This is a genomic window from Rhodococcus sp. NPDC004095 (assembly GCF_053604015.1).
Genome location: NZ_JBSGGS010000023.1, coordinates 1 through 56,623, shown reverse-complemented (window position 1 = coordinate 56,623; position 56,623 = coordinate 1). Strand labels below are relative to the sequence as shown.

At 69.0% G+C, this 56,623-nt stretch carries 57 protein-coding genes (1 of these 57 cut by a window edge); 17 read left to right on the top strand and 40 right to left on the bottom strand.

Annotation, left to right across the window (positions count from 1 at the left end; genetic code table 11):
- On the bottom strand, nt 1-465 hold the 5' portion of the coding sequence (locus ACWEPG_RS27480; RefSeq protein ID WP_452595799.1) for a CoA transferase. Its footprint begins 729 nt before the window's first position; only the first 465 of its 1,194 coding nucleotides appear in the window; it begins with the start codon at nt 463-465; its stop codon lies off the left edge, out of view.
- 118 nt (nt 466-583) lie between these two features.
- Between ACWEPG_RS27480 and ACWEPG_RS27475 the strand changes: the two genes are divergently transcribed.
- The gene (locus tag ACWEPG_RS27475; RefSeq protein WP_452595796.1) at nt 584-1,645 is read left to right on the top strand and encodes an enoyl-CoA hydratase/isomerase family protein; all 1,062 of its coding nucleotides are present in this window, start codon (nt 584-586) and stop codon (nt 1,643-1,645) included.
- A gap of 70 nt (nt 1,646-1,715) precedes the next feature.
- Here the strand turns inward: ACWEPG_RS27475 and ACWEPG_RS27470 are convergent, their stop codons facing one another.
- From ACWEPG_RS27470 to ACWEPG_RS27415, 12 genes are all read right to left on the bottom strand, one after another.
- Nucleotides 1,716-2,618 (bottom strand): TIGR03619 family F420-dependent LLM class oxidoreductase, encoded by a 903-nt coding sequence (locus ACWEPG_RS27470; RefSeq protein ID WP_452595795.1) that lies wholly within the window; start codon nt 2,616-2,618, stop codon nt 1,716-1,718.
- A gap of 55 nt (nt 2,619-2,673) precedes the next feature.
- The gene (locus tag ACWEPG_RS27465) at nt 2,674-4,416 is read right to left on the bottom strand and encodes an ABC transporter permease (protein WP_452595794.1); all 1,743 of its coding nucleotides are present in this window, start codon (nt 4,414-4,416) and stop codon (nt 2,674-2,676) included.
- Between the two features lie 5 nt (nt 4,417-4,421).
- Nucleotides 4,422-5,588, bottom strand: a complete 1,167-nt coding sequence (locus ACWEPG_RS27460; protein WP_450136511.1) for an ABC transporter ATP-binding protein — start codon at nt 5,586-5,588, stop codon at nt 4,422-4,424.
- A gap of 34 nt (nt 5,589-5,622) precedes the next feature.
- Nucleotides 5,623-6,630, bottom strand: a complete 1,008-nt coding sequence (locus ACWEPG_RS27455) for an acyl-CoA dehydrogenase family protein (RefSeq protein ID WP_452595793.1) — start codon at nt 6,628-6,630, stop codon at nt 5,623-5,625.
- Nucleotides 6,631-6,815: 185 nt separating this feature from the next.
- Nucleotides 6,816-7,112, bottom strand: coding sequence for a hypothetical protein (locus ACWEPG_RS27450; protein ID WP_452595792.1), 297 nt, complete (start codon nt 7,110-7,112; stop codon nt 6,816-6,818).
- Nucleotides 7,113-7,165: 53 nt separating this feature from the next.
- Nucleotides 7,166-8,227, bottom strand: a complete 1,062-nt coding sequence (locus ACWEPG_RS27445) for an ABC transporter substrate-binding protein (RefSeq protein ID WP_450116058.1) — start codon at nt 8,225-8,227, stop codon at nt 7,166-7,168.
- A gap of 36 nt (nt 8,228-8,263) precedes the next feature.
- Complete coding sequence (locus ACWEPG_RS27440) at nt 8,264-9,508, bottom strand: acyl-CoA dehydrogenase family protein (RefSeq protein WP_450116057.1); 1,245 nt, start codon at nt 9,506-9,508, stop codon at nt 8,264-8,266.
- Nucleotides 9,509-9,556: 48 nt separating this feature from the next.
- Entirely contained in the window at nt 9,557-10,732 is a 1,176-nt protein-coding gene (locus ACWEPG_RS27435; RefSeq protein ID WP_452595791.1) for an amidohydrolase family protein, read from the bottom strand.
- 199 nt (nt 10,733-10,931) lie between these two features.
- Entirely contained in the window at nt 10,932-12,149 is a 1,218-nt protein-coding gene (locus tag ACWEPG_RS27430) for a CaiB/BaiF CoA transferase family protein (protein WP_450116055.1), read from the bottom strand.
- A gap of 50 nt (nt 12,150-12,199) precedes the next feature.
- Nucleotides 12,200-12,976 (bottom strand): SDR family NAD(P)-dependent oxidoreductase, encoded by a 777-nt coding sequence (locus ACWEPG_RS27425; RefSeq protein WP_450136505.1) that lies wholly within the window; start codon nt 12,974-12,976, stop codon nt 12,200-12,202.
- 118 nt (nt 12,977-13,094) lie between these two features.
- Complete coding sequence (locus ACWEPG_RS27420) at nt 13,095-13,886, bottom strand: FadR/GntR family transcriptional regulator (protein ID WP_450116053.1); 792 nt, start codon at nt 13,884-13,886, stop codon at nt 13,095-13,097.
- 135 nt (nt 13,887-14,021) lie between these two features.
- A complete protein-coding gene (locus tag ACWEPG_RS27415; protein ID WP_450116052.1) occupies nt 14,022-14,798 on the bottom strand; it encodes an SDR family NAD(P)-dependent oxidoreductase in 777 nt (258 codons plus the stop codon).
- Between the two features lie 212 nt (nt 14,799-15,010).
- On the opposite strand from ACWEPG_RS27415, the gene ACWEPG_RS27410 reads away from it, so the two are divergent.
- On the top strand, nt 15,011-15,724 hold the full coding sequence (locus ACWEPG_RS27410) for an SDR family oxidoreductase (RefSeq protein ID WP_450116051.1): 714 nt from the start codon (nt 15,011-15,013) through the stop codon (nt 15,722-15,724).
- Between the two features lie 89 nt (nt 15,725-15,813).
- On the opposite strand, the gene ACWEPG_RS27405 is transcribed toward ACWEPG_RS27410, so the two are convergent.
- From ACWEPG_RS27405 to fabG, 20 genes are all read right to left on the bottom strand, one after another.
- Nucleotides 15,814-16,917 carry a phosphotransferase family protein gene (locus tag ACWEPG_RS27405; RefSeq protein WP_452595789.1) on the bottom strand — a complete coding sequence of 368 codons (1,104 nt, stop codon included), beginning with the start codon at nt 16,915-16,917 and terminating at the stop codon, nt 15,814-15,816.
- The gene (locus ACWEPG_RS27400) at nt 16,917-18,206 is read right to left on the bottom strand and encodes an acyl-CoA dehydrogenase family protein (RefSeq protein WP_452595788.1); all 1,290 of its coding nucleotides are present in this window, start codon (nt 18,204-18,206) and stop codon (nt 16,917-16,919) included. Before ACWEPG_RS27400 ends, ACWEPG_RS27405 begins: the two co-directional genes overlap by 1 nt.
- 43 nt (nt 18,207-18,249) lie before the next feature.
- Nucleotides 18,250-19,392 carry a thiolase family protein gene (locus ACWEPG_RS27395; RefSeq protein WP_452595787.1) on the bottom strand — a complete coding sequence of 381 codons (1,143 nt, stop codon included), beginning with the start codon at nt 19,390-19,392 and terminating at the stop codon, nt 18,250-18,252.
- Complete coding sequence (locus tag ACWEPG_RS27390) at nt 19,389-19,823, bottom strand: Zn-ribbon domain-containing OB-fold protein (protein WP_452595786.1); 435 nt, start codon at nt 19,821-19,823, stop codon at nt 19,389-19,391. Before ACWEPG_RS27390 ends, ACWEPG_RS27395 begins: the two co-directional genes overlap by 4 nt.
- A complete protein-coding gene (locus ACWEPG_RS27385) occupies nt 19,820-20,296 on the bottom strand; it encodes a Zn-ribbon domain-containing OB-fold protein (RefSeq protein WP_452595785.1) in 477 nt (158 codons plus the stop codon). The genes ACWEPG_RS27390 and ACWEPG_RS27385 overlap by 4 nt, the downstream gene beginning before the upstream one ends.
- Nucleotides 20,293-21,483 (bottom strand): thiolase C-terminal domain-containing protein, encoded by a 1,191-nt coding sequence (locus ACWEPG_RS27380; RefSeq protein WP_378483546.1) that lies wholly within the window; start codon nt 21,481-21,483, stop codon nt 20,293-20,295. The genes ACWEPG_RS27385 and ACWEPG_RS27380 overlap by 4 nt, the downstream gene beginning before the upstream one ends.
- A 30-nt stretch (nt 21,484-21,513) precedes the next feature.
- Nucleotides 21,514-22,287, bottom strand: coding sequence for an SDR family NAD(P)-dependent oxidoreductase (locus tag ACWEPG_RS27375; RefSeq protein ID WP_378483547.1), 774 nt, complete (start codon nt 22,285-22,287; stop codon nt 21,514-21,516).
- A gap of 14 nt (nt 22,288-22,301) precedes the next feature.
- Nucleotides 22,302-23,132 (bottom strand): mycofactocin-coupled SDR family oxidoreductase, encoded by an 831-nt coding sequence (locus ACWEPG_RS27370; protein WP_378483548.1) that lies wholly within the window; start codon nt 23,130-23,132, stop codon nt 22,302-22,304.
- 36 nt (nt 23,133-23,168) lie between these two features.
- Entirely contained in the window at nt 23,169-24,236 is a 1,068-nt protein-coding gene (locus tag ACWEPG_RS27365) for an ABC transporter substrate-binding protein (protein WP_452595784.1), read from the bottom strand.
- 69 nt (nt 24,237-24,305) lie between these two features.
- On the bottom strand, nt 24,306-25,325 hold the full coding sequence (locus ACWEPG_RS27360; protein WP_450116041.1) for an NADP-dependent oxidoreductase: 1,020 nt from the start codon (nt 25,323-25,325) through the stop codon (nt 24,306-24,308).
- Nucleotides 25,326-25,365: 40 nt separating this feature from the next.
- A complete protein-coding gene (locus ACWEPG_RS27355; protein ID WP_450116040.1) occupies nt 25,366-26,859 on the bottom strand; it encodes a class I adenylate-forming enzyme family protein in 1,494 nt (497 codons plus the stop codon).
- A gap of 276 nt (nt 26,860-27,135) precedes the next feature.
- Nucleotides 27,136-28,161 carry an acyl-CoA dehydrogenase family protein gene (locus ACWEPG_RS27350; RefSeq protein WP_452595783.1) on the bottom strand — a complete coding sequence of 342 codons (1,026 nt, stop codon included), beginning with the start codon at nt 28,159-28,161 and terminating at the stop codon, nt 27,136-27,138.
- Nucleotides 28,158-29,300 (bottom strand): acyl-CoA dehydrogenase family protein, encoded by a 1,143-nt coding sequence (locus ACWEPG_RS27345; RefSeq protein WP_450116038.1) that lies wholly within the window; start codon nt 29,298-29,300, stop codon nt 28,158-28,160. The genes ACWEPG_RS27350 and ACWEPG_RS27345 overlap by 4 nt, the downstream gene beginning before the upstream one ends.
- A 23-nt stretch (nt 29,301-29,323) precedes the next feature.
- Nucleotides 29,324-30,514: an acyl-CoA dehydrogenase family protein gene (locus tag ACWEPG_RS27340; RefSeq protein ID WP_450116037.1), complete on the bottom strand. Its 1,191-nt coding sequence runs from the start codon at nt 30,512-30,514 to the stop codon at nt 29,324-29,326.
- Between the two features lie 314 nt (nt 30,515-30,828).
- A complete protein-coding gene (locus ACWEPG_RS27335) occupies nt 30,829-31,479 on the bottom strand; it encodes a ScbR family autoregulator-binding transcription factor (protein WP_450116036.1) in 651 nt (216 codons plus the stop codon).
- 142 nt (nt 31,480-31,621) lie between these two features.
- Complete coding sequence (locus tag ACWEPG_RS27330) at nt 31,622-32,506, bottom strand: LysR family transcriptional regulator (RefSeq protein ID WP_450116035.1); 885 nt, start codon at nt 32,504-32,506, stop codon at nt 31,622-31,624.
- A complete protein-coding gene (locus ACWEPG_RS27325; protein ID WP_450116034.1) occupies nt 32,506-33,378 on the bottom strand; it encodes a LysR family transcriptional regulator in 873 nt (290 codons plus the stop codon). Before ACWEPG_RS27325 ends, ACWEPG_RS27330 begins: the two co-directional genes overlap by 1 nt.
- A 72-nt stretch (nt 33,379-33,450) precedes the next feature.
- A complete protein-coding gene (locus tag ACWEPG_RS27320) occupies nt 33,451-33,903 on the bottom strand; it encodes a MaoC family dehydratase (protein ID WP_450116071.1) in 453 nt (150 codons plus the stop codon).
- A 5-nt stretch (nt 33,904-33,908) separates the two neighbouring features.
- Complete coding sequence (locus tag ACWEPG_RS27315; RefSeq protein WP_450116033.1) at nt 33,909-35,120, bottom strand: acetyl-CoA C-acetyltransferase; 1,212 nt, start codon at nt 35,118-35,120, stop codon at nt 33,909-33,911.
- Nucleotides 35,120-35,860 (bottom strand): 3-oxoacyl-ACP reductase FabG, encoded by a 741-nt coding sequence (fabG, locus tag ACWEPG_RS27310; protein ID WP_450116032.1) that lies wholly within the window; start codon nt 35,858-35,860, stop codon nt 35,120-35,122. Before fabG ends, ACWEPG_RS27315 begins: the two co-directional genes overlap by 1 nt.
- 155 nt (nt 35,861-36,015) lie before the next feature.
- Between fabG and ACWEPG_RS27305 the strand changes: the two genes are divergently transcribed.
- Nucleotides 36,016-37,194, top strand: a complete 1,179-nt coding sequence (locus ACWEPG_RS27305; RefSeq protein ID WP_450116031.1) for an acyl-CoA dehydrogenase family protein — start codon at nt 36,016-36,018, stop codon at nt 37,192-37,194.
- Nucleotides 37,195-37,218: 24 nt separating this feature from the next.
- Here the strand turns inward: ACWEPG_RS27305 and ACWEPG_RS27300 are convergent, their stop codons facing one another.
- The 5 genes from ACWEPG_RS27300 to ACWEPG_RS27280 form a co-directional block, all read right to left on the bottom strand.
- A complete protein-coding gene (locus ACWEPG_RS27300; RefSeq protein ID WP_450116030.1) occupies nt 37,219-37,962 on the bottom strand; it encodes a GTP pyrophosphokinase in 744 nt (247 codons plus the stop codon).
- Between the two features lie 79 nt (nt 37,963-38,041).
- Nucleotides 38,042-38,569 carry a DUF1990 family protein gene (locus ACWEPG_RS27295; protein WP_450116029.1) on the bottom strand — a complete coding sequence of 176 codons (528 nt, stop codon included), beginning with the start codon at nt 38,567-38,569 and terminating at the stop codon, nt 38,042-38,044.
- Between the two features lie 140 nt (nt 38,570-38,709).
- On the bottom strand, nt 38,710-40,182 hold the full coding sequence (locus ACWEPG_RS27290; RefSeq protein ID WP_450116028.1) for a hypothetical protein: 1,473 nt from the start codon (nt 40,180-40,182) through the stop codon (nt 38,710-38,712).
- Between the two features lie 90 nt (nt 40,183-40,272).
- Nucleotides 40,273-41,427: an NADH:flavin oxidoreductase gene (locus ACWEPG_RS27285; protein ID WP_450116027.1), complete on the bottom strand. Its 1,155-nt coding sequence runs from the start codon at nt 41,425-41,427 to the stop codon at nt 40,273-40,275.
- 67 nt (nt 41,428-41,494) lie between these two features.
- Nucleotides 41,495-41,821, bottom strand: coding sequence for an ArsR/SmtB family transcription factor (locus ACWEPG_RS27280; protein WP_450116026.1), 327 nt, complete (start codon nt 41,819-41,821; stop codon nt 41,495-41,497).
- Nucleotides 41,822-41,869: 48 nt separating this feature from the next.
- On the opposite strand from ACWEPG_RS27280, the gene ACWEPG_RS27275 reads away from it, so the two are divergent.
- The 14 genes from ACWEPG_RS27275 to ACWEPG_RS27210 all read left to right on the top strand — a co-directional run bounded on the left by ACWEPG_RS27275 (nt 41,870) and on the right by ACWEPG_RS27210 (nt 55,087).
- A complete protein-coding gene (locus ACWEPG_RS27275) occupies nt 41,870-43,117 on the top strand; it encodes an MFS transporter (protein ID WP_450116025.1) in 1,248 nt (415 codons plus the stop codon).
- A gap of 405 nt (nt 43,118-43,522) precedes the next feature.
- Complete coding sequence (locus tag ACWEPG_RS27270; protein WP_450116070.1) at nt 43,523-44,320, top strand: MlaE family ABC transporter permease; 798 nt, start codon at nt 43,523-43,525, stop codon at nt 44,318-44,320.
- Nucleotides 44,321-45,178 (top strand): ABC transporter permease, encoded by an 858-nt coding sequence (locus ACWEPG_RS27265; RefSeq protein ID WP_450116024.1) that lies wholly within the window; start codon nt 44,321-44,323, stop codon nt 45,176-45,178.
- 3 nt (nt 45,179-45,181) lie between these two features.
- Nucleotides 45,182-46,492 (top strand): MlaD family protein, encoded by a 1,311-nt coding sequence (locus ACWEPG_RS27260; RefSeq protein WP_450116023.1) that lies wholly within the window; start codon nt 45,182-45,184, stop codon nt 46,490-46,492.
- Entirely contained in the window at nt 46,489-47,526 is a 1,038-nt protein-coding gene (locus ACWEPG_RS27255; protein WP_452595781.1) for an MlaD family protein, read from the top strand. Before ACWEPG_RS27260 ends, ACWEPG_RS27255 begins: the two co-directional genes overlap by 4 nt.
- 4 nt (nt 47,527-47,530) lie before the next feature.
- Entirely contained in the window at nt 47,531-48,583 is a 1,053-nt protein-coding gene (locus tag ACWEPG_RS27250; protein ID WP_450116021.1) for an MCE family protein, read from the top strand.
- Nucleotides 48,580-49,686 (top strand): MCE family protein, encoded by a 1,107-nt coding sequence (locus ACWEPG_RS27245; protein WP_450116020.1) that lies wholly within the window; start codon nt 48,580-48,582, stop codon nt 49,684-49,686. The genes ACWEPG_RS27250 and ACWEPG_RS27245 overlap by 4 nt, the downstream gene beginning before the upstream one ends.
- Nucleotides 49,683-50,786, top strand: a complete 1,104-nt coding sequence (locus tag ACWEPG_RS27240; RefSeq protein ID WP_450116019.1) for an MlaD family protein — start codon at nt 49,683-49,685, stop codon at nt 50,784-50,786. Before ACWEPG_RS27245 ends, ACWEPG_RS27240 begins: the two co-directional genes overlap by 4 nt.
- Entirely contained in the window at nt 50,783-52,042 is a 1,260-nt protein-coding gene (locus tag ACWEPG_RS27235; protein ID WP_452595780.1) for an MlaD family protein, read from the top strand. Before ACWEPG_RS27240 ends, ACWEPG_RS27235 begins: the two co-directional genes overlap by 4 nt.
- Before the next feature lie 27 nt (nt 52,043-52,069).
- Nucleotides 52,070-52,693: a hypothetical protein gene (locus tag ACWEPG_RS27230; RefSeq protein WP_450116017.1), complete on the top strand. Its 624-nt coding sequence runs from the start codon at nt 52,070-52,072 to the stop codon at nt 52,691-52,693.
- Between the two features lie 105 nt (nt 52,694-52,798).
- Entirely contained in the window at nt 52,799-53,395 is a 597-nt protein-coding gene (locus ACWEPG_RS27225) for a TetR/AcrR family transcriptional regulator (protein ID WP_450116016.1), read from the top strand.
- Nucleotides 53,396-53,549: 154 nt separating this feature from the next.
- Nucleotides 53,550-54,143 (top strand): LppU family putative lipoprotein, encoded by a 594-nt coding sequence (lppU, locus tag ACWEPG_RS27220; RefSeq protein WP_450116015.1) that lies wholly within the window; start codon nt 53,550-53,552, stop codon nt 54,141-54,143.
- A gap of 63 nt (nt 54,144-54,206) precedes the next feature.
- Nucleotides 54,207-54,656 carry an FAS1-like dehydratase domain-containing protein gene (locus ACWEPG_RS27215; protein ID WP_450116014.1) on the top strand — a complete coding sequence of 150 codons (450 nt, stop codon included), beginning with the start codon at nt 54,207-54,209 and terminating at the stop codon, nt 54,654-54,656.
- A complete protein-coding gene (locus ACWEPG_RS27210; protein WP_450116013.1) occupies nt 54,653-55,087 on the top strand; it encodes a MaoC/PaaZ C-terminal domain-containing protein in 435 nt (144 codons plus the stop codon). Before ACWEPG_RS27215 ends, ACWEPG_RS27210 begins: the two co-directional genes overlap by 4 nt.
- Before the next feature lie 54 nt (nt 55,088-55,141).
- Here ACWEPG_RS27210 and ACWEPG_RS27205 read toward each other — a convergent pair whose 3' ends face one another.
- Together ACWEPG_RS27205 and ACWEPG_RS27200 are read right to left on the bottom strand one after the other, a co-directional pair.
- Entirely contained in the window at nt 55,142-55,528 is a 387-nt protein-coding gene (locus ACWEPG_RS27205) for a DUF1304 domain-containing protein (protein WP_450116012.1), read from the bottom strand.
- 46 nt (nt 55,529-55,574) lie between these two features.
- Entirely contained in the window at nt 55,575-56,348 is a 774-nt protein-coding gene (locus tag ACWEPG_RS27200; RefSeq protein WP_450116011.1) for a DeoR/GlpR family DNA-binding transcription regulator, read from the bottom strand.
- Nucleotides 56,349-56,623 lie beyond the last annotated feature (275 nt).

Genomic DNA, 56,623 nt, shown 5'->3' with positions numbered 1-56,623 from the left:
CAGCCCCTCGACCGACCGCGGCGCACCCGGCGCCGGCACTGGGACCGGGACGGAGGGTGGGCGGATCGGCGCGGCGGCGACCCCGAGCAGTTCGGCCCGCTCGGCGAGCTCGTCTCCGGTGTGCCCGGCAACCCACGCGGTCACCGCCGGCCACGGGTCGTCGACGTCGATGTCGGCGCTGATCAGCGCACCGAGCAGGATCGGGTCGTCCGGACGGGCACAGGAGACCGCCGCCCAGCCGTCGGCGGTGCGCAGCAACCGGCCGCTGCCGCCGAGGGTGACGTCGCCACGGCGGGTGAAGCCGGTGAACGCGGCCCGCTCCGACAGCAGTCGCGCTCCGTCCAGGTCCACCGTCCGTCCGGCCAGCGCAGCGGCGGACGTGATGTGCCCGGCCAGCGCGCGGGCGTTGCTCACGGCCGCTCCGGGCGGCACGACCGGCGGTCCGTCGGGGCGCCCGGTGAGCATCGGGATGCCGCTCTCCGCCCAGTCGCGTACCCGATCCGGGGTCGAGGTGGAGAAGTCGGACACCTCGCGATGGTACCCGCACGCCTATTCGAAACTCGTTAGCTGGCAAGCTGGAACGATGGGAACACCGCAGCATGCCATCACTGTGACCGACCTCGCTGACGGAGTTGCGGACCAGCCGCTGCTCGCCGAGGGAGCGGCCGTCGACCGGCCGCTGCTGGTGGTCGATCTCGACGCCGACCTCGACGCCGACCTGGCCGCGCGAGCGGCGGCGCGGGCCCGCGCCGGCACCCGGGTTCTCGTAGGGCTGCGCACCCGGGCGCAGCCACTGACGGCCGCGCACCTCGAGCTGGCCTCCGCCCTCGACACCTCCCTGGTCCCGGAGTCCGTCGCCACCGACCGGACCCTCGTCGGCGTCCCGGACCCGGCCTCCGCCCTCGAGACCGTGCTCGCCGCCGTCGCCGAGCAGGTGCACGCGGCGGTCGTGCTCGGGCAGGTGCTGCGGGTGTCCGAGTCGTTGCCGGTACCCGAGGCCATCGACGTCGAATCCCTGGCCTACTCCACGCTGCTCGGCACCCCCGGGTTCCGGCGGTGGCTGGCGGTGCGCGGGCCGCGGCCGTTGCCGCCGCCGGCGCCGCAGGAGCCGGTGCTGCTGGATCGGGACGGCGACCGCCTGCACATCACCCTGAACCGGCCGGAGCGGCGCAACGCCTACGGGGCGCAGGTGCGCGACGGCCTGGTGGAAGGGTTGCGGCTCGCCCTCGCCGACGACAGCATCACCTCGGTGCTGCTCGACGGCGCCGGGCCGGTGTTCTCCGCGGGCGGCGACCTCGACGAGTTCGGCACCACCCCCGACCTCGCGACCGCGCACCTGATCCGCACCCGGGCCGGGGCGGGACGTCTGGTGGCGGCGTTGGCGGACCGGACGGAGGTCCGGGTGCACGGCAGCTGCGTCGGCGCCGGCATCGAGGTGCCCGCGTTCGCGTCTCGGATCGTCGCGGCGCCGGGGACCGTCTTCCGGCTGCCGGAGGTGTCGATGGGCCTGGTTCCCGGCGCCGGTGGCTGCGTCAGCGTGCCCCGCCGGATCGGCCGCTGGCGCGCCTACTGGATGTGCGTGACGAACGTCCCGCTCGACACCGACACCGCCCTCGCGTGGGGCCTGGTCGACGAGATCGCCTGACGAGGTCGTCGACGCGACAGACGAACGCCCCGGATCCGCAAACGGTCGGATCCGGGGCGGTGCTGGATTGTCAGTTTCGTTCTGCCGTTGCCGACGACGACCGGTGTTGGGCGCACAGCCCCAGACGCTCCGCCGCCGCGGTGAGGTTGCGTCGGCGCTCGTCCGGGGTGTCACCGGTCCAGAGCGCGTCGGCCCACAACACCAGATCCTCGACACCGTTGTTCCGGTAGTCGGCGAGGACGTCGGGGTCGGTGGTCGACACTCGGACGTAGCAGGGAAACCGGTCGGAGGCGCCCGACTCGTGGCGAAGCCGCCGCAGCTCCGTGACCAGTGCCACCGCTTCGTCCGGGGTTGGGGTGCCCGACGCGAACCACGCGTCACCCAGTCGTGCGGCGCGGGCCAACGCGGGTGCGGTGTTGCCGCCGAGCACCACCGGGACCGGCGTGGGCCGTGGATGCACCTGGATCCGGTCGAATGTGAAGTGCTTCCCGCTGTGGTCGAACTCGGTGCCGGACCACGACTTCCGGAGGATGTCGAGGCATTCCTCCGTGCGGGAGAACCGGGTACGGAACGGCACCCCCAGGGCAGCGAACTCCTCCTCGAGCCAACCGGATCCGACGCCGAACAGCACTCGGCCACCGCTGAGCTCCTGCACCGAGATGGTGGTCCGCGCCGTGTGCAGCGGGTGCCGCAGCGCGGTCACGTACACCGCGGTCCCCAGTTTGATGCGGGAGGTGACCGCGGCGATCGCCGCGTGGGCGACCCACGGATCGATCAGTTCGGTGTCGGTGTCGACGATGGTCGTGTGGTGTTGCACGGTTCCCGTCGTGGGATGTTCGCTGCCGTAGCCGGCAGGTCGGATCACGTGCTCACCCAGCCACAGCGCGTCGAAGCCCAGTTCGTCGGCGCACACGGCGAGTTCGACGAGTTCGGCGACGGTCATGCCGTACGCACTCAGTCCGATTGACCCCACGGGCCACTTCCTTTCCGTTCGGCACATTGTCGGATGGTCGGGCGTCGTGTCCCGATCACATCTTGCTCAGCGAATCCGCGCCGCCCACGAGCATCGCGGCGGCGACGCCGACCGCGGTGACGCCCGTCATGATGAGCGCGACGGCGGCAACGAGGGGATAGCTGCCGTTCGACCAGGCGTCGAACAGGACGGTGCCCATGACCTGTGTTTTGGACGCCCGGACGAGGAGCGATGCGGTGAACTCGTGCGTCAGGAGCACGAAGATCAGGGCCGCGGTGCCGCCGAGGCTTCCTCGCATCAGCGGTAGCAGGATGCGGATGTTGGTGCGCAGGAAGCCTGCCCCGCTGACCCGGGACGCCTCGATGTAGCTGTCGCCGAGTGCGAGCATCGTCGAGAGCTGCATGCGGGTGGCGAACGGCAGCATCAGCGTCACGTACACGAGGATGACGACCCACGGCGTGCCATACAGCACGATCGGTCCCTCGGTGTAGGTGAGCAGGAACGCGGCGCCGAAGATGACCGCAGGAACGCCGAGCGGCATCGAGACCAGCACGTCGACGAGGACGCGCAGGGCAGGGTAGCGGACGCCTCGGACGATGAGGCTGGCGGCGATGAAGCCGAGCGGCAACGCGATCGCCATCGAGCCGAGTGAGAAGACCAGGCTGTTGGTGATCGCGGACGGCACCGCGGTCGTGCTGAACACGGTGCGGAAATTGTCGACCGTCAGGGTGGAGAGGTCGATGCTGCCACGCCAGTACCGGGAGAGCGAGACGAAGGCCAGCGCCAGGATCGGCAGGACCGTCGACAGCAGCGAAAAGAGCACGATGAGGCCGACGCCGATACGGGACGGGCGCCCCTGGGAGCGGAATGCCTTGCCGCCGTGGGTGACGAAGCGCTTCTGGTTGCCGAGCATCGCCTTCTGCGCGAACACGACTGCGATGCCCGCGAGCAACAGTGGCGAACCGAGAGCTGCCGCGGTGGCGAACTGGGCAGGGCTGTCGCTGATCTGGAAGTACATCTCCGTCGTCAGAACGCTGACACCGCTGTTGGTGCCGAGAAGCAGGGGCCCGGTGAACTGGCCGAGGCCGAGAAGCAGCGCGACGCCACCGCCGTAGATGAGGGTCGGGCGCAGCAGCGGAAGGGTGACCTTGAAGAACACCTTCCACTCCGGCATTCCGGAAACCTGTGCGGCCTCGAGCATCTCGGAGTTGATGTTGGAGAACCCGGAGCTGACGAACATGTACACGAACGAGCTCAGCGAGAAGCCGGTGATTATGACGATCCACTCGATCGAGTAGACGTCGACCGGGCCCTCCTCCAGGTGTGACCACCAGGGCAGGTTCCGGAGGGCGGCGTTGAGATACCCGGGCCGCGGGGAGAGCAGGAACGCCCAGCCTGCGATCGCGGCGACGGAGGGGATGACGATCGGGAGGATCGGCAGGATGCGCAGGAATTCGAGGCGCCGCGGGAGCCGACTCGCGGCCCACGCCAGCGCCGTGCCGAGCACCATCGCGATGACGACCGATCCGATCGCGAGTCCGACCGTGTACTTCAGGATCTCGCCGATGCGATCGAGTCCGAACGCACGGCTGAAGCCGGCGCTGCCGTCTTCGAACGCGGTCGCCTGCAGGCGCACGATCGGCAGGATGACGAGGTAGGCGAGTAACGCCGCGAAGGCGATGACGCCGAGCCGTCGGGCTCCGGAGCGCACCTTCTCGTTCTCCATCAGCGACGGCGTCCCGGTGGTCGGAGCCGACGGGGTGGGAGTCGACGGGGTGGGGAGGGTCAGGGTAGCCATTCTCGTCACCCCACCAGCGCCGTGAGGACCGCGGACTGCTCGGTGGAGAGCATGCGTCCGTCGCTGCCGAACATCCGTCCGTCGGTGGCGTCGAACGCGAGGATCATCCGGTCGCCGCGTTCGACGGTCCGCGGCGCGCGGGACCGGTCGTACGTCGAGATCCGGGCGTGCAGTTCGCGCCGTCGCGAGTCCCGTGCCGTGGAGGAGAGCATCACATCCAGGTGCAGACCGCCGAATTCCACGTCGTCGACGTTCACGGCGATGCCGGCCTCGCCGGCGCGCAGGTCGCTCGCGTCGCCGATCAGCCGCACCTTCTCGGGACGCAGTCGCAGGACGAAGTCTCGGGTGCCCGCGGCCGCCCGCGGCTCGGCGCCGATGAGCTCGGTGCCGAGGGCGTACCAGTGCCCATCGACGTACTCGCACGACAGCCGGTTCGACATGCCGGTGAACCCGGCGACGTACTCGTCGACCGGCTCCTCGAACACCTCACGGGGAGTTCCGATCTGGACGATCTGGCCGGCGTTCATGATGGCCATGCGGGTGCCGAGCGCGAGCGCTTCGCTCTGGTCGTGCGTAACGAAGACCGCGGTGAACGGATTGCGCTGGTGCAGGTCGTGCAGCTCGGCGCGCACCTGGTCGCGCAGTCGCGCGTCGAGGTTGCTCAGCGGTTCGTCGAACAGCACCAGATCGGGGCGTGCGACGAGGCCGCGGGCGAGGGCCACGCGTTGCTGCTGTCCTCCCGACAGTTCGGCGGGCAGTCGGTCGAGGAGGCGCTCGCAGTCGACGAGGGCTGCGGTCTCCTCGACGCGTCCACCACGCAGTTCGTCGGTCATCTTGCGGGACTTGAGGGGGTAGGCGATGTTCTTGCGGACGCTCATGTGCGGCCACAGCGCGTACGACTGGAACACCATGCCGATGAACCGCTTGTCCGGAGTCAGGTTCAGACCTCGGTCGGCGTCGAACACCACCTGGTCGCCCAGGGAGATGGTGCCGCCGACGGGCTGTTCCAGACCGGCGAGGCACCGGAGGGTCGTCGTCTTGCCACAGCCGCTGGGGCCGAGCAGGACGAGGAACTCTCCGTCCTCGATCTCGAGGTCGAGGTGGTCCACGGCGACGGTGGGCGGTTTGCCGTCGAAGTTCTTGAGGAGCTGACGAACGGATACGTGGGACACGGGAACTCGCTTTCTGACCGGGCTGGGTCGGGTGCTACGACGAGAGGGCGGACGCAGGGATGGGCACGGCGTCCGCGTGCGCGCACGTGTGCGCACCGGTGGCCAGTTCGTAGAGGCGTTGCGCGTGTTCGTCGCCGCTGCCCCACAGCACCGCGTTCGTCAGGGCGCGACGGTAGTAGCGGTGAGCGGTGTGCTCCCAGGTGAATCCGATGCCGCCGTGAATCTGGACGGTGTCAGCGGTGGTTCGGGACGCGGCGTCCCCGCACGCGATCGCGGAGATCGCGGCGGCTTCCGCGAGCTCGTGATCGGTGCCTTCCTCGACCGCCCACACGGCGTGAGCGACAGCTGACGTGGCGAGCTCGATTGCGACGGCGGCTTCGGCCAACCGGTGTTTGACGGCCTGAAAGCCACCGATCGCCCGTCCGAACTGGACGCGGCTGCCCGCGTAGGCGACCGCGTCGTCGAGGGCGCGTCGAGCGACCCCGAGGCTGTCGCAGGCCAGCGCGACGAGGGCGCGGTCCTGGAGACGACGAACCGACGGGTGGGGATCCAGCAGCGCGGCGGATGCGCCGTTCGCGGTGACCGTCGACAGCACGCGGGTGCCGTCGGTTGCGGTCATCCGCGTCCGGGACAGCGCCTCGGCGGCCACGGCGTACAGCCCGGTGGTGCCGTCCTCGGCCTGTGCGAACACGAGCACGACGTCGGCGATGTCCGCGTCCACGACGAAGGACGCCGATCCCGTGAGTGTGGCCCCTTCGGTGGCATTCGTTACCCGGAATGCATTGTCGTCGCGAGAAACCGGGACCACGGCGGCCGCGATCAGTTCACCTGAGGCGATGCGTGCCAGGAAGTCGTCGACAGTGGCGGAGGCAGGCGCGTCGATCAGGGCGGTCGTCGAGACGACCGCGGAAAGGTACGGCACGCGTGACAGCTCGGCACCGAGGACGGTGAGCACCGCGGACACGTCCTGGAAGGACGCACCGAGACCGCCCCGGTCCTCGGGCACCGACAGGGCACCGATGCCGACTTCGCGAGCGAGCAACGACCACAGGGCGTGATCAAACGGTCCGTCCCGATCGATTCGCTCCGATCGTCCGTCGGCGGGGTCGAGACGGTGGACAGCCGACTGGACCGTGGACACGAGCATTTCGGTGTCTGCGCGTTCGGTGGTTGTCGTGCCGAGAATCATGGTGCAGGCCTTTCTGCGATCGTCGAGGCGGCCGGGCGTCAGTCCGAGGCGGGGAGCGGGCGGGGCGCTGCCAGCTCGAGGTCGACGCCGTCGACGGTGAGCGGGCCCGGGCCGGCGGTCACGCACAGCACCTCGACGCCGGCGCCCGAGTACCGCTTGCCGAGGACGAGGGGTGCACCGTCTGTGGACGCCTGCGCTTCCGCCGCGCCAGTGGCACCGCCGGAACCCATCGGTACGCCCGCGCAGTGCAGGGGGCCGTTCACGGCATCCCCGACCTTGACGACGATCACCTCGACATCGGACACCGAGCACTTCAAGCGTTCGCCGACATTCATGGGTTGTCCTTTCCGAATCCGGTCCGCAATGGGCCGGAGTTGTTTGTGGTCTTCTACTGGCTCGCGCCGAACATGCGCTCGAACTCGCTGCGGAAGGCGACGGTGTCGTCCGCGGAGACGGCACGGCTGCTCGTCCAGATGTTGTCGGCCGACGTGGTTGCGGTCGGAATGTCCGGCAGCACCGCTCCGGCGCGGTTGGCGACGGCGTTCTGGCCGGCCTTCGTGACGAGGAAGTTGGCGAACAGTTGAGCGGCGTTGGGGTGCGGCGCCTTCGCCACGACGCCCGTCAGGAACGGGGCGCCGAACACCGGCGATGCCAGACCGAAGTCGACGGGCGCCCCCTTCTCCTTCTCGGCCGTCAGCGGAAGCGTGTATGCGGCGGCGGCGATTTCGCCGGAGGTCAGTGCCTGGGCGATGGCCTGTGCGCCCGTGTAGGTGCGGGGCCGCTGCGCGGCGAGCTTCTCTACGTAGTCCGGGGACACGGTCTCGTTCAGGTAGCCGTAGAAGTCGACGATCGCGGCCGAGATGGGCAGGATCACGCCGATCTTCCCGCCCGCGAGGTCGGGAGTGAGCAGGTCCTTGTACCCGGACAGGCCGGCGGGGACCCGGTCGGTGTTCCACGCGTAGGTGAGGACCGCCGCGGACGAGGTGAAGATCGTGTCGTCCTGGACGAACTTGGCGGCATCGAACTCGGGAGCGGAGAACGCCGGACCCGTCACCGGCACGAAGTAGTTCTGGGTGAGGCGTTCGTCCACCCATGGCCGTGCAGCGGACGCGACGACGTCGGCCACCTGATTGCCCGTCGTCTCCTCCGCGGCCAGCTTGGTCTGCAGGTTCGCATCGTTGTCTCGCACGATGTCGACCTTGATGCCGTACGCGGATTCGAAGGCGGTGGCGGCGGTCTGGAGGTTGTCGGTGGCCTGCCCCGAGTAGTAGGTGACCGAACCCTCCTCCTTGGCCTTGTCGATCACCTCCTGCCAGGAAGTGTCCCCACTGGGACCGAGATCGCCGGCCGAGACCTCCACTGTTTCGCCGGAACCGCATGCGGCGGTCGCGAACGTGACTGCGGCGACGCCGAGGCCGGCGAGAACGCGCCGGAAAGTCGTGACTCTCATTGTGCGGGCCTTTCTGAAATCGATTGGGGGATTGGGTCACCGCTGGGCATCGGCTTGTGCGGCACGGGCCTCGCGCCAGGTGAGGCCGCGATCCGAGCGATGCTCGGGCGGCAGGCCGAGGACCCGCTCGGCGATGATGTTGCGTTGGATCTGGTCGGTGCCGCCCGCGATGCTGTAGCCGGGTGCTCCGAGCACGTGGGCGTTCCACGAGAACGTTCCGGGGGCACCGGTGTCGGCGATCAGGTCGCGGCCGAGGATCGCTCGAGCCGCGGCGGACACGGCGGTGAGCTTGTCCACCCACTGGACCTTGCGGATCGAACCCATCGCACTCGGCGCCGCGCCCCCGTCGCGGGACTGCCGATCGAGGAGGGTGTCGACTCGGGCGAGCATCTGTCGCAGGTACACCTGCGCCATCAGCTCGCGCACCCGCGGATCGTGATCTCGCCCGAGATCCTGTGCAGTGGAGACCAGTTGGGTGAACTGTCCGCCGATGCTGCTGCTGTCCGAGCCACCCTCGCGTTCGAAGGCGAGGGTCGTCAGCGCGACACCCCACCCCTTGCCGACCTCGCCGAGGCGGAGACGGTCGGGGATGCGAACCCCGTCGAGGAACACCTCGTTGAAACTGGTGCCACCCGACATCTGACGGATCGGCCGCACCGTGACCCCGGGAGCGTCGAGCGGAACCATGAACGCGGTGAGGCCGGCGTGCTTCGGCTGGTCGGGGTCGGTGCGGGCGATCAGCTCACCCCAACCGGCGAACTGGGCACCGGACGTCCACACCTTCTGCCCGGTGATCACCCAGTCGTCGCCGTCGCGGAGGGCGCGGGTCGCGACGTTGGCGAGGTCGGAACCAGCATCCGGCTCGGAGAAGAGCTGGCAGGCGAGGAGCTCGCCGTGCAGCATGTGCGGAAGGAACTCGTCCTTCTGTTCCGGGGTGCCCAGCAGGTTGATGGTGGGAGCCACGAGATGCATGGTGACCGCGAACAACTCGTGTGGGCGCAGCGGGCAGAGTTCGTTCTCGAGGCGGACGAACGTCTCGGTGTATGCCGAGTCGAGTCCGGCGCCGCCGACCTCCACCGGCCAGTCGAGTGCCGCGTAGCCGGCATCGAACTTGGCGCGCTGCCACGTTCGGTGCTGGTCGAGGAGTTGCTGCTCCTCCTCGAAGTCCATGTCGTGGAAGACCGCGACATCGTGGGGGTCGTCGACCCGGTCGAGGCCGAGGCGAGCGGCGGTGGCGAGAATCCACTCGCGTGCCTCGGCTTCGAAGGCGGGAAGGGACATCGTTCCTCCGGGGGCTGGTGGTGGCGAAGGTGCGGCGGGCGCGGAGCCTCAGTCGGCCAGGTTGTAGAGCTTTGCGGCGTTGTCGTGCAGAATCTTTCGCGCATCTGCTTCGCTCAGGTGGCCGAAGTTCTTGCGCAGGTAGTCGTCGGGGCGCTGTGCGTCGGAGGCGGGGCCGGGCGACATCGACGTCGGGTGCGGGTAGTCCGTCTCGTAAAGCACGTTGTCGGCGCCGATCTGATCGATGGCACTGAGCGCGGACGCCTGCTCGAACCAGAAGCATCCGTAGATCTGCCGCTTGAAGTACTCGCTGGGCAGCAGTTCGTAGTTCGGGTGCTCCTTGTGCACGCCGCTGTTGCGCCACTGCCAGTCCATGCCCTCGAGGGCGAACGGCATCCAGCCGATCCCGGACTCGACGGACACGAATTTGAGGTCGGGGAAGCGGTCGCAGATGCCACCGAAGATGAGTTGCGACAGGGTGCGGGCATTGTCCATGAAGAACGAGATGCCCATCATGCCGTAGTTCGCCGCGACCCCGTTGCTCTCGTGCCCGAATCCACTGAGATCGACTTCACCGGAAGCGATGTGGAAGTTGATCGGCAGCTTCTTCTCCTGCGCGGACGCCCACAGCCGGTCCCAGTAGGGGTCGGTGAGCATGGGGAGGCCGAAGGCGGCAGGGTTCTGTGTGAAGACGAGGCCCTTGTGTCCGGCGGCGGCGACGCGTTCGACCTCGGAAAGGGTGGCCTCCATGTCCCAGAACGGGAGGATGCCGACGGGGATGTAGCGGCCGGGCGCGAAGTCGGCCCACTCGGTGAGGTAGTCGTTGTACGCCTTGATGCACTCGATCTGGAGTTCGTTGTCGCCGTTGGACTGCAGTGTCTTCGAGCTGAACACGGCGACGTTCGGGTACAGGACTTGTGCGTGGATGCCGTACTCGTCCATGAGGGTCAGGCGCTTGGCAGGATCCCAGGACCGCGGGTCGGCGTCGGCGAACCGGGGCGGGCAGTTCGGCGGGTATTCGTGCCAGCCGGCCATGGCCGGGGAGCCGACCGCGCTCATGCGGGTTCCCGACACGAACCAGGCCTCGTCGCCACGCTGGTCGTCCCAGCGGACGTGGGGGACGAGGTCGCCCCACTTCTTGGTCGAGATCCGGGAGGTCCACAGGTCCGGGGGTTCGACGACGTGGGTGTCGGTGTCGATGATCTTGATGTCGCGAAGGTCGTACACGTTTCCTCCTGAAGTGAGGGTCGGTGGTTGGACGGATGCGCCTGGAGCGGGGCCTCGCGGGCGAAAGCTCTAATATTCGAATATTAGAGGGATTTAGCTCACATTGGAAGGCCTGTTGAGATTTCCGTCACTACCAAGGGGGGTGTGATCCGGTGAACGTGGGGCCGCCGGGGTTTGCGGGCGGGAGCGGGTCAGTTGCTCACTTGACCGCGCCCGAGACCTTGAGCGCGAAGATCTCGTCCCAGCTCAGGCCCTGTTCGAGCAGTACCTCCTCGGTGTGCTCGCCGTGACCGGGTGCGGGGGTGAGAATCGGGGTCGCACTGTCGAACTGGACCGGCGCGGTCACGAGGTTCAAGGAGCGGCCGTTCGGATACTCGACCGGGCAGACGTAGCCGTTCTCGACGGCCTGCGGATCGGTCACCACGTCGCCCGGCCTCCGGAAGACGTCCCACTGGCCCTCCTGTTTGCCGAGGATGTCCACCCATTCGCTCAGTGGACGGGCCTGGAAGGTCGAGGTCAGTTCGGCCGCGCACTCGCGCGAGTTCTCGGCGCGGGAGTCGAATGTCGAGAACCGTGCATCGTCGACGAGGTCTGCGCGTCCGATCGCCTCGCAGAGGCCCGGCCAGTACTTGTCGCTCTGGAGCAAGGCCAGGTGGATGTACCGGTTGTCGCTCGTGCGGTAGATGTTCGACACGGGGTTGACCGGGATGTCGCGATTCGGGTACGGCAGCTCGGCCTCTCCGATCAGCTGTGCGCCCACGATCGTCGGCTGCATCGCCCACGCGCCGACCGAGAACAGTGATGCGTCGACGACGGTGCCCTCGCCGGTGCGTTCGCGGTGCAGGAGGCCCGCGGCGACGCCACCGGCCAGGGCCATGCCGCTCTGGACGTCGCCGAATCCGGGGCCGGGCATGTTCGCGGGCCAGTCGAGGTCGTCGGGCGCGATCGAGCCGGCGGCGCCGGAGCGTGCCCAGTATGTGATGCCATCGAATCCGCCCTTCTCGCGCTCCGGACCCTCGGGGCCCTGGGCGGTCCCGCGGGCGTAGACGATGCGGGGGTTGCGAGCGGTGACGTGCTCGACGTCGATGCCGAGCTTCTGACGGGCGTCGGGAAGAAAATTCGTCATGAAGACGTCGGCCTCGTCGATCATCTTCATGAGCAGTTCCCGGCCGTCGGGGTGCGCGAGATCGATTGCGACGCCGCGCTTGCCGCGGTTCGAGACCTCCCACAACCCGGACATGCCGTCGACCTGTCCGGGTACGCCCCAGGCCGCTGTGGTTCGCATCGGGTCGCCGAACGACGCGTGCTCGACCTTGATCACCTGGGCGCCCCAGTCGGACAGGATTGCGGCGGCGGAGGGGACGAACGCGTACAGCGCGACCTCCACCACCTTGATTCCGTTCATTACCTTGGTCATTGGAAGCCTCCGTGTGAATGAGGGTGGAGTGGAGAGTGGTCGGTCGTCGCTCAGTAGAGCGATTCACCGCCGTCGACGACCATGTTGGTTCCGGTCACGAAGGCGGATCCGGGGGAAAGGAGGAACAGTGCGGCTTCGGCCATGTCGGCGGGTGTACCGGCGCGGCCCATCGGGACGGTGGCGGCGCGTTCGTCGAACAGTGAATTGCGTTCCTGGGAAAGCGGTGTCGCGGTGATGCCGGGCGAGAGTGCATTCACGCGGACCCCGGTCGCCGCCAGTTCGTAGGCCGCAGCGCGGACGAGTTGGTTGACTCCCGCCTTGGATGCCGCGTACGGCGCGACGCCGACGCGCGCTCCGAGGGCGCGGATGGAGGAGGTGACCACGATCGAGCGATTGGCGTCCGGTGTGGTCACCATCCGGCGAGCGGCGGCCTGGACGCACAGGAACGTCCCGGTGAGATTCAGGTCGATCGTGCGCCGCCAGTCATCGAGCGTCAGATCCAGGAACGAGGCGACGGATCCGCTTCCCGCATTGGCGACGAGGCCGTTGAGGATCGGGAACTCCTCGGCGACATGTGCGAACAGCTCGTGGACCGAGTCGGGATTGCTCACGTCCGATGCCACCGTCAGGATGCGCTGTCCCGCATCTGCTTTCGTGCGAAGGAGCTCGGCTGCGTCTGCGAGGACCTCGGCGCGGCGGGCGGCGAGGGCGACGTTGGCGCCGGCCTCGACGAGTCGTGCGGCGATGCCGTGGCCGATGCCTTCGCTCGCGCCCGTGACGAGGATGTTTTGTCCGAGGAGGGGGTGAGGGGTGGAACTGATGGTCATGGTCGCTCCAAAGGATATTAATATTCGTATATTTTGGAGGGCAGGCGTCGGCGAGGTTTCGGGCCGGAGTCACTGCGGTGTGGGACTGCGGTCCGTTGGCCGGGACCGCAGTCGTCACTCACTTCCAGTCGACGCGGTCCTGCAGGATGGAAGGGTGGTCGCCGAGCGTCATCGCGACCGACTCGCGCATGTGCGCCACCGCGAGCTCGCGCGCCTTGTCTGCGTCGCCCGCGCGGATCGCGTCGCCGATTTCGGCGTGTGCGTCCGCGAACACCGTGCGCTCCTGGTCGCTCCACTCACTCGGGTGGGCACCGATCGCGCGATCCGAAAAGAGGTGCGCCAGTGCGGAACCGACGAGGGCAAGGATGTAGTTTCCGGCCATCTGCCGCAGGTGGTCATGGAAGCCGACGGTGGTCTCGATGAACTCGCGGTGTGATTCGACGTCGTGGTCGTGAGCATCGAGAGGCTCGAGTACCTCCGGGTCGGTGATCTCGCCGCTCGCCACCCGTTCGGCCGCGAGCGCCGCGGTCAGACCCTCCATCTGGATGACGGCCTCGACGACCTCGGCGAGTCGGATGTCGTTGACCTGGAGGTACATCGACATGGTGTCACCGAAGGCGGCGCCGGTCGGCTCAGCCACGCTGGGTCCGCCCCCGAGTCCCTGGCGGACGGTGACGAGGCCCTGTGCCTCGAGAAGTCGGAGCCCTTCGCGCACGGATGCGCGACCGACCCCGAAGTTGTTGGCCATCTCCTGCTCCGAGGGCAGTGCAGCGCCGGGCTCCAGTCGATCGTCGGCGATGGTCTTCGCCACGAGTCGGGCGACCGTGCGGGACACCTTCTCCCCCCGGGTGGCCGCGATCGCTCGCCGAACCGCCAGGTTCCTGATCGGGTCGCCCCCCGGCTTAACCATCTCGTCCCTCGTTCTCACTCGTTGCACAGGTCACCACGCATCCGGGTCCGGGGACACGTTATGCGAATCCCCAAGTCTAGTGGGTGAGGCGTGGCGTATTCGCCGAACTCACCCCGGTCTGATCGGTGTCGTTCGTCAGCGACCCATCGCGGTTCGCCCCCCGTCCACGGGGAGGAGCACCCCGGTCGTGTAGCTGGACGCCGGACCCGCCAGGTAGAGCGCGGTGCCGACGATCTCCTCGGGGCGTCCCACGCGTCGTGCGGGTAGGTGAGCCATTTCGCCGGCGACTACCTCCGGGTCCCAGGACGCGGCGATGTCGGTGTCGAATGCACCGGGGAGGATGGCGTTGACCCGCACCGACGGTCCGTACTCCTGGGCGAAACCCATCGTCATGATCTCGAGCGCCGACTTGGCGGCGGCGTACGGAAGTTCGCTTGCCATGGGCCGTTTGGTGGCGATGGAGCTGACGTTGATGATCGAGCCTCCGCCAGCCGCGGCCATTCGCGGCGCGATCACCGACATGAGTCGGAAAGCGCCCTTGGCATTGACGTCGAAGACCTTGTCGTACAAGGCCTCGGTCACCTCGGGGAGGCTCGGGTACACGGGTGCGATGCCGGCATTGTTGACGAGGATGTCGATCCGTCCGAACTCGGCCTGGACGAGGTCGGCGAGTTCCTCCTGGGCGTTCCACTCACCCATGTGGCACGCGAAGCCGACTGCGCGACGCCCGGTGGCTGCTTCGATTTCCTTGGCGGTGGCCTCGCAGGCATCGAGCTTGCGGCTGACGATCGCAACGTCTGCCCCGGCGTGGGCGAAGGCCACTGCCATCTGGCGGCCGAGGCCTCGGCTTCCTCCGGTGATCAAAGCGACCTTGCCGGCGAGCGGTGTCGTGTCGAGGTTCTGATCCGACATGGTGTCTCCGATTTCTCCGCGTGGCGCCGGCCCCAGCGGGGCGGCTGCGCACTGTGGTCTCTTGTGGCCGCGAACCAAGTCGGTGGTGTCACTCTCATTCGGATGCTCTCGTGACATGCGCCACATCGACCTGTACCGTAGAACCTACCAACTACACGAAATATTGCAATGTTTTCTTTCCGTCAATTTGGCTACAGCTCCGAGAGGACCGCATGACCACCTCGCTGCCCTACACCGCCATCGTCACCGGAGGGACCGGTGGCCTCGGCTCCGCCGTCACGGAACACCTGCTCGACCGTGGCTGGCACCTCGTCGTCCCGTGGTGCGTGGAAGGCGAACTCGACCGGGTCCCAGAACATCCCGACCTCGAGCTGATCCGCGCCGACCTGTCCACCCAGGAAGGCGTCGACGCCGTCGTCGACCTCGCCACAAAGGACGAGGAACGCCCCCTGTTCGGCATCGTCAACCTCGTCGGAGGTTTCGTCTCGGGGCAGCGGGTGCACGAGACCCCGATCGAGGTGCTCGACGCCCAGTTGTCGATCAACCTGCGCATCGCCTACGGGGTGGTCCAGGCCGCGCTGCCGCACCTGATTCGCAGCGGCGGCGGCTCCGTCGTGTGCATCGGCTCGGCGGCCGCGGTCCGCCCGTTCCCCGGCGCCGCGACGTACATCGCCTCCAAGGCGGCCGTCGCTGCTCTCGTCGAGGCGCTTGCGGTCGAGTATTCCGGCGACAACATCCGCGTGAACGGGCTGCTCCCCACGATGATCGACACCCCGGCCAACCGGGAGGCGATGCCGGAGGCCGATCGGACGAGCTGGGCGCGGCCGTCGGACATCGCCGAAGTTATCGGATTCCTGCTCTCCGACGCCTCCCGCGCGGTGACGGGTGCATCGATTCCTGTGGCCAACACCGCCGGAGCGTGCTGACAACGGTCGCGAAAATGTGAGTTCCCGGGCGGTGGCCCGAAAACGGGGTGTGCGGCGGGACCAGGCCCGCGGCACACCCCGTTCTCGTCTCAGTCGGTGAGGAGCTCCAGCGCACGCCGGGCGAGCGGTGCCACGAGGTCGCCGCGTTCCCCCATCCGCTCGTCGGACGTCTCACCTCGCACGAAGCGTGCGTACAGCTGCTGCAGGATCACCACGGTCTTCCAGCACCCGAACGCCTCGTACCAGGAGATCCGGGACAGGTCGAGAGAACTTCCGGCGGAGTACCGTTCGACGACCTCGGCCCGCGACGGCAGGTCGAGACCGTGCATCCCCGGGACCGCGATGAACGCCGCGGCCGAGTCCGGGTCCACGGTCCGGTCGGGCCAGTAGTTCAGCAGCGTCCCCAGATCGACGAGGACGTCACCGGTGGTGGCCATGTCCCAGTCGAAGACCGACTTCACCCGGTCGGGGTCGTCCGGCGCGAACTGGCAGTTGTCCACCTTGTAGTCGTTGTGCACGATGCCGGCCCGCTGGGAGGTGGGGATCGCGGCACGAATCAGCCTGCCCACCTCGTCGACCACTCGCGCGGCCTCCGCGGACGGCGCGTGCTCGGCGACCGCGTCCCACCGCGACGACCAGCCGCGGACCTGCCGCTCGAGGTAGCCGTCCGGCCGCCCGAGGTCCGACAGTCCGCACGACGCGGGATCGACCGCGTGTAGCTCCGCGAGGCCGTCGATCACCGCCAGCCCGATCCGGCGTCCGGCGTCGGGCAGGTGCGTCATCGACGCCGGAACCGAATCCCACACCACGATTCCGTCGCGGTACTCCGAAACCAGGAACTCCGCACCGATCACCGCTGCGTCCGCGCAGTGCAGCAGGGCCCGCGGTGCGCGGTCGTAGCGTTCGTGCAAACGCGACAGCACCCGGTACTCGCGGCCCATGTCATGTGCGCCCGGCGCGATCTTCCCGAACGGGGGACGACGAACCACCAGGCGACGGTCCCCGAAGCTGACGCGGTAGGTGAGATTGGCTGAGCCACGTGGGAACTGGAGCACCGAGAACTCCCCGTCGAGGCCCTCGACGTTCGCCCGCAGGTGCGTTTCGAGCGAGGCCCAGTCGAGCTCTTCGCCGGCCCGGACCGGGGCGATCTCGTCGACCGGTTCCGTGACTTCGGAGGGAGAGGAGGACGCCATCACCAGGTCCCCTTGGCAGGCAGCCCGAACTTCCGTTCCGCCGCACCGTCGAGGACGGGAAGGTGCACCGTCGGGAACAGGCCCTCGGCGGGCGTGGCGTCTTTGAGCAGCTGCTTTGCGATCTGCTGCTTGTGCAGTTCCGTCGCACCGTCGGCCAGGCCCATGTGGTAGCTCTCCAGCAGCCACTTGCCGAACGGCATCTCGGTGGAGATGCCGAGCGACCCGTGCAGCTGGATGGCCCGCGACACCACACTGTTCAGGACCTTCGGCATCACCATCTTCACCGCGGAGATGTCGGCGATCACCTTCTTGTAGTCCTGCAGGTTGTCGATCTTCCAGGCGGTGCGCAGCACCAGCAGGCGGAACTGCTCGAGCTCCACCCAGGACTCGGCGATCATCTCCTGCACGAGCTGCATGTCGGCCAGGCTCCGCCCGCGAGTGTGTCGTGAGACCGCCCGCTCGAGCATCATGTCCAGCGACGCGCGGACGAGGCCGACGGTGCGCATCGCGTGGTGGATGCGGCCGCCACCGAGGCGGGTCTGGGCGACCTCGAAGCCGTTGCCCTCCTCCCCGAGCAGGTGGTCGACGGGGACGCGGACGTCGGTGTAGCGGATGTACGCGTGTGTGCCCTCGGACTCCGAATGTCCCCACACCCCGACGTTTCGGACGATCTCGATGCCGGGTGTGTCCGTCGGCACGACGAACATCGACGCGCGCCGGGTGCGGGGTGCGTCGGGATCCGTGACGGCCATGACGATGAGGAACGACGAGAACCGGGCGTGCGAGGAGAACCACTTCTCGCCGTTGATGACGTAGTGGTCGCCGTCCCGGACGGCGCGGGTGACGAAGCTGGTCGGGTCGGATCCGCCCTGGGGCTCGGTCATCGAGTAGCACGACATGATGTCGCCGTCGATCAGAGGACCGAGGTAACGGGCCTTCAGCTCGGGTGTGCCGTAGTGTGCGAGGATCTCGGCGTTGCCGGAATCCGGTGCCTGGCAACCGAACACGACCGGTCCGCTGTGAGTGCGACCGAGGATCTCGTTGAGCAGCGCGAGCTTGAGCTGACCGTAGCCCGGCCCGCCGAGGTTCGGGCCGAGGTGGCATGCCCACAACTCCTGCTCACGGACCTTCTCCTGCAGCGGCCTGATCAGCTTGTTGCGCGTGGGATCGGAGACGTCCCACGCGTGTTCGACGATGCGGTCGACGGGCTCGACCTCCTCGGTGACGAACCGGTCGACCCAGTCCAGCTTCTCCTGAAACTGTGGATCGGTTTCGAAATCCCATGCCATTGCGCTCTCCTAGTGGTTCGGGCCTCGATGTGTGCTGCGAGGGTCAGCGGGTCAGGACGGTGCAGGCGCTGATGCCTGGTGCCCCGTACACGTGTGTGAATCCCACCCGCGGATTGCCGGCGACCTGCCGGTCGCCGGCACGGCCGCGCAACTGGACGACGTTCTCGTACACCTGTCGCAGGCCGGTGGCGCCGATCGGCTCGCCGTTGGCGATGCAGCCGCCGTCGGTGTTCACCGGGATGGAACCACCGATCTCCGTTGCGCCGGAGCGGATCAGCGACTCCTGCTCGCCGTGCTTGCACAGCCCCGTCTCGGCCAGGTGCATGATCTCCGCGCCCGCCTCGGTGTCCTGGATCTGCGCGACGTCGACGTCGGTGGGGTCGATGCCCGCGGTCTCGAAGGCGGCGCGCGAGGCGGTGACGGTCGGCCCGTCGGCGCGCTCGGGTGACACCCACGGGCTGAACACCTCGAACGACCCGAACTGGCGTGACCGCAGCGCCGCGGCCTCGACGAACACGGGGGTGTCGGTGTACCGGTGCGCGTGGTCGGCGCGCGCCAGGATCAGCGCGACACCGCCCTCGGCCGGCGAGCAGAACATGTACTGCGTGAGCGGGTCGCTGACCATCGTGGCGCCCGTGATCTCCTCTTCGGACAGCGGTGTTCGCCGCCATGCATGCGGAGCCAGGGCGCCGTTGCGGAACGCCTTCGCCGCGACCGTCGCCAGGAGGCTCTTCGGCAGGTCGTGCTCGACGAGGTAGCGCTGGATCTTCATCGCGAAGAACTGCGTGGTGACCATCATCCCGGTCTCCCCGTACCAGCGCCCCAGTCCGTTGTCCTCGGGGCGCGCGTTGAACGCGCCCCGCGGATGCTTGTCGAACCCGACGACCATGCCGAGATCGCTCTCGCCCGAACGGATCCGGCTGAGAGCCGAGGTGAGGGCACTCCCTCCCGTGGCGCAGCCGTTGGAGACGTTGACGAACGGCAGTCCGGTGAGCCCGAGGTCCGAGACGAGGGTGTCCGCGTTGCCCGCGGAGTCGCTGCCGCCGTAGGCGAACTGGATGTCCTTGAACTCGACTCCGGCGTCGGCCAGCGCCTGCCGGGCCGCATAGGCGCCCTGGTCGCGCCCGCTGACACCGTCGGTGCGCCCGAACCTGTGTATTCCGATGCCGACGATCGCGACCTTCACGACGGCTCTCCTTCCGTGGGTTCGAACGCGAACGTGCGCACCTCGGTACCGTCCTCGTCGATGTGGTTGACGATCGTGGTCAGCCGCAGCGGCATGCCGATGGTGAGGGCGTCGGCATCGGCGACGGTCAGCCGGGACTCGAGGATCACCTCGCCGAGGTCGACGTAGCCGACACCGAACGGCACGAACGGCTCGGTGGTGCGGAACGGAGTCTTCGGTGCGAAGGACTGCACCGTGTACGACCACAGTGTGCCCACCTGCGGGAGCGTGGTGGTGTTCATCGCGGAGCCGCTACAGCGCGGGCACGAGGCCTGCACGGGAAACGTGACCGTGCCGCATCCGGTGCACTTCGCACCCACCAGTGCGGAATCCGGGTCCGCGGACTCGAACAGTGCTGCGTCGACGTGGCGCCAGGTGGGTGTCGTCGTCATGCCGCACCTCCCTCGGTGCCGACCCGCCGCAGTTCTGTCTCGGTGGCGACGCGCCACATCGGGATCACGACCGAGTTGCCCTCGGAGTCCTCACCGAGATCCTCGAAGGAACACACCACCGGGGTCCCGGCGGCGATCGCGGCGCGACCGGGCAGGTTGCCGATCATCCGGACGCCGGCCTCCTCGCCGTCGACGTCGACGACGATCACCGTGTACGGCACCGGGAACAGGGGATGCACCTGATGTTCGACGACTGTGTGCGCGTAGACCGTTCCGGTCCGTGCCACCTGCTGCCAGGCGGGATCGGTGGCGCCGCAGTACACACAGCGTGGCCGGGGCAGGTGAATCCGTCTGCCACACGAGGTGCAGGTCAGCACGGACAGCCTGCCCTGTGCGGCCTCGGCGAAATGTCCGCTGCTGCCACGGTCGACGACGGTCGGACGAAGCCTCTCCACGGAGGCCGGGGCGCTCATGCCGCCACCAGGATCAGTGCGCTGGCGGCCGGCGGGGGAGCCGAGGTCACGAGTGAGACCTGCGCTCCAGGAACCTGACTGGTGGAGGTGCCGCGGATCTGCCGCACTCCCTCCACGACGTGGTTCATCCCGTGGATGTACCCCTCGGACATGTGTCCTCCGCTGGTGTTGATCGGGATCGACCCGCCGAGGTCGATGTGGCCGTCGGCGAGGAAGTCGCCGGTGTCACCGCGCTTGCAGAACCCGTAGTCCTCGATCTGAATGAGCGCGGTGATGGAGTAGCAGTCGTAGATCTGCGCGACGTCGACGTCGGCGGGACCGAGACCGGCGCGCGAGTAGAGGGTGTCCTGGCAGACGCGGGACGGCAGCACGGTGACGTCCTCGCGCATCAGGGTCGGGTACATGATCCCCGGCTGCGGGCGAGGGCACGTGGACATCGCCGCGGACCGGATCAGCGCAGGTGCCTGCGCGAGATCGCGCGCACGTTCGGCAGTCGTGACGACGACGGCTGCGGCGCCGTCTGTCTCGAGGCAGTAGTCGAACAGTCGTAGTGGCGACGAGAGCATCCGCGAGTTCAGGTAGTCGTCGAGGGTCATGGTGCGGTCGTGCATCTGCGCTGCCGGGTTGGCGTTGGCGCGGCGGCGTGCCACCAGTGCGATCTCGGCGAGCTGCTCGGGCTCGAGACCGGTCTGTGTCATGTACCGATCGGCCATCAGCGCGAAGTACTGGCCGGAGGAGAGCAGCCCGTAGGGGCCGAAGAACTCCTCCATCGACTCCTGGCCACCGACCTCGGGCGTGGTGACGGGGGAGAGTCCGAATCGGCGACCGGATCGTCCGTTGAGGGAACGGAACACGACGACGGTGGTTGCCTGGCCGCTCATGATCGCGGCGACGGCCTGCGCGACCATCGCGCACGGACCGGACCCACCCGGACCCGCTTCGCCCCAGTACGTGAGGTTGGGAACGCCGAGTCCGTCGGCGAGGGCGGCACACGACACGAGATCCATGTCGTTTCGGACGATTCCGTCGACGTCGGCGGCGGTGAGTCCGGCGTCGGCGAGGGCGTTCGCCGCCGCCTCGACCGCGAGAGCGGTGACCGACACACCGGAGTCCTTGGAGAATGCGGTGGTGCCGATTCCCGCGATGGCACACGCGTCGCGTTGCCAGGCGATGGTGTCTGAGGGCATGGGGTTCCTTCGATGGTTGTCGACTGGTGGTCAGTGCGCGGTGAGGCCGCCGTCGGCAGCGATCGCCGCACCGGTGATGAAGGAGGCCTCGTCGGAGAGCAGGAATGCGGTCACGGTTGCCATCTCGTCGGGTGCGGCCTTGCGTCCCAGGGGCGTTGCTTCGATCGCGTCGCTGCGGGTGCGGACCTGGATCGTTCCGTGTAGCGCGGCGGTGTTCGCTGCGAGCCCGGTGCTCACGACGCCGGGGCACAGGCAGTTGGCGCGGATGCCCTGTTCGGCATAACCGAGGGCGATCGACCGCGTCAACTGGAGTACGCCGCCCTTGGACGCCTCGTACGCCGGTGTGTTGAAGTTCGGTGCCACGAGGGATGCCACCGATCCCACCGTGACGATCGAGCCGCCGCCGGCCCGGAGAAGGTGCGGGATGGTGGCGCGCAGCGGCAGGAACGTACCCGTCAGGTTGACCCGGATCGCGAGGTCCCAGTCATCGAGGCTCAGCTCGTGGGCGAGTCCGGCGCGCGTGATCCCCGCGCAGGTCACGACGCCGTCGAGCCCGGCCAGTTCCAGTGCCGCGGTGTCCACGGCGGCCGCGACGGACTGCTCGTCCGCGACGTCGCAGTGGACGGCGACGGCGGTTCCACCTGCGGCACGGATGGATTCGGCGATGCTCTCCGCGGCCTCCTTGCGTGCGTCGGTCACCGCGACGGCAGCGCCCTCCCCGGCGATGCGGTGTGCGACGGCCGCACCGATGCCGCTGCCGCCGCCGGTGACGAAGATGCGGCGTCCCGTGAGTCGTGTGGTCATGTCGTTTCCTTTCGTCACTGCAGCAGGAGACCGGCGTCGACCGGGAGCGATGCGCCGGTGATGTAGCGGGATTCGTCGGAGGCGAGGAAGAGGACCGCGTTGCTCATGTCGATCGGCTCCACCCAGCCGACGTCCATCACGTTGCGGGCCTTCGAGCGCTCCCAGAGGTCGTCGGGCCCGGGATTCTCGAGGTCGGGGCCGAACACCGCGAAGGTGGCGTCGTTGTGCAGCATCGGAGTCGCCACGGCGCTGGGGTTGACGGTGTTGACACGAATTCTGTTGCGTCCCAGTTCACCTGCCAGGGTCCGCATCAACCCCATGACGCCGGCCTTGGAGGCGTTGTAGTGCGCGATGTTCGCGGAACCTCGGAACGCCTGAATCGAGCTCGTGATGACGATCGACCCCCCGCGCTGCGCCTCGATCATGGCGGGGACCACTGCTTTGGCGGTGTGGAACACTCCGGTGAGGTTGACGTCGATGACGTCCTGCCACTCGTCTTCGGTGAGTTCCCAGGTGGGTGCGAACCCGACGATGCCCGCGTTGGCGCACACGATGTCGATGTGGCCGAACTCGGACACGGCCGCGGCGACCGCGTCGTTCATCTGCGGCTGGCTGCGCACGTCCGCGACCTGGGCCGTCACGCGCCGCCCGGTGGCGGCCACCAGTTCGACGGTTTCCTTCAGATCGGCTTCCGTCGGCAGCGGGTACCGCACCGACGCGATGTCCGTGCACGCGTCGATCAGGAAGACGTCGGCTCCCTCTTCGGCCAGCCGGACCGCGTGCGACCGGCCCTGTCCGCGTGCAGCACCGGTGACCAGTGCGACCTTTCCCGACACCCGTCCCATTGATGTGTCCTTTCGCGAAGTCGGTGAAGTGTGGAATCAGTTGAAGAGCTGGTTGAAGCGGGTCTTGAGCGCCTCGAGTGCCTCGGGGGTCATCGCCGACGTGTCCTGTGGCGCGACCTTGTCGATCGTGATGACGGCGCTGGCGATGCCGGGCAGGACCGACGCGGCGCGGAACGAGATGGCTTCCTGACCAGCCGGGGTGACCAGGTAGTTGGCGAGCAGTTGCGCGGCGGCGGGATGCGGGGCGTCGGTGAGGACACCCGCGTACATCGGACCGCCCCAGACGGTGTCATCGAAGCCGGACGCGACGGGTGCACCCGCCTCCGCTTCCTTGGTCTGGTCCTGGACGAAGGTGGCTGCGGCGATCTCCCCGGATGCGAGCGCCTGTGCGAGCGGCTGAGCGCCCGGGTAGATGCGCGGCTTCTGCGCGGCGAGCCGTTCCATGTAGTCGGCGCCCCCGACGGCGTCGAGGTAGTTCTCGTAGAGGTCGATGTGCGCCGCCGAGGTGGGTAGGACGGTGCCGATCTTGCCGCCGGCGAGCGCCGGGTCGAGCAGGTCCTCGTATCCGGTCAGGCCGTCGGGAAGGCGGTCGGTGTTCCAGGCGAACGTCCCCACGGATGCGTTCGTCACGAAGTCGTGGCTGGGTCGCAGCAGCGCGGCGGCGTCGTACTCGGATTCCGTCACTGCGGGACCGACAGGGGCAGTGAGCTTCCCGGCGGACCCGAGTTGCTCGCTCCACACAGGGGTGGCCTGCAGTACGACGTCCGCCACCATGTTGCCCGTGGTCAGCTCTGCCCCGATCTTCTGGTGCAGGTTCGCGTCGACGTCGCGGACGACGTCGACGCGAATTCCGTACTCGTTCTGGAATCGGGATGCGAGTTCTGCCAGCTGCTCGTTGGTGTTCGACGAGTAGATCGTGACCTCGCCCTCGGCCTTGGCATCCTCGATCAGTTGCTGCCAAGAGGCGTCGCCGGTCGGTCCGGTCGATCCGATCGAGTCGTTGGCGATTCGCTGGTCCGCGCCGGCGCCGCCACACGCGGTCAACAGCAATACTGTGGCGGTGAGTCCGGCTGCCGCGCTGGCGATTCGTCGAAATGCGCTCACGAAGGCTCCTGTCGGGAATGGCGGCACAGTTGTGCCGGGCTGGGGTGATGTGGGGGTGGTTGGTTCGAGTCAGAGGAGAGGAACGACGGCCTTTCCGACGGAGGTGCCGTCCAGCATCCCGTTGAACGCCGGCCACGCACCCGCGATGCCGCCGGGGAACTCGGTGTGGACGGGTCGGACCGCACCGGCACGGATCCAGGCCGCCATGCGGTTCTCGAATTCGGGGCGGGCGTCCTCGTGGTCACCCAGGAGGAAGCCCTCCATTCGGGCGCGACGCCAGATCAGCTTGAGCAGGTTGGCGGGCCCCGGCTGTGGCGCCCGCGCATTGTAGATACTGCTCATGCCGCACAATGCAATTCGCGCATGATCGGACAGGACTCGGATCGCGGCCTCGAGATGCTCCCCGCCGACGTTGTCGAAGTACACGTCCAGCGAGGTCGTGCCTGCCTCCGCGAGCGATCTGCCAAGGAGGTCCTTCACCGGCCCGTCGTGGTAGTCGAAGGCGGAGTCGGCACCGAGATCGCGAACGAGCGCCACCTTCTCCGGTGACCCCGCGCTCCCGATGACGGTGGCGCCCATCCGTTTGGCGATCTGAACGACGGTGGACCCGACGGCTCCCGCTGCGGACGAGACGAAGAGGACGTCACCCGCTTCCAGTCGCGCGATTCGCGTCAGGCCGACCCATGCGGTCATGCCCGGGATCCCGAGCAGCCCGAGATGGGTTGCGGGGGAAAGATCGTCGTGGTCGAGGATGCGGCATTCGGTGGCGTGAAAGGTGGAGTGCTCCCGCCACCCGTGGTCGTGGAGGACGAGCGCGCCGACCGGGACCGAGGAGTCGGCCGACTCCGTCACCCGGCCAACGGTCGGCGCGGACATCGGCGCGTTCAACGGGTAGGGCTCGGCGTAGGTCGCTTCACCACCCATTCGTCCACGCATGTACGGTTCAACGGACATCACCTGGTTGGCGACGCGGACCATGCCCGACGCCGGCGGCGGGCACATGGTCTGGACGAGTTCGACGTCCGCGTCGCGGGGACGTCCTGTCGGGCGCGAGCGAAGGCGCCACTCACGGCTGGGTGTCGGAAGCATTTTTCCTCCGGAGAGAGGGCGGGCGGTCGGCTGGTTCTCCTCAGGCGGGTTGGAGGGCTTCCACCTGCAGGACGAGATCACGACGGACGAGTTTCCCGGTGGGAGTTCGGGGCAGATCGTCAACGAAGACCACGTCGTCCGGTGTGCGTGATCCGCGCAGGCGCGCACGGCACCACGCGCGAATCTTTTCGGGTTCGAGGGTTTCCGACGGCTCGGGAACGACCACGGCGCAGATCCGTTCACCCCACTCGTCGTCGGGGAGACCGATCACCGCGACCTCGCGAACACCGTCGTGACGTACAAGGACGTCCTCGATCTCCGCGGGCGCGATGTTCTCGCCGCCGCGGATGATCGTGTCGTCGGCGCGACCGCCGATGTAGAGGTAACCGTCGTCGAGGTGGGCGCGGTCTCGGGTCGGAAACCAGCCGTTCTCGTCGAGTACGGTCCCCCTCCCCATGTACTCGCCGCTGACCTGTGGGCCGCGCACCCACAGCAGACCGGTCGCGCCGTCGGGGAGGACGGTGGCGTCGTCGTCGGCGCGGATCTGCGCCTCCATGCCCGGCACTACCCGGCCGACCGATGACAGTCGAGTGCGGAGTGCTGGATCGGCGAGCGCTTCGCGGTGATCCGCGGGGCCGAGAACCGCAATGGTGGAACTGGTTTCGGTCAGTCCGTACGCATTGACGAACCCGGTGGTCGGGAACGCGGCGAGCGCACGTTCGAGGACCGGCTGCGGCATCCGGGCGCCGCCGTAGGCGAGGGAAGCGAGGCGGGGTGTCCGCGCCGGTTCCCCGTTCAGGTGCTCGACGACGCGTGCGAGCATCGTGGGGACCACCATCGCGCTCGTCACGCCCTCGTCGCGGACGAGTTCGAGCCACCCCTGGGGAGAGAAGTCCGGCAGGTGCACCATCCGGCGGCCTGCGTAGACGTTGCTCAGGACCGCTCCCATGCCCGCGATGTGGTAGGGCGGGGTGCTCACGAGGGTGGCCTCTTCCTCACCCGCGGAAGCGAATTCGACGGTGTTGAACAGGTAGGACAGTAGGTTGCGATGCCGGAGGAGGACACCCTTCGGAGCCGATGTCGTACCCGATGTGAACAGTACGATCGCGGTCGCGTCGTCGGGTGCCGGCGCGAAATCGGCGGGCCCGGCGCGGTGGGCGAGGTCGAGGAACCGATCGGTGGTCAGAACCGTCTCCGCCGCGTCGGCGATCTTGTCCGCGTACGCGGGGTCCGCGACGACCACGGGTCGGTCCAACTGGGCGACCAGGCCACGTAATTGTTCGTCGGAAAGCCGGTAGTTCAGTGGTGCGAGTGGAATGCCCGCCCGAGCCGCCGCGAAGGTCAGGACCGGCAGTGCCGGGCCGTTCACTCCGACGAACACGACGTGCCGTGCACCCCGGTCGCGGAGCGTCGTGGCTCCTCCCGATGCGAGGTCGCTGAGCTGCCGACAGGTCAACCCGGAGCTGCGCCGTCCGATGACGATTCTGTCGGGATGAATCGAGGACGCCATGTCCAGAACAGTTTCGATACCCATTGCACCACCTGGCTGAAGTGAGCGCGGTGCACGTCCGTATGCACCGACCGTCCGGTCTCGCCTGCCGTGTGCGGCCAGTCACGCTTGTGTGCGCTGGGCCACATTTGGCGAGTGGTGTGAACTGTAGCAAATATGACGATATTTATGAATATCCGAATGTGATCGGTTCTGGTGGGTGAGTGACTGCGCGCGCACTGGCCGTGTGGCCTGGGAAAAGGTCGACCGGGCACGCCGAAGCTGCGGATGCGGGCGCGCATCCGCGGGGGGCGAGAACGGTCAGGCGGTGTGGTGAGAGCCGCTGATCAGCGGCCACAGTCCGGCACCGCCGGCGGCGGCCGCGGTGGCGGTGAGTGCGTCGTCCCACGAGCGGACGGAGCCGAACTCGCCGCGCCAGGAGAGCAGCCGGTTCGTGAACCGGTGCAGGGGATGTTCGGCGGTGAAGCCGATCGCACCCATCGCCTGATGGGCGTTCCGGACGATCGTCGACGCGCCGTGCCCGGCGCAGGATCGGGCGGCGGCGATCGCGAACTCGGTTGCCGTGGAATCGAATCCGTGATCGATCACGGCGGTGACCGCGGCCTCGGTGGCGGCCCGGGCGAGCGCGTCGGCGGTGGCGATGTCCGCGACCAGGTGCTGCACCGCCTGGAACGCCGCCACCGGCCTGCCGAACTGCGTGCGGGTGGTGGTGTGCCCGACCACGATGTCGAGTACCCGCCCCGCCGCCCCGGTCATCGCCAGCGCCCGGGACAGTGCCCCGCGCAGGTACAGCTCACGGGCGACGGTGCTGGGCACGGGGATTCCGTCGAGTCCGGTCAGGTCGACGCTCACCCGGTCCCTGGGTTCGTCGGCGAGGTTCGTGCCCGGGGCCACGGTCACGTCGGAGCGCGGCACCTGCGCGACCCGGTGGCCGTCGCCGCTGGGCCAGATCAGCACCAGCGCGTCGGCAATTCGGCCCCAGGGGACGTGCTGCGCCGTGCCGTCGGAGTCCAGTGCCGCGACGGTGCGGACGGCGACGGTGCCGCCCGGGGGTACTGCGGCGGTGTCGCCGAGGTCCGCGGTGTCGGCCAGCCAGCCCGCGAGCAGGTCGTTCTCCGCGAGGGGAACCGGCGCCGCGGTCGCCCCCGCCGCGGCCAGCAGAACCGCCGCCTCCGGCCAGCCGCCGCCGGACTCTGGGCCGGTCAGCCGCGTCACCCCGAGGTCGGTCAGCGTCGCCCACAGCGTGGTGTCGAAGTCGGGTGTGTCCGAGGCCCGGTCGAGGACCTGTTCGAGGATGCGGGTCAGGTCGTCCAGCTCGGTGCTCATCGCATCCCCAGTCCCCGCGCGATCACGCCGCGCAGAATCTCGCTCGTACCGCCGCGCAGGGTGAAGCCGGGCCGCTGCATGGCGCCGGCGGCGACCAGCGCGGCGTACCCCTCGGCTGCGTCCTCCCCGCTCAGTTCCTCGGCCAGGTCGGCGATGTCGCCTTCGGTCGCGGTGCCAAGGACCTTGACCACCGAGGCCGCGACCTCCGCGCTCTCGTGGCGTTCGAGCGCCTCGGACACCGCGGTCGACATGTGGTGCAGTCCGACCAGCCTGCCGATCTGGGCGCCGATTCTCGGGTCGGCGGGCAGTCGGCCGGCGGCGACCTCGTCGACGGTCGCGGCCAGGAGGGTGAAGGTGGACAGGAACCGTTCCGGCCCGCTGCGTTCGTAGCCGAGTTCGGAGGTCACCTGGGTCCACCCGTCGCCGATGGTGCCGAGGACCAGTTCGTCCGGCACGAACACGGCCTCGAGCCGCACCTCGTTGAAGTGGTGGTCGCCCGACATCGACATGATCGGTTCGATGGTCACTCCGGGGGAGTCGAGCATGACGATGAACTGGCTCAGCCCGTCGTGCCGGTGCGCGGTGTCCAGCGGTGCCGTCCGGGCGAGGGCGAAGAACGCGTGCGCATGATGGGCCCCAGATGTCCACAACTTGGTGCCGGTCAGCGACCAGCCCCCGTCGACCCGCACCGCCCTGGTCCGCACACTCGCCAGGTCGGATCCCGATTCGGGCTCGGACATGCCGATGGCCCAGCAGATCTCGCCGCGGGCGATGCCGGGCAGGAAGCGCTGCTTCTGCTCTTCGGTGCCGTACTTGAGCAGCGACGGCGCGGCCTGCCGGTCGGCCACCCACTGGGCGGCGACCGGTGCGCCGACCGCGAGGAGTTCCTCGGTCACGACGAACCGCTCCATGAAGGTGCGGCCGTGCCCGCCGTACTCGACCGGGATCGTCATCCCCACCCAGCCCCGCTCCGCCAACGCGCGGGTGAAGCCGGTGTCCCAGCGGGTGAGCCAGGTGTCCACGCCCGGCGTGAAGGTGCCGGCGTCGACCTGCTCACGCAGCCACGACCGCACCTGCGCCCGGAGCGCCTCGACGGCGGGTTCGGGTGCGGTCGTGGCGGGGACCAGTGGTGTGCGCATCGTTGCTCCTGTGGTGCTCGTGCTCAGATCCGGTAGCTGCGCAGCACGCCCTTGCTGATGATGGTCTTCTGGATCTCGCTGGTGCCCTCGCCGATCAGCAGGAACGGTGCCTCCCGCATCAGCCGTTCGATCTCGTACTCCTTCGAGTATCCGTAACCGCCGTGGATGCGGAAGGACTCCTGTGTCACCTCCGCGCAGTACTCGCTGGCGAGATACTTGGCCATGCCCGCGGCGACGTCGTTGCGTTCGCCGGAGTCCTTGAGCCGGGCCGCGTTCACCATCATCAGGTGCGCGGCCTCGACCTTGGTGGCCATCTCGGCGAGCTTGAATGCGATCGCCTGGTGTTCGGCGATCGGCTTGCCGAACGTGTTGCGCTGCTGCGCGTACCGGGCGGCGAGTTCGAACGCGCGGATCGCGATGCCGCAGGCCCGCGCCGACACGTTGACCCGGCCGACCTCGATGCCGTCCATCATGTGTCCGAACCCGAGTCCCGGTGTGCCGCCGAGGATGTCGTCGGCGGACGCCCGGTACCCGTCGAAGACCAGTTCGGTGGTGTCGATGCCCTTGTAGCCCATCTTGTCGATCTTCCCGGGGATGGTGATCCCCGGCACCACCTCGCCGAACCCGGCCGGCTTCTCGATCAGGAAGGTGGTCAGGTTCCGGTGCGGCTTGTCCGCGCCCTCGTCGGTCTTCACCAACGCCGCCACGAGGGTCGAGCTGGCGCCGTTGGTGAGCCACATCTTCTGGCCGGTGATCGAGTAGCCGTCGCCGTCCCTGGTCGCCCGGGTGCGGATCGCGGCGACGTCCGAGCCGAGCTCCGGTTCGGACATCGAGAACGCGCCCCGGACCTCCCCGGTCGCCATCCGCGGCAGGTAGTGCGCCTTCTGCGCGGGGGTCCCGTGCCGGCGGATCATGTACGCGACGATGAAGTGGGTGTTGATCACCCCGGAGATGCTCATCCAGCCGCGGGCCAGCTCCTCCACGCACAGGGCGTAGGTGAGCAGGGACTCGCCGAGCCCGCCGTACTCCTCCGGGATCATCAGACCGAACAGGCCCATCTCGCGCATGCCGTCGACGATCTGCTGCGGGTACTCGTCCGCGTGCTCGAGCTCCTGCGCGTGCGGGATGATCTCCTTGTCCACGAACGCGCGGACGGTGGCGAGGATCTCGGACTGGGTGTCGGTGAGCCCGGGGGTCTGGGCGAGCCTGGTCATCTCTGATCCTTCGGCAGGTTCGGCGCGGAGCGGGTCGGGATCCATCATGCAGCACCGACGGGGGCCCGGCCGGGCGCCGGCCATAGCTTCTGGCTAACCGGGCGATTCACCGAATGCGCTTGTCGGATCGTCCGCGTGCATGGTTGCCGCGTGTCGGCCGGAGCGGTCGGCAGGACCGTTCGCCCGGTCAGGCCTCTGCCCGGTCCGTGGTCTCCGACAGGCGGAGTTCACGGGCGATGAGGCAGGCCGGGAACGTCACGCCGATCGCGACGACGAACGACGCGATCCGGCGGGCCACCGGCCGTGAGGTGGGGTCACGCGGTCGTCGGATCCCACCTGGCCTCGAGGTATCGAGGGATCTTGTGACGGCGCCGCGGTGCGACGATCGCCGGCAGGATGAACGTCAACATCTCGGCGAGCCGAGCCTCGAGGTCACTGCGCTGCGCGAGCACGTTCGACACGAGCTGGACGCCGGTGAACGCCGAGACGAAGTAGCGGGCGACCGCGGCCGGATCGATGCTGTCGAGTACGTCGCCCTCTTCGATGGCCAATCGGAACACCTGATCGAGGTTGTCGATCCAGTCGAGGTACGGCTGCGGTGGGCCGGACTCGGCGCTCATCTCGAGTGTCAGGCGAATGCCGGCTCGGACGATGGGGTCCTCGATGATCTCGCGGCCCATCTCGTAGCAGAACATCACCAGCTGTTCGAGGGCAGGCGCGCCCGTCTCCCGGATGCGCCCGGCCATGGCCATCGAGATCGCGTGCTGCTCCTCGATGACGACCGCGGCGAGCTCGTCCTTCGACTTGAAATGGAAGTACACGGCGCCCTTGGTGAAGCTGGACAGGTCGACGATCTCGGACAGGCTGGCGCGCTCGTATCCGGTCTCGTCGAACCGTGTGGCGGCTGCCCGGACGATCTGTTGCCGGGTTGCGATAGCCCTCTGCTGCTTGACCACTACGCCCATGTCCTCTCGGTTCGCGTCCCGGTTCCGATATACCACGACCACATGCCCGGCCGGGGACTCTCGCCATCATGGCCGAAGACGCCTGCACCCGGAGGGCCGAGGGCGGCCCCCGCGTTCGCGTCGCAGAATTCGGGAGGTGCCGTCACTCCACCGGCCTCGGGTGTGTCCGGTCGCGTACCAGGTCGGCGAAGGCCCGGCCGACGGGAGAGAGGGTCTCGGGGTCGAAGGCGAGTCCGAAGCCCCGGCGGATCGGTGGGTCGATTGGCCGCACCACCGCCCGGTCGGCCACCGATTCGGCCAGCGACCGCTCGACGACGGTGCCGCCGATGCCGGCGAGCACCATCGGTATGCGGGCCTCACGGTGGTCCACCAGCACCGCGTTCGCCGGACGGACCCCGGCTGCGCGAATCGCGTCCTGGATCTCGTCGGCCACCGAATTGCCCTGCGGGACGAACACCATCGGCACGTCCGGAAGCTGCGACAGCGGCACCGGTCCCTCGGGCAGGTCGGTGCCGTGCGGATAGGCGAGCCAGTACTCCTGGCTGCCCAGCTCGATCACCTCCAGGGCGGGGTCGTCGATCGGGAGGTGTGCGACGACGAACTCGCTGTGCCCGTCCCGGATCAGTGCCGGAGCCGACGGCTCGTCGAGCATCTCGCCGAACCCGACGACGACTCCCGGATAGGTGCCGCGGAACTCGGTGACCAGCGGGACCACCTCCGGCGCCAACGCAGGAAACGCCGTCACGTCGAGGCGCCCCGTGAGTTCGCCGCCGGTGTCACCGAGCAGGTCGTGCACTGCGGTGAGGTCGCGCAGAATCCGCCGGGCCGGGCCGACGAGGCTTCGTCCGGCCGCGCTGAGCACCATGCCCCGGCCGACCCGTAGGAACAGGGGCACACCGAGTTCGCGCTCGAGGCCGCGCAACGCCTGGGAAATGGTCGGCTGGGCCACCGACAGTGCCGCGGCCGCACCGCTCAGGCCCTCGTGCTCAGCGACGGCGAGGAAATACGCGAGTTGGCGGCGCTCCATCAGGACTCCCCGATGCCGGTGGCGATTGCCGTGAACGCCTCCGCGGCCGGAGAGGCCGGACCGGAGCGCAGGACCAACCCGACCTGCCGCACGAGGGGCGGGTCGAGCGAACGGAGTGCCACACCACGCAGCTGTCCCTCGGCGACGGCACGGGGCAGTACCGTCGCGCCGGTGCCGCGGGCCACGAGGTCCCAGGTCGCGGTCGGATGGGCGCAGTCCACCACGACCGGGTCGCCGGACTCGCCGACCAGGTCGCCGATCAGCCCGGTGCCGCCCCGGCCCGCGCCGTCGACGATCAGCGGCAGCGTCCGAACCCGGTCCCGCGGCACCGGATCGGGCAGCCCGGCCGCCAGGTCCGGCGGCAACGCCAGCACCACTTCCTGGGAAGTGATCGGCACCGTCCTCAGGGTTCCGGTGTCGGCGGCCAGGTCGACGACCCCGATCTCGGCCTCGCCGCTGCGCAGTGCCGCCAGCACGCCGAGCGGGCCCGGGGTGTCCCGGATCCTGACGGTGACCTGCGGGTGTCGCCGGCGGAACCGCTGGACCAGCGTCACCATCGGGTCGATCGAGAACGACGACGTGGTGACCACGTCGACCCGCCCGGAGGTGAGTTCGCGGACCGACGCCACCCGGGCCTTCGCCCGTTCGACGTCGGCGAGGATCCGGCGGGCCGCGACGTCGAGTTTGCGGCCCGCCTCGGTGAGTTCGAGGGTGCGGCCGGAGCGGTCGAACAGGGTGACGCCGAGCCTGCGTTCGAGGGTACGGATCGCCTGGGACAGTGACGGCTGCGAGATGTACAGCGCGCGGGAGGCCTTGGTGATCCCGCCATGGTCGACCACCGCGACGAAGTAGGCGGCGAGCAGCAGGTCCACCGGCCCATCGTAGAACCCGGGCGCAGGACGGACCCGACGGCACCGCCGGGGGCGGTCTCGACGGCGCCGCCGTCAGGGCACCACCAGGGTCACTGTCTCGGCGACCAGGGCCGGCTTGTCGCCGCCCTCGATCTCGACCACGAACCGGGTGGTGAGAAAGGTGCCGGCGTCGGTGGTGCGGCACTCGAGCGGCGTCGCCGACGCCCGGATCCGGGAGCCGACGCGGACCGGCGCGGGGAAGCGAACCTTGTTGCTGCCGTAGTTCACCCGCGCCGACCCGGTGTCGATCGCGTACAGGCCGGCGGCGAGCGCCGGGAGCAGCGACAGGGTGAGGTAGCCGTGGGCGATGGTCGCGCCGTACGGCCCGGTGGCCGCCCGCGCCGGATCGGTGTGGATCCACTGGTGATCGCCGGTGGTTTCGGCGAACGCGTCGATCCGGTCCTGGTCGACGGTGATCCACTCGCCGGGGCCGACGGTCTCGCCGAGCGCGGACCGCAGGGCGTCGATCGAGTCGAAGGTACGCAGGGCCATCACTTCACCGCCTCGAAGATCGCAGCCAGGCCCTGCCCGCCGCCGATGCACATCGTCTCGAGTCCGTACCGGCCGTCGCGGCGGTGCAGTTCGCGGGCCAGGGTGGCGAGCATCCGGCCGCCGGTGGCGCCGACCGGGTGTCCGAGCGAGATGCCGGAGCCGTGCACGTTGGTGCGGTCGCGGTCGGCGTCGGTGAACTTCCACTCCCGCATCACCGCGAGCGCCTGTGCGGCGAACGCCTCGTTGAGTTCGATGACGTCGATGTCGGCGAGCGTCAGGCCGGCCTTGCGCAGCGCGACCTCGGTGGCCGGGACCGGGCCGATGCCCATGATCTTGGGCGCGACCCCGGCCAGTCCCCAGGACACCAGCCGCACCAGCGGCCGCAGCCCCAGTTCGTCGGCCTTCTCCCGGGTGGTGACGAAACACAGTGCGGCGGCGTCGTTCTGGCCGCTGGCGTTGCCCGCGGTCACGGTGGCCTCGGGATCGGTCTTCGCCATGATCGGACGCAGTGCGGCGAGGGATTCGACGGTGGTGTCGGCGCGCGGGTGCTCGTCGGTGTCGATCACGGTGTCGCCGCGACGCCCGGGGACGGTGGTGGGGACGATCTCTTCGGCGAGAATCCCGGCCCGCTGCGCGGCGACGGCGCGCTGGTGCGACGCGACCGCCAACTCGTCCTGCTCGGTGCGGCCGATGTTGTATTCGCGACGCAGGTTCTCGGCGGTCTCGATCATTCCGCCGGGAACGGGATACAACCGGCCGCCCGCGGTTTCGCGGGCGCGGACCAGACCGTCGTGCACGGCCACGCCTCCCCGGGCACCGCCCCAGCGCATGTCGGTGGAGTAGAACGCCGCGTTGCTCATCGACTCGCTGCCGCCGGCGACGATCAGGTCGTTGTCTCCCGCGCCGACCTGCAGCGCCGCCTGGATCACCGCCTGCAGGCCGGACCCGCAGCGCCGGTCGATGTGCATGCCCGGCACGGTGACCGGCAGGCCGGCATCGAGCGCGACGACACGGCCGATCGCGGGGGCCTCGCTGTTGCCGTTGCAGTGCCCCAGGATGACGTCCTCGACCTGCTGGGGTGCGACGCCGGTGCGCTCGAGGAGTCCCTGCAGCGCGGTGACCCCCAGATCGACGGCGGTGAGCCCCTTGAACATCCCGCCGTACCGGCCGATCGGGGTGCGGACGGGTTCGCAGATCACGACCTCACGCATCACATGAACCTCCCGCCGGTGACCTCGAGCAGGGTGCCGGTCATGTACGAGGACAGGTCGGAGGCGAGGAACAGGGCGACGTTCGCCACCTCGGTGACCTCCCCGGCGCGACCCATCGGGATCTCGGTCATCTTCTGGTCCCACGCCTTCTGCGGCATCGCCTCGGTCATCGCGGAACGGATCAGTCCCGGTGCAATCGCGTTGATCCGGATGCCGTGGTGCGCCACCTCTTTCGCGGCGGCCTTCGTCATGCCCACGATCCCCGCCTTGGCGGCCGAGTAGTTCGTCTGCCCCACCAGGCCGACCTTGCCGGACAGCGACGACAGGTTGACGATCGCACCGCTCTTGCGTTCGCGCATCATCGCCGACGCCAACCGCAGCCCGTTCCAGGTGCCCTTGAGGTGGACGGCGATCACCTGGTCGAACTGGTCCTCCGTCATCGTGCGCATCGTCGCGTCACGGGTGATGCCGGCATTGTTCACCAGGATGTCGAGGCCGCCGAACGAATTCACCGCGGTGTCGAGCATGGCCTGCACCTCGTCGGCGACGGTGACGTCGCAGACCACCCCACGCGCGACGTCGGGTCCGCCGAGTCGGGTGGCGGCCTTCTCGACCTGGGCGGCGTTCACGTCGCCGAGCACGACTCGCGCCCCCTCCGCGACGAAACGCTCGGCGATCGCATAGCCGATTCCCTGTGCACCGCCGGTGATCACGGCGGTGCGGTCGGTCAGCAATGGCATGTCGGTGTCCTTCTCCAGAAAGTGATCCGATGCTGGGGGCCACAGTAGTGACGGCTCGTGCCGTCGAGGAAGGCTCTCGCGATCGGGATTGGCTAACGGTCGGGTGCGCGGATGCCTATTGGACGCGGTCCGGCGCGCGGGGGAGGGTGGACGGCATGAGCACCCTGCCCGGAGGCGCCGAGGTCGGCGCCGACGATCTGCGCGACATCCTCGACCAGACCCGGCGCTTCGTCCGGTCCACCGTCGTCCCGCGTGAGCCGGAGATCATGGACGGCAACGCGATTCCGGAGGACATCCGCGCCGCAGCCAAGGAGATGGGGCTGTTCGGGTACGCGATCCCGCAGCAGTGGGGCGGCCTCGGACTCGACCTGGCCCAGGACGTCGAGCTGGCGATGGAACTCGGCTACACCACGTTGGCGCTGCGATCGATGTTCGGCACCAACAACGGCATCGCGGGACAGGTGCTCGTCGGGTTCGGCACCGACGAGCAGAAGGCACAGTGGCTGCCCCGGATCGCGTCCGGTGAGGTGGTCGCCTCGTTCGCGTTGACCGAGCCCGGCGCAGGCTCCGACCCGTCCGGGCTCCGCACCCGCGCCGTCCGCGACGGTGACGACTGGGTGATCAGCGGGGAGAAGCGGTTCATCACCAACGCGCCCATCGCGGACCTGTTCGTGGTGTTCGCGCGCACCCGTCCCGCCGACGCCGACGGCCAGGGGATCGCGGTGTTCCTGGTCCCCGCGGACACTGCCGGTGTCGAGGTCGGGCACAAGGACCGCAAGATGGGGCAGGAGGGAGCCTGGACCTCCGACGTCCGGTTCACCGACGTCCGGGTGCCCGCCGCGGCGCTCGTCGGCGGCAACGAGGACGACGGCTACCGGGCCGCGATGACATCGCTCGCGCGGGGGCGCGTGCACATCGCGGCGCTCGCGGTCGGGCAGGCGCAGCGGGCCCTCGACGAATCCGTCGCCTACGCGGCGACCGCCACCCAGGGGGGCACCGCGATCGGCGACTTCCAGTTGGTGCAGGCGATGCTCGCCGACCAGCAGACCGGGGTGATGGCCGGCCGCGCGCTGGTCCGGGACGCCGCGGCCAAGTGGGTCGGCGGTGAGGACCGGCGGATCGCGCCGTCGGTGGCGAAGCTCTACTGCACCGAGATGGTCGGGAAGGTCGCAGATCTCGCCGTCCAGGTGCATGGCGGCAGCGGCTACATGCGCGAAGTCCCGGTGGAGCGGATCTACCGGGACGTGCGGCTGCTGCGCCTCTACGAGGGCACCAGCGAGATTCAGCGGCTGATCATCGGGCGCGGGCTGGTGAAGGCGGCGCAGCAGGGATGAGTTCCGGCGCCGCCGGCCACCGGTTCACGACCCGGCGGCCCGTTCGATCGCCGCGACCTCGTCGTGCAGCCTGGCCATCGTCCGGTCCAGTTCGGTCGCCACGTCGGCGGCCTGCTTGAGTTCCTCGAGCAGCCGCTGCGGCACCGCCTTGTCGAACTTGTAGTAGATCCGGTGTTCGAGGCTTGCCCAGAAATCCATTGCGATGGTGCGGATCTGGATCTCCACGTACGTCATCTCGGTGCGATCGGAGAGGTACACGGGCACCTGCACGATCAGGTGCAGGCTCTGGTAGCCGTTCGCCTTCGGGTTGGCGATGTAGTCCTTGACCTCGACGAGCGTCACGTCGGGTTGGCTGGTGAGCATCTCGGCGACCCAGTACGCGTCGGAGACGAAGGCGCAGGTCACCCGGATGCCGGCGATGTCCCGGATCTGGGCGCGGATCGAGTCGATGTCCGGCGGGCACCCGATGCGGATCGCCTTCGTCAACAGCGACTCCATCGACTTGAGCCGGGTGTTCACGTGCTCGATCGGGCTGTAGTCGTGGGCGAGTTCGAACTCTTCGCGCAGGATGGTGATCTTCGTCAGGGTGGCGTCGATCGCGAACTTGTAGTTGAGCCGGAATCGGGTCAGACGTTGCTGCATCTCACGCAGTGAGTCCAGCGTCGGCTCTGCCGGAGTGCCCTCCCCGGTGCCGGTCACCTCGCGGACGAGATCGGACAGGATCGCCAGCTCGGGCTCGGTGCCGTCGCCGGAGAAGTGGGTGCTCACGGGTACTTCCTCACTGCGGTTGCGCCGCCCGGGACGGCGGCACGGTAAAGGTGCTCCCCGTCCATTGTGCCGCCGCGCGTCACAGTGCCCGCAAATACCGGTCGGTGATGCGACGCTGCACGAGCCGGGCGATCGGCGCACCGGCCCGCGACCACCACGTCGCCGGGCGGGAGAACGCCACGACGTTCAGCACCACGGTGTCGTCGCCGCGCCACTCCACGGAGAACAGCTCCTCCCCGCGCTCGGGGTGTCCGGCCAGGGTGCCGTAGGCGAAGCCCCGCCGCCGCGGTTCGTCGACGACGTACACCACCTCGCAGGTGGCGTCGAGGTGCAGCGGACCCACGCCGACCCGCAGCGTCACCCGGGAGCCGACCTCGGCGCGCAGGGTGGTCGCGGTGACGTCGACACCCGCGCGGCGGTGCATGTCCCAGCCGAGCACGGCGTCGGCCGCCGCACTAAACGCCGCCTCGCCGCGGCCGATCGTCCGCGACCGGCGGACGTGGTGGTAGCCCGCGGGCAGCTCCGTCGCGGTGGCACCGACCTCCGGGTAGGTCAGGTGCGTGTTCCGTTCGCCCGGGCCTGGGTCGAACATGGGTCGGCGGGCCATGGATCCGAGACTAGGCGGTGAGGCCGGTTGTCGTCCGCTGTGTCGGTCCACACAGACTTTCCCGCGTGCACACACCTGATGACGGTGCATTACGTGTGTGCACGCCCGAAAGCGTGTGTGCACGCGGGCTCCATTGCCGCTCACGGCATCGTGCTGACGTCGAGAGTCGCACCACCCGACGGCCCCGGTCGATATCCGAGAGCCGTCAGCGCCGGATGGTCGGCCACCGCGTCGATGCGGGTGGCGCCGGCGTCGGCGAGTCTGTGCGTCAGGGCGAACGCCAGCCGCTCGAGCGCCTCGTCGGGTGTGCCCGGCACCACCTCGAGCAGGTCGATCCGCGCGATGCCGTCCGCGATCCAGACGGCTGCGGCATGCCCGACGAACGGACGGCCGTCGGCGTTGTTCTCGTACGCCTGGATCCACGCCGCGAGCGTCCCGCCGTCCTTCGCGGACAGTGCCGGGTCGATGTGGAGGCCCTCTGTCGCCAGCCACGCTCCGGATCGCTCGTGCAGTGGCACGGTGCCGATCCCGTAGGCGCTGCGCTTGGACCGGCGCCGCGACGGAGGTCCGATGTGCAGGACGCCGTCCCGTCGGGTGCGGGTGCCGCGCACGACCAGCCCGGTGTCGAGCTCCTCCATCCAGTCCATGAGAAGGGTGGAGACCACGCCGCCCGGGCTGTCGATCGGTGGACCGCGGAAGTCCGTCTCGGTCTGCGGCAGCCGGAAGTTCATCGCGAAAATGTTCGGGTTCAGCTTCCAGTGGAAATGTACGTGTACGACGGTGCTGTCGAGGACGATGCGGAGGGGGCGGAAACCTCTCGTGACCGCGCCGCGGATGCGCAGCGACCGGCAGGCACGGTCGAAGGTGTCCCGGGCGACCGGGGCGAGGCCGGCCGGATCGTCGCCGGAGATCTCGACCCTCCAGCCGCCGTCCGGGTCGGTGCGCGGGTCGCGGATCGTCGCGGTGTCGACGAAGGGCCCGAAGCGGGCGAGGTACTCGACGAGATCGGTGTTCACGGGGTTGGGTTCGAGCTTGCGTGGTTCGAACCGTCCTTGCCACAACCGATTCCAGGACATGTTGTCCGGCGCGAGAATCGGCGTGCCACCGCCGTCGACGAGGACCAGGTAGATCGACTGGGGGTAGGGCACGCCCGATCGACGAGGCCGGCCGACCTGGATGAGTTCGTAGGCGTGGTCGCTCCAGTCGGCAGGCAGCGCGGCTCGTACCCATCCCTCGCTCTCGTTCCGCGACAGTGGTATTCGTTCGCTTCCGGAAGACCTCAGGTCGGGGTGTCGACCCGGGTAGCCGTGGACGTGAATGCGGAATGCCTGGGGATCGGTACCGGGCGCAAACGAACCGAGATCGTCGGCATCCTGAAAGCTGTAGCCGATCCGGATGCGGCCGCCGGGCGTGTCGATCGCCGCTCCATCGGGCTCGTACGAGTCCCGAGGCCATCGGCGGTGCGCGCTGGTGGGCCATCCACGCTCGTGGACGGCGGCATCGAGTACCTCGCGGAACGCGGCCAGTTGCTCGGGGATTCGTTCGGTGACGGCCCGGGTGATCTCGGGGACGGAGAGCCTGTGCTCTCGCGGGTCAGCAGGCGGCCGGGACATTCTTTCGGCAAGTCGTGACGGTCATGCGGTCGAGGGTACACCGCAATGCTCCTGCCGCGCAGAATCTTCCGCGGCAGGAGCATCGCCGGATCAGACGAGGACCGACTCGAGATCCTTGTGGTACGGCTGGATCGAGTCGAGTTCGCCCGCGGCGACCTTGCGCACCCAGTGCGGGTCGGCGAGGACGGCGCGGCCGAGGCCGACCAGGTCGAACTCGCCGCGCGCGAACAGCTCCATCAGCGGCGCCAGTGACAGGCTGGCCTGGCCCTCGGTGGCCTGGCCGAGGAACGGTGCGGACACCCCGACGGAGCCGAGCGCGATCACCGGAAGCCCGGACAGGTGCTTGGTCCAGCCGGCCAGGGTGCGGTCGGAGCCGTCGAACTCGGGCAGCCAGTAGCGGCGCGTCGACACGTGCAGCAGCGACACGCCCGCGTCGACGAGCGGGGTCAGGTGCTGTTCGAGCTCGTTCGGGCTCTCGGCGATCCGGGCGTCGTAATGGCCACCCTTCCACTGGGAGAAGCGGTAGGAGATCGGGTAGTCGGCGCCGACGCGGTCCCGGATCGCAGCGACGATCTCGGCGCTGATCCGCATCCGGTTCGCGACGGAGCCGCCGTAGGAGTCGGTGCGCCGGTTGGTGTGCTCCCAGGTGAACTGGTCGAGCAGGTAGCCGTGGGCGCCGTGCAGTTCGATCCCGTCGAAGCCGACAGCCTGCGCGTCGGCGGCGGCGCGGACGAACGCGTCGATGATGCCGTCGATGGTGGTGGCGGTTGCCGGGTCGCCGACCTGCCCGCCGTCGAGGCCGAGGCCGGAGGGGCTGACGATCGGGGCGTCGGTGTTCGGGCCTGCGCCTGCGATGCGGGTGCCGCCGAGGTGCCACAGCTGCGGGAAGATCCGGCCGCCCTCGGCGTGCACCGCGTCGACGACGCGACGCCAGCCGGCGAGCGGTTCCTCGCCGTAGAACACCGGGACGCGGTTGCTGGCGCCGGCCGAGTACTCGTCGACGTAGGTGCCTTCGGTGACGATCAGTCCGAGGGAGGCGGCGCGCTTCGCGTAGTACTCCGCGACGTCGTCGCCGGGGGTGTTGCCGGGCGAGAACTTCCGGGTCATCGGGGCCATCACGAACCGGTTCGAGAGTTCGAGACCCGGAACGATCGAGGCGGGTTCGAGCAACGGGGTGACGTCGGCGCCGTCGAGCAGGGTGCTCGCCGGGTTGACGTCGGTGGTCTCCTCGCGCAGGTCGGTCATTGATTCTCCCACTCGTGTTGCGCTGTGGCCGTGCGACGTTCGCGCGCGGTCGGGGACGGGACCCGGGTCAGCCCTCGTGGTGCTCGGTGAGCACCGCGTCGAGCAGTCCGGGGAACCGGGCGTCGAGGTCGGCGCGGCGCAGCGTCAACCGGCGGTTGCGTCCACGCAGCTCGCTGTTGATCACGCCCGCCTCCCTCAGCACCTTCACCTGGTGCGACTTTGTGGACTTGGGCAGGTCCTCGCCGAGCGCCGTGCAGCAGTCCACCATGTCCTGCGGGCCGGCCGACAACTGCCGCACCAGGGCCAGCCGCGCGTCGTCGCTGAGCGCGAACAGGACGCCCGTGAGTTCGATGTCCTCGCGGTCCGGGTGTGGCAGCTTCGAAACCTCGGTCATGGTTCGATAATAGTTGAACCATTCCCGGTGCAAATGTAACCTTCGCTAATGGTTCCAAACAAGTCGAACTATGCGGTCGATGTGACCACTCCCGTCGTACCGCCCTCGACGCCGGACCTCGGGGCTCGGGGACATCGGGGATTTCGGCTGGTGCTCGCCGCGGCCACCGCGATGATGGCCGGCGCGAGCGCGCCGTCCCCGTTCTATCCGGTGATCCAGGCCGAGCTCGGATTCACCCCCGTCATGACCACCGCCGTGTTCGCCGTGTACGCGATCGCGCTGCTCGCCACCCTGCTCGTCGTCGGGTCGGTCTCCGACCATCTGGGCAGGCGACCGGTGATCTCGGTCGGCTTCGTGCTCCTGGCCGTCAGCGTCGTGCTGTTCTGGCACGCGGACAGCGCCCCCGGGTTCGTCGCGGCCCGGATCCTGCAGGGCGTCGCCAGCGGTGTGCTGCTTTCCGCGCTGTCGGCGGCCGTGGTGGACCTCGAACCGCGGGACCGACCCGGGTCGGCGGCGGCGTGGAACGCGATCACACCGATGATGGGCCTGGCGGTCGGCGCGCTGGTGTCGGGTGTCGTCCTCGACCGTGCCGAGGACGGTGCGCTGGCGGGTGTGTTCGGCACCCTGACCGGGCTCTACCTGCTCCTGGCCGTCGGTGTGTGGACCGTCCCCGAGACGGCGCCGCGTCACGAGGGACTGTGGTCGTCGCTGCGGCCGCGGGTGGCGTTGCCGGGTGACGTGCGGGCGGTGTTCGCGCGCAGCGCCCCCGCGGTCTTCGCCGGCTGGGCCACCGGTGGGCTGTATCTCTCCCTCGGCCCCGCGATCGTCGCCACCGAACTCGGCGGGTCCTCACATCTGGCTCAGGGGCTGGTGGTGACGCTGCTCGCCGGCAGCGGTGCGCTCGCCGCCTTCCTGATCCGCAACCGCACGCCCCGCGCCATCACCCTGTACGGGACCACCGCCCTCGCCGTCGGTACCGCGTCGACCCTCGCCGCCCTCGCCGTCGACTCGCTGCCCGGCTACTACCTCGCGGTCATGATCGCCGGGACCGGATTCGGCACCGCCTTCTTCGGGGTGCTGCGCTCCATCACGCCCTTGACCCGGCCCGGCGACCGCGCCGAGGTGTTTGCCGCGATCTTCGTCATCAGCTACGTGGCATTCGGCGTCCCGGCCGTCGTCGCCGGTCTCCTCGTGCCGCATCTCGGCCTCGCCGCGACCGCCTACGGATACGGCACCGTCATCACGCTGCTCGCCACCACGGCCGCGTTGCTGCGCCGGTTCGGGTCGCGGGACTGACGCGGCCCCTCGCCGAACCACCACGGCCATTCGGCCGCTCGTGTCGGTTCGCGTCCTGCGATCTTTGTGAGATCCGTTGGTGCAGTTGGCTCGTGCCCGACCTGGTCGGCTCTGTCCGGTCTTCGCGCGGGTCCGATCGATGTGTCCTTGACCACACTCGGACGTGCGTGATAGACATTCTCCCCACATGCTGAGCACCTGATCAGCATTACAGGGGATCAACAGTGAGCAGGACCGATCACGATCGAATGCTCCCGGGTCGACGCCCGGGGCTCGCGGGATGGTGGTGAAGGCTCGATGACACACGTGGGTGTTCGTGCGGACGGACGGGGCGACGGCGTCTCGGCCGCGCCGTTCGGCGACGAACCGGCACGACGGTCGTCGGTCCGCGAGATCACCCAGTGGATGCGCAGCTACCTCCAACGGCATCCGGTGGCGTCGCTCGAGACCGTCGGCGGGCAGGCGGTGCTGGGAATTCGCGCCATCCAGTACCTGATCCTCGACATCGTCACGTGGAAGTTCCCCTTCCGCGAATTCGTCCGCCAGGCGGCGTTCATGGTCTCCGCGACGGCGATGCCGACCCTGTTCGTCGCGGTCCCGATCGGCGTCACCATGTCGATCCAGTTCGGGCTGCTCGCCGGCCAGGTCGGCGCGACCTCGCTGGCGGGCGCAGCCAGCGGACTCGCCGTCATCCGGCAGGGCGCGCCGATGGTCGCGGCCCTGCTGATGGCGTCCGCCGCGGGATCGGCCGTCTGCGCGGACCTGGGCTCACGCAAGATCCGCGACGAGATCGACGCCCTCGAGGTGATGGGCATCTCGGTGGTGCGCCGCCTCGTCGTGCCGCGGCTGGCGGCGGCGATCCTCGTCGGGGTCGCCCTGACCGGGCTGGTCTGCTTCGTGGGCTTCCTGACCGGCTACCTGTTCAACACGTTCGTGCAGAACGGAACCCCGGGCAGCTTCGTGGCCACCTTCGCCTCCTTCGCTACCATCGGCGACTTCGTGCTGACCATGATCAAGGCCGTCGTCTACGGTGCGATCGTGGCAATCGTGGCCTGCCACAAGGGACTCGACACCCGCGGCGGATCCGCCGGTGTCGCGAACTCCGTCAACGCCACCGTGGTCGCGTCGATCCTGCTGCTCATGCTCGTCAATGTCGGGCTCACCGAGCTGTACGTCATCCTCTTCCCCCGGGTCGGGTTCTAGATGGCGTCGCGGTACTTCGCGGTTCCCGGTGGCCGCGCGCTCGGTCGGGCCGTCGCGGCGCCGACCGGGACGGCGGTCCGGCTCGGCCACATGGTTACCTTCCTGGTGCGTGCGCTGGCGTCGATTCCGTTGACGCTCAGGCACTATCGGAAGGAGTTCCTGCGGATCCTGTCCGACGTCACCTGGGGCAACGGGTCCCTGGTGGTGGGCGGCGGCACCGCGGGAGTGATCATCGTCCTCGGTGCGGCCGCCGGCGCGATCGTCGGCATCGAGGGGTACAACGCGCTGCACCTGCTCGGGCTGGAGCCGGCCACGGGCATGATCTCGGCGACCGCGATCACCCGGGAACTCGCACCGATCATGGCCTCGCTCGCGTTCGCCGCGCAGGCCGGGTGCCGGTTCACCGCCCAGCTCGGTGCCATGCGGATCTCCGAGGAGATCGACGCGATGGAGGCGTTGGGCATCCGGTCGATCCCGTACCTGGTCACCACCCGGCTGGCGGCGTCCGTGGTCGCGGTGATTCCGCTCTACCTCGTGTGCCTGGCCGCGAACTACGTGGCGGTGCGACTGGTCATCGGGATGTCGCGCGGCATGTCCTCCGGTACCTACGACCACTACTTCCGGATGGTGCTCAGTGGGACCGACGTCGTCTACTCGCTCGTGAAAGCCGTTGTCTTCGTGCTCATCACGAGCACAATCCAGTGCTACTACGGCTACTACGCGGCGGGGGGTCCGCAGGGCGTCGGTGTCGCCGCCGGGCGGGCCATGCGGGCGAGCATCTCCACGATGGTTGTGATCAACCTGCTGCTCACCATCATCCTGTGGGGCATCGGTTCGAGCGCGCGGCTGGGAGGCTGACCGGTGCCGAACCGCTTCGAGATCGACGGCCGAGGGCCGTCGGAGACCAGCCTGCTGCTGCGCGGCGCGCTCGCGCTGCTCGTCGTCGGGATCGTGGTGGCAGGCGCCGTGGTCAAGATGAACGGCGGTTTCACCCAGGCGATTCCGGCCACGGCGCTGCTCGCCGACGTCGGTGACGGGCTGCCCGCGCACTCCGACGTGAAGTTCCGCGGTCTGCTGGTCGGCGAGGTCACCGGCGTGACGCCGGGTACCGGCGGCGCCCCGAACCGGGTGCAGGTCGCCCTCGAACCGGGCCACGCCGAGGGGATTCCGGGAACGGTGACCGCCCGCGTGGTGCCGAGCAACGTCTTCGCCGTCGCCTCGATCCAGTTGGTCGACAACGGGCCCGCACCGGCTCTGCAGGCCGGCGCCGAGATTCCCCAGGACGAGAGCCTGGAAACGGTGCAACTGCAGTCCGCGCTGACCAAGCTGCGCGAGATCGTCGCCGCCACCGGGCGGGTCGGCAGCGAACGCACCGTAGGCCTCCTCGCCGCGGTGGCCGCGGCCACCGACCGGCGCGGCGACGACATCGTCGAGGCCGGAAGGCAACTCGACCGGATCACCCGCGAGATCGGCGCCGTGGTCACCCCGACCGGTGCGCCGTCCACCCTCGACGCGCTCGGCACCGCCGTCCGCGGCCTGCGTGACTCCGCCCCCGACCTGCTCGACGCACTGCACCACGCGGTGGTCCCGCTGCGCACCCTCACCGAGAAGGAGGCCGCGCTCACCTCTCTGCTCAGTGCCGGCTCCGGCACCCTGGGCACGGTCGGGGACGCGCTGGAGAACAACACCGACCGGATCATCGGTATCACCACGCAGATGGCGCCGGTGCTCTCGGTGCTCGCCGACGGCTCACCCTCGTTCACTCCGATCGTCACCCGCATGAACGCCATCTCCGCCAAGTGGTTCCAGGAGTTCTGGCCGCGCGGACAGCAGAATGCCACCGGCAAGTTCATGTTTCAGCTCACCCCGCATCGCCTCTACACCCGCGCCGACTGCCCCCGCTACGGCGACCTCGCAGGACCGAGTTGCACCACCGCTCCGGACACCGTCGCCCAACCGGTGATCCCCGAGAACCAGGTCCAACCGGTGGTGCCGAACGCGGTGGACACCACCGGACCGGTCGGCGGCAACGTCGGGCCGGTGGGCAGCCCCGAGGAGAAGGACATGCTCTCGCGCATCCTCGGTGGTGACCTGACGAGCGCCGGTGAGTTCCTCCTCGGTCCGCTCGCCCGTGGGGCGGTCGTGCACGTGACACCGGAGGAGGGGCCGTGAGCATCCGGAGGCCGCTGATCGGCCTGACCCTGTTCCTGCTGGTGTCGGCGCTGCTCACCTCGACAGTGGTGGTCACGCTGCAGCGCTCCGTGCAGGGTGCGACGCGGTCCTACACGGCGATGTTCACCGATGTGTCCGGGTTGCACGAGGGCGACGACGTCCGGATGGCCGGGGTGCGGGTGGGCCGGGTCGACGGCGTGACCCTCGACGGCACGCTCGCCCGGGTCGTGTTCCGCGTCGAGGACGACCAGCTGCTTTTCGGGAACACCAAGGCGTCCGTCACCTACCAGAACGTGATCGGGCAGCGGTACCTCGGCCTGTCGCTGGGCAACTTCGGCGATCCACAGGTGCTCGAGGACGGCAGCGAGATCCCGGTCGAGCACACCGAGCCGTCGTTCGACATCTCAGGACTGCTCAACGGATTCGAGCCTCTGTTCAGCGTCCTCGACCCGGCCCAGGTCGACAACATCGCCAGCGCCGTGATCAGCGCACTGCAGGGGGACACCGGGTCGGTGGCCACGCTGGTCGCACAGACCTCCAGCCTCGCCGAGTCGCTCGCCGGGCCCGATCAGGTCCTCGGCGACCTGATCGTCAACCTGGACGGGGTCGTCGGCTCCCTGGCCGCCCAGCGCGGCGACCTCGACACCGTCATCTCGCAGTCACACGCCATCCTGAGCTCGCTCTCGGCGCGCCGGGACGAGTTGTCCGACCAGCTGGGCCGGGTCGCCACCGTCGCGGACCAGGCCGCCGGCCTCGCCGAACAGGCGCAACCCGAGATCGACCAGATTCTTTCGCGCGAACCGGGTTTCGTCGATCACTTCCTCGAGAACAAGGACTCGTTCGGCTTCTTCGGATTCAACCTTCCGCCGCTGCTCAAGGGCCTGGCCCGGGTGAGCCAGGAGGGCAGCTACCTCAACACCTACCTGTGCAACTTCAACGTCACCCTGGTACCCGCGCTCAGCAACGTGATCCCGACCGTCGTCGCCAATGCCACCCCCGGCGGCCGGATCACCCAGTCCCCGGTCTGTAGGTGACCCGATGTCGCGAATCGATGTGAAGAATGCGCTGCGCACGCTGCGCCGTCCGGTCGAGGAACACCGGCCGCTGACCGTCGGCATCGTCACCGTCGCGGCGATCGTCGTGTCGCTGGCGGTGGTGCTCGGCGTGTCGCGCTCGGGCGCCGGGGAGGTCACGTACCGGGCGGACTTCGCGCAGGCCGCCGGCATCGCGCCCGGCGACTCGGTCAGCGTCGCCGGTGTCCAGGTGGGCTCGGTCGACAGCACCGAACTCGCGGGCGACCACGTGGTGGTCGGCTTCCGCGTCGACCGCGACGTCCCGCTCGGATCGTCGACGCGGGCGTCGATCAAGCTCACCACCCTGCTGGGGTCCCGATACCTGGAGTTGCGTCCGGCCGGCGACGGTGAACTCACGGACCGCCGGATCCCCTTGGACCACACGGACGTTCCGTACGATCTGCAGCAGGTCCTCGGCGACGCCACCACCACCTTCGAGCAGGTCGACGCCGCGAAGATCGGGCAGGCCATGAACACCCTGTCCGACCAGCTGGCCGGAACTCCCGCGCTGGTGCCACAGGTGCTCACCAACATCGGGAACCTGTCGTCGATCCTGGCCGACCGCCGGGACCAGATCGGGTCGCTGCTGCGCAACACCGCCGACCTGACCGATGCGGTCCGCGCCCAGCAGGGACAGCTCGGACAGCTCGTCACCGACGGCACCGGCCTGGTGCAGGACGTGGTGCTGCGGCAGGCCACCCTGGAACGTCTGCTGTCGGCGACCACCACACTCATCGACCGGCTCGACAGCACCGTGGTCGGCCGGCAGCAGGAGATCGACGCCCTGGTCGCCGACCTGCAGGGCCTGCTCCAGACGCTCACCGACAACGACGCGTTGCTGCGCAACATCCTGGAGATCCTGCCGGTGCCGCTGCGCAATTTCACCAACGCCACCGGCACCGCCAACGAGGTCGACTTCACCGCCCCCGCCGGACCGCTCATCGACAGCTGGATGTGTGCGATCAGCGGCCGGGCGAACGAGATAAACCTGCCGCCCTACCTGGAAGACTGCCGATGAAGGTGACCAAGCCACTGCTCGGGATCGCCGCGCTCGGCGTGCTCGCGGTCCTGGCGTCATGCCTGGTCGGCAGCGCCGTCACGTCGGACGACACCATCGAGGTGACCGCCGAATTCGACAGCGGCGCCGGACTGTACGTGGGCAACGCCGTCTCGGTGCTGGGCATCGAGGTCGGCTCGGTGATCCGGATCGAGCCGCAGGGCACCAAGGTCGACGTGACCATGAGCCTCGACCGTGACGTCGCCGTCCCGGCGGACGTATCCGCGGTCACGGTGTCCACCTCGGTGCTGACCGACCGGCACGTGGAACTGACCCCGCCGTACACCGGGGGCGCGATCCTCGCCGACGGCGCGGTGATCGGCCCCGACCACACCCGCACCCCGGTCGAGTTCGACCGGTTGCTGTCGATGGCGGACACGATGGCGCAGGAACTGCAGGGAGACGGGCAGGGGCACGGGCCGGTGTCGAACCTGCTGGACGTGAGTGCGGCGATCACCGTCGGGAACGGGGACGCGATGAAGTCCGCGCTGACCAGCCTGTCGCAGGCCCTGCGGCTCGGCGACGACGGCGGTGACCAGACCCGCAACGCGATCACCACCGTCGTGGACAACCTGGCGACGCTGAGCGGGGTGGCGGCCGACAACCAGCGGCAGATCACCGAGTTCGGTTCCACGATGAACCAGCTCGCCGAGGTGCTCGCGAAGTCGGAGGTCGGCTCCGGGGACACCGGCGCGAAACTCAACGCGATCCTCGATCAGGCCACCAGCATCCTGGACGCCAACCGGGAAGCGTTGCAGGGCACGGCGTCCGGCGCGACCACCGTCACCGGTGCGCTGGTCGACTACCAGCGGCAGCTGGCCGAGTTCCTGGACCTGGCCCCGCTGCTGCTCGACAACGCCTACAACTCGATGGACCAGCAGACCGGCAGCGCCCGGGTGCACGCCCAGCTGGAGAAGGTGTTCTTCGACAGCCAGCTGACGAAGGAGGTGTGCAACCTGCTCGGCATGAAGCAGTTGGGTTGCAGTACCGGAACTCTCGCGGACTTCGGTCCCGACTACGGCATCTCCGGGATGCTGGAGGGACTGGCGGGGGGTACCCGGTGAACGGCCGGCGGACCGCACTGGCCGGGATCTGTGTCGCGGCGTCGGTGTTCGTCTCCGGTTGCGGCGTCGGGCTCGAGGACCTGCCGCTACCCGCACCCGGTGTCGGCGGCGACTCGTACACCCTGACAGCAACCTTCGCCAACGCCTTGAACCTGCCCGCGGCGGCGAAGGTCAAGCTGTCCGGCGTCGACGTCGGCGAGGTCGAGTCGATGTCCGTCGACAACTACACGGCCGTGGTGCGGATGCGGATCATGGACGGGGTGCAGCTGCCCGTCGGCAGCACCGCCGAACTGCGCTCCGCGACGCCGCTCGGGGACATCTTCGTTGCCGTGCACATCCCCGAGAACCCACCGCCGGGCACCGCGATGCTCGGTGACGGTGACGGCATCCCGCTCGAGTCGACGTCAGCCGCCGCCACGGTCGAGGAGGTGCTCACCACTGCGGCGCTGCTGGTCAACGGTGGCGTCCTGCGGGATGCGACGAAGGTCGTCAACGGTCTCGGCGCCGCTGTCGGTGATCGCGGCGAGGGGCTGTCCGGGTTGATCGACCGGTCCACCGGTCTGGTGAACAACCTTGCGTCCCGCAACGACGAGATCCGCGGCGTCCTCGAGGAGTCCGCGGAGCTGGCGCGGACGCTCGCCGGCCAGCAGACCGCGATCGCCGATCTGATGGCGGCAGCGGCGCCGGCGACCGGTGCGGTGTCCGCCAACACCGAGCAGGCGCTGGCCCTGCTGGGCCGGCTGGACCGGGTCGCCCGGCAGCTCGAACGGTATCCGTCCATCGCGGGGACCGCGCCGGGTGGCATGGTCGCGGACCTCAACCGCATCGCGGCGGAGCTGGCCCGTGCCGCGAACGATCCGAACGCGGACCTCGACGCGGTCAACGAGATGCTCGCCCCGATCATCAAGATCACCAACTCGACGTCCGCGCACGTGAACGCGGACCTGCAGGACCTCGCCCTCGGCGCGATCGCCGATCCGAACCACGCGGCCGATCCGGGCAGCAGGATCCCGGAGAGCGGTGACGCCGCCGCTGCCGTCGGCACCCTTACGTACACGCTGCAACGGTTGCGGGACAAGTGGATCGGACCGGGACGGTGACCGGCCTGCTGGAACGGCCGGCGGGCTGGCTGGTCTCGGCCGTGCGCTACGTCTCGGCACACCGCCTCGGCGCGTCCGCACTCGGGCTGGTGGCCATCCTCCTGCTGGGCTCGGCCTACATGACGGTCGGCGTCTTCGGGGTCCGGCCGACGGATTCGACGATCACCGTGCGGGTGCACCTGGCCGACACCGGCGGCCTGCTGCCCGACCAGAACGTCACCCTGCGTGGTGTCCCGGTCGGGAAGGTGGAGGCGATGGAGCTGACCGACGACGGTGTCGTCGCGCTCGCCGCCATCGACTCGTCCACCCGGATCCCCACCGGGGGCGAGGTGCGGGTGGCAGGGCTGTCGCTCGCCGGCGAGCAGTACCTGGACTTCCGGCCCACCGACGACGGGGCACCGTACCTGGAGGACGGCTCGGAGGTGGCCGCGGCAGACACCGTGACCCCGGTTCCGCTGTCCTCCCTGATGGGCAACCTGGACGGCATGCTGGCCCAGATCGACCCGGATCAACTGCACGCCGTCATCGACGAACTGGGCGTCGGCCCCGACGGGCCCCGGAAGCTCGCCGCGATCGTCGACGGCGGCACCTTCCTGGTGTCGACGCTGGATTCCGTTCTGCCCCAGACGGTCAGCCTGATGAACACCAGCCGGGTGGCGCTGGGCTCGCTGGGTGACGGCAGCGGGTTGCAGTCCACGGCGAGCAGCCTGAAGCAGGTGCTCGCGGGGGTCGAGGCGAAGGACGCGGGGCTGCGCGCCCTGCTCGATCGGGCGCCCGCCACACTGGCGTCCGTCGACGCGATGATCGCGGACAACTCGCCGACGATGGTGCAGTTGCTCGGCAACCTGACCACCGTCTCCCAGCTTGCCTACCTCCGGGTGCCGGCGTTGCAGGAGTTCTTCTTCCCGCAGTACCGCACCGGGTCCACGCTGGACGCGATCTCGAAGGTGTTCCACGAGGGCGGCATCTGGGCGGCCGTGAACATCCATCCCCGCAACTCGTGCGACTACAACGTGTCGCGGCTGCCTCCGTGGCAGGCCGACTTCCCGGAACCGCTGCTGAACGTGGACTGCCCGGACCCGGACCCGTCGGTGCTGATCCGCGGCGCCCGTAACGCGCCACGGCCGGCGAACGATCCGTTCTCCAGTCCGAGCCCGCAGGGCGATCGTGAGCAGACGGCCACGCCGACCCCGACAGGCCCGTACTCCATCCCGCTGCCCTACGCGGGCCCCGTACTTCCCGGCCAGGGTGGCTGACCGATGGATGACGAACAGGAGAGTGACATGAGCACGGACACCCGAATCGAGACCGAAGGTCGCGAACTCGAGGGCTCGGCCGACGAAACGTCCAAGGCCGAGAACGACTCTCCGGACCAGGGCGCGAGCGACCAGGCGCCGCCCCCGCCCGGCGTCGGGTCGAGCGGAGGGCGGCGGTTTCGCCGGTTGGGTGTCGCGGCGCTGGTTCTCGTGACCGTTGCCGCGCTGGCGTGCGCGGCCGTTCTCGGCTGGAAGCTGAAGGAGGCCAACGACATCGAGTCGGCCGCCGATCAGGCGCGGGCGACCGCGCGAAACTACGCGGTGACGTTGACGAGCGTGAACGCCGACGGGCTCGACCAGAACTTCGCCGATGTGCTGGACGGCGCGACCGGCGAATTCAAGGAGATGTACGCCAAGTCGAGTGAACAGCTCAAACAACTGCTGATGGACAACCACGCCACCGCCAAGGGGACCGTGATCGAGGACGGCATCAAGTCCGCGACCGAGACCAAGGTGGAGGTGCTGCTGTTCGTCGACCAGGCCGTCACGAACACGGTCACCCCCGAGCCGCGGATGGACCGCAGCCGGGTGGTGATGACGATGGAGCTGGTGGACGGCCGGTGGCTGGCGTCGAAGGTGGACCTGCCGTGACCGGGGACGGACGCGAGGGCAGTGGGTGCGTGCACGCTAGTATCTGCTGCATTCTCGTAAGGGGGCCAAGGCGACGCGAGATGTGTACGCGGAGGTGGCAATAGCGTGTCGACGCGCAGGATCGGTGCGCCGGATGCGAAGAACCGTGGCGTGCTGCTGGATGCGGCGGAGGAACTCCTTCTCGAGGAGGGATACGCGGCGGTCACCTCGCGTCGGGTCGCGCAGAAGGCCGGTCTCAAACCTCAGCTCGTGTACTACTACTTCCGCACCATGGACGAGTTGCTGCTCGAGATGTTCCAGCGTCGTTCCGACATGGGACTCGAGTACCAGGCTCGGCTGATGAAGTCGCCGCAGCCGTTGCGGGCGCTGTGGGAATTCAGCACGGACCCGAACGCCGTGGTGGTCACGATGGAGTTCATCGCGATGGCCAACCACCGCCCGAAGATCCGGCAGGCGATCGCGGACTACTCCGAGCGATTCCGCGCCGCGCAGGCCGAGGCACTCGCCGAGATCCTGCCCCGGTACGGCGTGGACCCCGACTACACCCCGGAGGTGGTGTCGGTGCTGATCACCAGCCTCTCCCGGGTGCTCGTCATGGAGTCCCACCTCGGCATGGCCGGCGGACACGAGGAATCCTTCGCGCTGGTCGAGAAGTTCCTGGAGCAGTACGAGGGACCGCGGGAGGACGGGCCGCTCGCCTGACCGCCGCCGGCCCCCGGTGCCGCCGATAGCAGACCCCGCGGTCGGTGAGACGGGGTGGGTGCCGAGCGGTGCGCCGAGCCGATCGGTGAGGATCGGAGCCGATCCGGCGCATCGCCGGACCGGTGACGGACTCGACGATGACGGAGGTTGCGCGGTGAATGGTTGGGGAGCGGCGGCACGCGTGGCCGGGGTGGTCGCCGGAGCGTTCCTCGTGGCCGCGTCCGTGGCCTGTTCGGCGGAGACCGTCGAGGGCACCGCCGAGGCGCAGGACACGACGATCTCGGCGCCGGCGCCGACGATCGTGGGCCAGGACGTCGGCGACGGCGGCGGCCGGACGGACTTCCGGGCCGAGGTCGGCGACTGCGTGCAGCTCGGCGGAACCGTGGACGCGGCCGAGATCGATAAGGCGACCTGCGGAAGCGCGGACTCGAACTACAAGGTCATCGGCAAGGCGTCGAAGAACGCGCAGTGCCCGTCGGACGCCGATCAGGTCTACTACGAGACCTTCGGGTCGATCGAGCAGGGCGCACTCTGCCTGGACATCGACTGGGTGGTCGGCGGCTGCATGAGCGTGCCGGACGGGGACGAGGAACCGTTCCGGGTCGAATGCACGGACCCGACCGCGTCGTCGGTCGAGCGGGTGACCGAGATCGTCGAGGGCGTCACCGACGTCGAACGGTGCTCCGAGGGCGGTTTCACCCACCCGGAGCGGGAGTTCACGGTGTGCACGGAGACGGTGACCTCGTAGTTCCGGTCACAAATCTCGACCGGTACCGCCCAGTAAAACGTCGCGCCCCGATAGGCTCGGGCGATGCCATCACCGATCCCGACCCTTGCCGGCCGGGTCTTCCCGCCGACGAATTACCTGGTCGGCCGCGAGAAGATCCGGGAGTTCGCCCGCGCCGTGCGGTCCACCAACCCGTTGCACCACGACGTCGAGGCGGCCCGCGCGGCCGGCTTCGACGACGTCATCGCGCCGCCCACGTTCACCACGGTGATGGCGGGCCGGGCGATCCTGCAGCTGGTGGAGTCCCCGGACACCGGCCTGGAGCCCAGCCGCGTCGTGCACGGATCGGAGAGGATCGAGCCGCATCGCCCGATCGTGGCCGGCGACGACCTGGCGACCACGCTGACGATCACGGACGTCACCGAGCGCGCCGGCAACGCGATCCTCACCACCGTCTTCGAGATTCGCGACGCCGCCGGCGGATCGGTCGCGACCATCACCTCCAGCCTGCTCGTCCGAGGAGATGACGCATGACCACCAGCACCACCCCCTTCGCCGCCCTCGAGCTCGGTGCGGTCGTCGCCAAGTCGGACCTCACCGTCACCCGGGAGGACCTGGTCCGGTACTCCGGTGCGTCGGGGGACACGAACCCGATCCACTACAACGATGCCGTCGCGGAGAGTGTCGGGCTGCCCGGTGTGCTCGCCCACGGGATGCTCACCGCCGGCCTGGCGCTGCAGGTCGTGGTCGACTGGGTCGGCGACCCCACCGCCGTGACCTCCTATGAGACCCGGTTCACGCGGCCGGTCGTCGTCGACCCGATCACCGGCGCCGACCTGACCGTCACCGCGAAGGTGGCGCGCCTCGACGACGAGACGCGGACCGCGCGGCTCGACATCACTGTCACCTGTGGTGGGCAGACCGTGCTGGGGAAGACGCAGGCGCACGTCCGGTTCCCCGCGTAGTCCCGCGCCTGGCCGCGGTCGTGCCACATCACGGCGCGACCGTCGGCAGGTTCGTCAGAGCGCGAGTCCGAGCGCGAGGAGGGCGACGGCGAGCAGCGGCAGGGTGCCCTGGGTCACCGCCGCGCGGGCCTTGTCCGGCGACGAGACCAGCAGGACCAGTGCCGCGGCCAGCATCGAGCCCGCTCCCGCGAAGACCAGCGCGGCTCCGACCGCGGTCGAGCCGATCGCGACCGTGATGACTCCGACGGTGGTGACGATCGCCAGGAAGAGGTTGTAGAACCCCTGGTTGAACGCGAGTTCCTTCGTGGCGAGTGCCTCGTCGGCGGAGGTGCCGAACGTCGCGCGGGTGCGCGGCGCCGTCCACAGCAGGGATTCGAGCACGAAGATGTAGACGTGCAGGGCGGCCGCCAGCGCGGCGAGGGTCAAGCCTGCGGTCACCATGGTCACTCCTTCTTCCGGTGACCTGCATTGTCGATCAGGGCGGCGCTCACGTCGCGGCGGTGTCCGCCTCGACGAGCCGCAGACCCTCGCCGTACCCGTCGATCTGCTCGGAGGTCAGCCCGGCGTCGGTGACGATCGTGTCGACCTCGGCGAGGGTCGCCACCCGGGCGAGGGCGCGTTGCCCGAACTTGGAGCTGTCCGCGACCACCGCCGTGCGTGCGGCCGCGGCGATCATGGCGCGCTTGACCGGGATCTCGAGGGTGTTGGTGTTCGTGATCCCGGCGCCGGGGTCGATGGCGTCCGCTCCGAGGAACGTCCAGTCGACCGAGTAGTCGGACAGGAACTCGACGGTGCGTTCGCCGACGAGGGTGAACACGGACCCCAGCAGCTCGCCACCGGCCACCAGCAGTCGGACATCGGGGAAGGTGGCGACGTACTTGCCGATGCGCAGGTCGTTGGTGAGGATCGTCAGGCCGGACCGCTGCCGCAGGGCGGTGGCGATCTGATAGGTGGTCGAGCCACTGTCGAGGATCACGCTGTCGCCGTCGCGGACGAGGCCCGCCGCTTCGTGTGCGATCGCGGCCTTCTCGGCCCTGCGGGTGTTTTCCTTTACCGCGTAGGGGATTTCGGAGAGTGCGCCCTCGACCGGACGGGCGCCGCCGTGGGTCCGTTCCGCTTTGCCCATTCGTGCCAGCGCATCGAGGTCGCGGCGAATCGTCGACGCGTCCACGCCGAGGTCGCGCGAGAGGGTCTTCGCCTCGACGTAACCGTCCGTCGCGAGTCGCTCGAGTATCTCGTGTCGTCGTGTGCTCGCAGACAAAGCGGGTTCCTCCTCGGGCGGTGTCCGGCTGCTTCGGGGGCGACGTGCACCCGATAGTAGCCGTCCTAACGCTCACATATTGACAGTCGAACGCGCGGTTTGCATGATTGCAGGCAATTGATGCGCGAAAGCGTGCAAGGTTGGCGTGTGTGCTGGGCGCGAATCGCCACCTGCGGAATTGGAGGAACGGTGGCACTCAAGCTCGGGTACAAGGCGTCGGCGGAGCAGTTCGGTCCGCGGGAGTTGGTGGAGCTGGCGGTGCTGGCGGAGGAGCG

Bases quoted from the DNA above. Each gene is read 5' to 3' on its own strand.
- ACWEPG_RS27475 (WP_452595796.1), top strand. From the start codon at position 584: ATGGGAACACCGCAGCATGCCATCACTGTGACCGACCTCGCTGACGGA.
- ACWEPG_RS27465 (WP_452595794.1), bottom strand. From the start codon at position 4,416: ATGGCTACCCTGACCCTCCCCACCCCGTCGACTCCCACCCCGTCGGCT.
- ACWEPG_RS27450 (WP_452595792.1), bottom strand. From the start codon at position 7,112: ATGAATGTCGGCGAACGCTTGAAGTGCTCGGTGTCCGATGTCGAGGTG.
- ACWEPG_RS27445 (WP_450116058.1), bottom strand. From the start codon at position 8,227: ATGAGAGTCACGACTTTCCGGCGCGTTCTCGCCGGCCTCGGCGTCGCC.
- ACWEPG_RS27440 (WP_450116057.1), bottom strand. From the start codon at position 9,508: ATGTCCCTTCCCGCCTTCGAAGCCGAGGCACGCGAGTGGATTCTCGCC.
- ACWEPG_RS27430 (WP_450116055.1), bottom strand. From the start codon at position 12,149: ATGACCAAGGTAATGAACGGAATCAAGGTGGTGGAGGTCGCGCTGTAC.
- ACWEPG_RS27425 (WP_450136505.1), bottom strand. From the start codon at position 12,976: ATGACCATCAGTTCCACCCCTCACCCCCTCCTCGGACAAAACATCCTC.
- ACWEPG_RS27420 (WP_450116053.1), bottom strand. From the start codon at position 13,886: ATGGTTAAGCCGGGGGGCGACCCGATCAGGAACCTGGCGGTTCGGCGA.
- ACWEPG_RS27415 (WP_450116052.1), bottom strand. From the start codon at position 14,798: ATGTCGGATCAGAACCTCGACACGACACCGCTCGCCGGCAAGGTCGCT.
- ACWEPG_RS27410 (WP_450116051.1), top strand. From the start codon at position 15,011: ATGACCACCTCGCTGCCCTACACCGCCATCGTCACCGGAGGGACCGGT.
- ACWEPG_RS27405 (WP_452595789.1), bottom strand. From the start codon at position 16,917: ATGGCGTCCTCCTCTCCCTCCGAAGTCACGGAACCGGTCGACGAGATC.
- ACWEPG_RS27400 (WP_452595788.1), bottom strand. From the start codon at position 18,206: ATGGCATGGGATTTCGAAACCGATCCACAGTTTCAGGAGAAGCTGGAC.
- ACWEPG_RS27390 (WP_452595786.1), bottom strand. From the start codon at position 19,823: ATGACGACGACACCCACCTGGCGCCACGTCGACGCAGCACTGTTCGAG.
- ACWEPG_RS27385 (WP_452595785.1), bottom strand. From the start codon at position 20,296: ATGAGCGCCCCGGCCTCCGTGGAGAGGCTTCGTCCGACCGTCGTCGAC.
- ACWEPG_RS27380 (WP_378483546.1), bottom strand. From the start codon at position 21,483: ATGCCCTCAGACACCATCGCCTGGCAACGCGACGCGTGTGCCATCGCG.
- ACWEPG_RS27375 (WP_378483547.1), bottom strand. From the start codon at position 22,287: ATGACCACACGACTCACGGGACGCCGCATCTTCGTCACCGGCGGCGGC.
- ACWEPG_RS27370 (WP_378483548.1), bottom strand. From the start codon at position 23,132: ATGGGACGGGTGTCGGGAAAGGTCGCACTGGTCACCGGTGCTGCACGC.
- ACWEPG_RS27360 (WP_450116041.1), bottom strand. From the start codon at position 25,325: ATGCTTCCGACACCCAGCCGTGAGTGGCGCCTTCGCTCGCGCCCGACA.
- ACWEPG_RS27355 (WP_450116040.1), bottom strand. From the start codon at position 26,859: ATGGGTATCGAAACTGTTCTGGACATGGCGTCCTCGATTCATCCCGAC.
- ACWEPG_RS27350 (WP_452595783.1), bottom strand. From the start codon at position 28,161: ATGAGCACCGAGCTGGACGACCTGACCCGCATCCTCGAACAGGTCCTC.
- ACWEPG_RS27345 (WP_450116038.1), bottom strand. From the start codon at position 29,300: ATGCGCACACCACTGGTCCCCGCCACGACCGCACCCGAACCCGCCGTC.
- ACWEPG_RS27340 (WP_450116037.1), bottom strand. From the start codon at position 30,514: ATGACCAGGCTCGCCCAGACCCCCGGGCTCACCGACACCCAGTCCGAG.
- ACWEPG_RS27335 (WP_450116036.1), bottom strand. From the start codon at position 31,479: ATGGGCGTAGTGGTCAAGCAGCAGAGGGCTATCGCAACCCGGCAACAG.
- ACWEPG_RS27330 (WP_450116035.1), bottom strand. From the start codon at position 32,506: ATGGAGCGCCGCCAACTCGCGTATTTCCTCGCCGTCGCTGAGCACGAG.
- ACWEPG_RS27315 (WP_450116033.1), bottom strand. From the start codon at position 35,120: ATGCGTGAGGTCGTGATCTGCGAACCCGTCCGCACCCCGATCGGCCGG.
- fabG (WP_450116032.1), bottom strand. From the start codon at position 35,860: ATGCCATTGCTGACCGACCGCACCGCCGTGATCACCGGCGGTGCACAG.
- ACWEPG_RS27305 (WP_450116031.1), top strand. From the start codon at position 36,016: ATGAGCACCCTGCCCGGAGGCGCCGAGGTCGGCGCCGACGATCTGCGC.
- ACWEPG_RS27295 (WP_450116029.1), bottom strand. From the start codon at position 38,569: ATGGCCCGCCGACCCATGTTCGACCCAGGCCCGGGCGAACGGAACACG.
- ACWEPG_RS27290 (WP_450116028.1), bottom strand. From the start codon at position 40,182: ATGTCCCGGCCGCCTGCTGACCCGCGAGAGCACAGGCTCTCCGTCCCC.
- ACWEPG_RS27285 (WP_450116027.1), bottom strand. From the start codon at position 41,427: ATGACCGACCTGCGCGAGGAGACCACCGACGTCAACCCGGCGAGCACC.
- ACWEPG_RS27280 (WP_450116026.1), bottom strand. From the start codon at position 41,821: ATGACCGAGGTTTCGAAGCTGCCACACCCGGACCGCGAGGACATCGAA.
- ACWEPG_RS27275 (WP_450116025.1), top strand. From the start codon at position 41,870: ATGGTTCCAAACAAGTCGAACTATGCGGTCGATGTGACCACTCCCGTC.
- ACWEPG_RS27270 (WP_450116070.1), top strand. From the start codon at position 43,523: ATGCGCAGCTACCTCCAACGGCATCCGGTGGCGTCGCTCGAGACCGTC.
- ACWEPG_RS27265 (WP_450116024.1), top strand. From the start codon at position 44,321: ATGGCGTCGCGGTACTTCGCGGTTCCCGGTGGCCGCGCGCTCGGTCGG.
- ACWEPG_RS27250 (WP_450116021.1), top strand. From the start codon at position 47,531: ATGTCGCGAATCGATGTGAAGAATGCGCTGCGCACGCTGCGCCGTCCG.
- ACWEPG_RS27245 (WP_450116020.1), top strand. From the start codon at position 48,580: ATGAAGGTGACCAAGCCACTGCTCGGGATCGCCGCGCTCGGCGTGCTC.
- ACWEPG_RS27230 (WP_450116017.1), top strand. From the start codon at position 52,070: ATGAGCACGGACACCCGAATCGAGACCGAAGGTCGCGAACTCGAGGGC.
- ACWEPG_RS27215 (WP_450116014.1), top strand. From the start codon at position 54,207: ATGCCATCACCGATCCCGACCCTTGCCGGCCGGGTCTTCCCGCCGACG.
- ACWEPG_RS27210 (WP_450116013.1), top strand. From the start codon at position 54,653: ATGACCACCAGCACCACCCCCTTCGCCGCCCTCGAGCTCGGTGCGGTC.
- ACWEPG_RS27205 (WP_450116012.1), bottom strand. From the start codon at position 55,528: ATGGTGACCGCAGGCTTGACCCTCGCCGCGCTGGCGGCCGCCCTGCAC.